The organism is Herbiconiux liukaitaii, assembly GCF_041927495.1.
GTDB lineage: Bacteria > Actinomycetota > Actinomycetes > Actinomycetales > Microbacteriaceae > Herbiconiux > Herbiconiux liukaitaii.
On the sequence record NZ_JBHFHG010000003.1, the window covers coordinates 55774 to 113040 of the forward strand.

General features: G+C 70.6%; 47 protein-coding genes and 1 tRNA gene (2 of these 48 cut by a window edge). 18 read left to right on the top strand and 30 right to left on the bottom strand.

The features are described 5' to 3' along the window. Positions 1-288: the start of a glycosyltransferase family 2 protein gene (locus tag ACEXQC_RS04690; RefSeq protein WP_374818999.1), read on the bottom strand. Its footprint begins 762 nt before the window's first position; 288 of the gene's 1050 nt are visible here — the first part of the coding sequence; the start codon lies at positions 286-288; its stop codon lies off the left edge, out of view. Positions 289-415: 127 nt separating this feature from the next. After that, the gene (locus ACEXQC_RS04695) at positions 416-2275 is read right to left on the bottom strand and encodes a S1C family serine protease (RefSeq protein ID WP_374819001.1); all 1860 of its coding nucleotides are present in this window, start codon (positions 2273-2275) and stop codon (positions 416-418) included. A gap of 134 nt (positions 2276-2409) precedes the next feature. On the opposite strand from ACEXQC_RS04695, the gene ACEXQC_RS04700 reads away from it, so the two are divergent. Beyond that, the gene (locus tag ACEXQC_RS04700; RefSeq protein ID WP_374819004.1) at positions 2410-3606 is read left to right on the top strand and encodes a pyridoxal phosphate-dependent aminotransferase; all 1197 of its coding nucleotides are present in this window, start codon (positions 2410-2412) and stop codon (positions 3604-3606) included. A 57-nt stretch (positions 3607-3663) separates the two neighbouring features. Here ACEXQC_RS04700 and ACEXQC_RS04705 read toward each other — a convergent pair whose 3' ends face one another. From ACEXQC_RS04705 to ACEXQC_RS04725, 5 genes are all read right to left on the bottom strand, one after another. After that, a complete protein-coding gene (locus tag ACEXQC_RS04705; RefSeq protein WP_374820121.1) occupies positions 3664-4491 on the bottom strand; it encodes a carbon-nitrogen hydrolase family protein in 828 nt (275 codons plus the stop codon). 65 nt (positions 4492-4556) lie between these two features. Then, positions 4557-5609: a zinc-binding dehydrogenase gene (locus ACEXQC_RS04710; RefSeq protein ID WP_374819006.1), complete on the bottom strand. Its 1053-nt coding sequence runs from the start codon at positions 5607-5609 to the stop codon at positions 4557-4559. A gap of 9 nt (positions 5610-5618) precedes the next feature. Beyond that, positions 5619-6866: a cytochrome P450 gene (locus ACEXQC_RS04715; RefSeq protein ID WP_374819008.1), complete on the bottom strand. Its 1248-nt coding sequence runs from the start codon at positions 6864-6866 to the stop codon at positions 5619-5621. 50 nt (positions 6867-6916) lie between these two features. Continuing rightward, complete coding sequence (locus ACEXQC_RS04720) at positions 6917-8038, bottom strand: 3-oxoacyl-ACP synthase III family protein (RefSeq protein ID WP_374819010.1); 1122 nt, start codon at positions 8036-8038, stop codon at positions 6917-6919. Between the two features lie 539 nt (positions 8039-8577). Beyond that, entirely contained in the window at positions 8578-9930 is a 1353-nt protein-coding gene (locus tag ACEXQC_RS04725; RefSeq protein WP_374819012.1) for a F390 synthetase-related protein, read from the bottom strand. Positions 9931-10211: 281 nt separating this feature from the next. On the opposite strand from ACEXQC_RS04725, the gene ACEXQC_RS04730 reads away from it, so the two are divergent. Beyond that, positions 10212-10952 (top strand): GAP family protein, encoded by a 741-nt coding sequence (locus ACEXQC_RS04730; protein ID WP_374819014.1) that lies wholly within the window; start codon positions 10212-10214, stop codon positions 10950-10952. Positions 10953-11014: 62 nt separating this feature from the next. Here the strand turns inward: ACEXQC_RS04730 and ACEXQC_RS04735 are convergent, their stop codons facing one another. Beyond that, complete coding sequence (locus ACEXQC_RS04735) at positions 11015-12571, bottom strand: family 14 glycosylhydrolase (protein ID WP_374819016.1); 1557 nt, start codon at positions 12569-12571, stop codon at positions 11015-11017. A 72-nt stretch (positions 12572-12643) separates the two neighbouring features. Continuing rightward, entirely contained in the window at positions 12644-14314 is a 1671-nt protein-coding gene (locus ACEXQC_RS04740; protein ID WP_374819018.1) for a M28 family peptidase, read from the bottom strand. Positions 14315-14429: 115 nt separating this feature from the next. Here ACEXQC_RS04740 and ACEXQC_RS04745 point away from each other — a divergent pair, with 115 nt between their 5' ends. Together ACEXQC_RS04745 and ACEXQC_RS04750 are read left to right on the top strand one after the other, a co-directional pair. Beyond that, positions 14430-14744, top strand: a complete 315-nt coding sequence (locus ACEXQC_RS04745; protein WP_374819020.1) for a hypothetical protein — start codon at positions 14430-14432, stop codon at positions 14742-14744. Positions 14745-14779: 35 nt separating this feature from the next. Further along, positions 14780-15778 carry a DMT family transporter gene (locus tag ACEXQC_RS04750; protein WP_374819022.1) on the top strand — a complete coding sequence of 333 codons (999 nt, stop codon included), beginning with the start codon at positions 14780-14782 and terminating at the stop codon, positions 15776-15778. Here the strand turns inward: ACEXQC_RS04750 and sufU are convergent. Together sufU and ACEXQC_RS04760 are read right to left on the bottom strand one after the other, a co-directional pair. After that, on the bottom strand, positions 15775-16233 hold the full coding sequence (gene sufU, locus ACEXQC_RS04755) for a Fe-S cluster assembly sulfur transfer protein SufU (RefSeq protein ID WP_374819024.1): 459 nt from the start codon (positions 16231-16233) through the stop codon (positions 15775-15777). The two genes, ACEXQC_RS04750 and sufU, sit on opposite strands and share 4 nt — an antisense overlap. Further along, positions 16233-17540 (bottom strand): aminotransferase class V-fold PLP-dependent enzyme, encoded by a 1308-nt coding sequence (locus ACEXQC_RS04760; protein ID WP_374819026.1) that lies wholly within the window; start codon positions 17538-17540, stop codon positions 16233-16235. The genes sufU and ACEXQC_RS04760 overlap by 1 nt, the downstream gene beginning before the upstream one ends. Positions 17541-17755: 215 nt before the next feature. Here ACEXQC_RS04760 and phoA point away from each other — a divergent pair, with 215 nt between their 5' ends. Beyond that, on the top strand, positions 17756-19681 hold the full coding sequence (gene phoA / locus ACEXQC_RS04765; RefSeq protein ID WP_374819028.1) for an alkaline phosphatase: 1926 nt from the start codon (positions 17756-17758) through the stop codon (positions 19679-19681). A gap of 101 nt (positions 19682-19782) precedes the next feature. Here the strand turns inward: phoA and ACEXQC_RS04770 are convergent, their stop codons facing one another. Then, positions 19783-20166 (bottom strand): cupin domain-containing protein, encoded by a 384-nt coding sequence (locus ACEXQC_RS04770; protein WP_374819031.1) that lies wholly within the window; start codon positions 20164-20166, stop codon positions 19783-19785. Between the two features lie 145 nt (positions 20167-20311). Between ACEXQC_RS04770 and ACEXQC_RS04775 the strand changes: the two genes are divergently transcribed. Further along, entirely contained in the window at positions 20312-21004 is a 693-nt protein-coding gene (locus ACEXQC_RS04775; protein WP_374819034.1) for a GAF and ANTAR domain-containing protein, read from the top strand. A 45-nt stretch (positions 21005-21049) separates the two neighbouring features. Beyond that, the gene (locus tag ACEXQC_RS04780) at positions 21050-21781 is read left to right on the top strand and encodes a GAF and ANTAR domain-containing protein (protein WP_374819036.1); all 732 of its coding nucleotides are present in this window, start codon (positions 21050-21052) and stop codon (positions 21779-21781) included. Positions 21782-21791: 10 nt separating this feature from the next. Here ACEXQC_RS04780 and ACEXQC_RS04785 read toward each other — a convergent pair whose 3' ends face one another. Then, positions 21792-22376: an NAD(P)H-dependent oxidoreductase gene (locus ACEXQC_RS04785; RefSeq protein WP_374819038.1), complete on the bottom strand. Its 585-nt coding sequence runs from the start codon at positions 22374-22376 to the stop codon at positions 21792-21794. Between the two features lie 166 nt (positions 22377-22542). Between ACEXQC_RS04785 and ACEXQC_RS04790 the strand changes: the two genes are divergently transcribed. Genes ACEXQC_RS04790 through ACEXQC_RS04800 form a run of 3 tightly spaced genes read left to right on the top strand, consistent with a single transcriptional unit; the run spans position 22543 to position 26034 of the window. Further along, positions 22543-23712, top strand: a complete 1170-nt coding sequence (locus ACEXQC_RS04790; protein WP_374819040.1) for a hypothetical protein — start codon at positions 22543-22545, stop codon at positions 23710-23712. Positions 23713-23765: 53 nt separating this feature from the next. Further along, complete coding sequence (locus ACEXQC_RS04795) at positions 23766-25397, top strand: VWA domain-containing protein (protein ID WP_374819042.1); 1632 nt, start codon at positions 23766-23768, stop codon at positions 25395-25397. Further along, on the top strand, positions 25384-26034 hold the full coding sequence (locus tag ACEXQC_RS04800) for a hypothetical protein (protein WP_374819044.1): 651 nt from the start codon (positions 25384-25386) through the stop codon (positions 26032-26034). Before ACEXQC_RS04795 ends, ACEXQC_RS04800 begins: the two co-directional genes overlap by 14 nt. A gap of 57 nt (positions 26035-26091) precedes the next feature. Here the strand turns inward: ACEXQC_RS04800 and ACEXQC_RS04805 are convergent, their stop codons facing one another. Beyond that, on the bottom strand, positions 26092-26559 hold the full coding sequence (locus tag ACEXQC_RS04805; protein WP_374819046.1) for a hypothetical protein: 468 nt from the start codon (positions 26557-26559) through the stop codon (positions 26092-26094). A 137-nt stretch (positions 26560-26696) separates the two neighbouring features. Between ACEXQC_RS04805 and ACEXQC_RS04810 the strand changes: the two genes are divergently transcribed. Next, complete coding sequence (locus ACEXQC_RS04810) at positions 26697-27827, top strand: FAD binding domain-containing protein (RefSeq protein ID WP_374819048.1); 1131 nt, start codon at positions 26697-26699, stop codon at positions 27825-27827. A 43-nt stretch (positions 27828-27870) separates the two neighbouring features. On the opposite strand, the gene ACEXQC_RS04815 is transcribed toward ACEXQC_RS04810, so the two are convergent. Then, the gene (locus tag ACEXQC_RS04815; RefSeq protein WP_374819050.1) at positions 27871-28158 is read right to left on the bottom strand and encodes a hypothetical protein; all 288 of its coding nucleotides are present in this window, start codon (positions 28156-28158) and stop codon (positions 27871-27873) included. A gap of 125 nt (positions 28159-28283) precedes the next feature. On the opposite strand from ACEXQC_RS04815, the gene ACEXQC_RS04820 reads away from it, so the two are divergent. Next, positions 28284-28496, top strand: a complete 213-nt coding sequence (locus tag ACEXQC_RS04820) for a hypothetical protein (protein ID WP_374819051.1) — start codon at positions 28284-28286, stop codon at positions 28494-28496. On the opposite strand, the gene ACEXQC_RS04825 is transcribed toward ACEXQC_RS04820, so the two are convergent. The 10 genes from ACEXQC_RS04825 to ACEXQC_RS04870 all read right to left on the bottom strand — a co-directional run bounded on the left by ACEXQC_RS04825 (position 28493) and on the right by ACEXQC_RS04870 (position 39854). After that, positions 28493-28867: a fluoride efflux transporter FluC gene (locus ACEXQC_RS04825; protein ID WP_374819053.1), complete on the bottom strand. Its 375-nt coding sequence runs from the start codon at positions 28865-28867 to the stop codon at positions 28493-28495. The genes ACEXQC_RS04820 and ACEXQC_RS04825 overlap by 4 nt on opposite strands. Continuing rightward, the gene (locus ACEXQC_RS04830; protein ID WP_374819055.1) at positions 28864-29376 is read right to left on the bottom strand and encodes a fluoride efflux transporter FluC; all 513 of its coding nucleotides are present in this window, start codon (positions 29374-29376) and stop codon (positions 28864-28866) included. The genes ACEXQC_RS04825 and ACEXQC_RS04830 overlap by 4 nt, the downstream gene beginning before the upstream one ends. After that, a complete protein-coding gene (locus ACEXQC_RS04835) occupies positions 29373-29924 on the bottom strand; it encodes an MmyB family transcriptional regulator (RefSeq protein ID WP_374819057.1) in 552 nt (183 codons plus the stop codon). The genes ACEXQC_RS04830 and ACEXQC_RS04835 overlap by 4 nt, the downstream gene beginning before the upstream one ends. A 135-nt stretch (positions 29925-30059) precedes the next feature. Then, on the bottom strand, positions 30060-31694 hold the full coding sequence (locus ACEXQC_RS04840; protein WP_374819059.1) for an MFS transporter: 1635 nt from the start codon (positions 31692-31694) through the stop codon (positions 30060-30062). After that, on the bottom strand, positions 31691-32695 hold the full coding sequence (gene glsA, locus ACEXQC_RS04845; RefSeq protein ID WP_374820123.1) for a glutaminase A: 1005 nt from the start codon (positions 32693-32695) through the stop codon (positions 31691-31693). Before glsA ends, ACEXQC_RS04840 begins: the two co-directional genes overlap by 4 nt. A 79-nt stretch (positions 32696-32774) precedes the next feature. Next, the gene (gene cls / locus ACEXQC_RS04850; RefSeq protein ID WP_374819061.1) at positions 32775-34229 is read right to left on the bottom strand and encodes a cardiolipin synthase; all 1455 of its coding nucleotides are present in this window, start codon (positions 34227-34229) and stop codon (positions 32775-32777) included. Next, positions 34226-35281 carry an AI-2E family transporter gene (locus ACEXQC_RS04855; protein WP_374819064.1) on the bottom strand — a complete coding sequence of 352 codons (1056 nt, stop codon included), beginning with the start codon at positions 35279-35281 and terminating at the stop codon, positions 34226-34228. The genes cls and ACEXQC_RS04855 overlap by 4 nt, the downstream gene beginning before the upstream one ends. Before the next feature lie 159 nt (positions 35282-35440). Further along, positions 35441-35514: transfer RNA gene (locus tag ACEXQC_RS04860), tRNA-Met, on the bottom strand. A 47-nt stretch (positions 35515-35561) separates the two neighbouring features. Continuing rightward, positions 35562-38516, bottom strand: a complete 2955-nt coding sequence (locus ACEXQC_RS04865) for a UPF0182 family membrane protein (RefSeq protein ID WP_374819066.1) — start codon at positions 38514-38516, stop codon at positions 35562-35564. 111 nt (positions 38517-38627) lie between these two features. After that, positions 38628-39854 (bottom strand): YlbL family protein, encoded by a 1227-nt coding sequence (locus tag ACEXQC_RS04870; RefSeq protein WP_374819069.1) that lies wholly within the window; start codon positions 39852-39854, stop codon positions 38628-38630. A gap of 255 nt (positions 39855-40109) precedes the next feature. Here ACEXQC_RS04870 and ACEXQC_RS04875 point away from each other — a divergent pair, with 255 nt between their 5' ends. Both ACEXQC_RS04875 and ACEXQC_RS04880 read left to right on the top strand, forming a co-directional pair. Next, on the top strand, positions 40110-41525 hold the full coding sequence (locus ACEXQC_RS04875; RefSeq protein ID WP_374819072.1) for a zinc-dependent metalloprotease: 1416 nt from the start codon (positions 40110-40112) through the stop codon (positions 41523-41525). A gap of 152 nt (positions 41526-41677) precedes the next feature. Then, the gene (locus ACEXQC_RS04880; protein WP_374819075.1) at positions 41678-42541 is read left to right on the top strand and encodes a hypothetical protein; all 864 of its coding nucleotides are present in this window, start codon (positions 41678-41680) and stop codon (positions 42539-42541) included. On the opposite strand, the gene ACEXQC_RS04885 is transcribed toward ACEXQC_RS04880, so the two are convergent. Both ACEXQC_RS04885 and nudC read right to left on the bottom strand, forming a co-directional pair. Next, a complete protein-coding gene (locus ACEXQC_RS04885; RefSeq protein ID WP_374819078.1) occupies positions 42504-44273 on the bottom strand; it encodes an ATP-dependent helicase in 1770 nt (589 codons plus the stop codon). The genes ACEXQC_RS04880 and ACEXQC_RS04885 overlap by 38 nt on opposite strands. Beyond that, positions 44270-45415: an NAD(+) diphosphatase gene (gene nudC / locus ACEXQC_RS04890; protein ID WP_374819081.1), complete on the bottom strand. Its 1146-nt coding sequence runs from the start codon at positions 45413-45415 to the stop codon at positions 44270-44272. The genes ACEXQC_RS04885 and nudC overlap by 4 nt, the downstream gene beginning before the upstream one ends. 60 nt (positions 45416-45475) lie before the next feature. On the opposite strand from nudC, the gene ACEXQC_RS04895 reads away from it, so the two are divergent. Next, complete coding sequence (locus ACEXQC_RS04895) at positions 45476-46537, top strand: phosphotransferase (RefSeq protein WP_374819084.1); 1062 nt, start codon at positions 45476-45478, stop codon at positions 46535-46537. A 70-nt stretch (positions 46538-46607) separates the two neighbouring features. Here the strand turns inward: ACEXQC_RS04895 and ACEXQC_RS04900 are convergent, their stop codons facing one another. Beyond that, on the bottom strand, positions 46608-50030 hold the full coding sequence (locus ACEXQC_RS04900; protein ID WP_445451969.1) for an ATP-dependent DNA helicase: 3423 nt from the start codon (positions 50028-50030) through the stop codon (positions 46608-46610). Positions 50031-50197: 167 nt separating this feature from the next. Further along, positions 50198-54823 (bottom strand): PD-(D/E)XK nuclease family protein, encoded by a 4626-nt coding sequence (locus ACEXQC_RS04905; protein ID WP_374819090.1) that lies wholly within the window; start codon positions 54821-54823, stop codon positions 50198-50200. Here ACEXQC_RS04905 and ACEXQC_RS04910 point away from each other — a divergent pair. Further along, the gene (locus ACEXQC_RS04910; protein ID WP_374819092.1) at positions 54804-55028 is read left to right on the top strand and encodes a DUF3107 domain-containing protein; all 225 of its coding nucleotides are present in this window, start codon (positions 54804-54806) and stop codon (positions 55026-55028) included. The genes ACEXQC_RS04905 and ACEXQC_RS04910 overlap by 20 nt on opposite strands. Before the next feature lie 10 nt (positions 55029-55038). Then, complete coding sequence (locus ACEXQC_RS04915; protein WP_374819095.1) at positions 55039-55353, top strand: hypothetical protein; 315 nt, start codon at positions 55039-55041, stop codon at positions 55351-55353. Between the two features lie 87 nt (positions 55354-55440). On the opposite strand, the gene ACEXQC_RS04920 is transcribed toward ACEXQC_RS04915, so the two are convergent. Further along, complete coding sequence (locus ACEXQC_RS04920; protein ID WP_374819098.1) at positions 55441-56157, bottom strand: ferritin-like fold-containing protein; 717 nt, start codon at positions 56155-56157, stop codon at positions 55441-55443. Positions 56158-56365: 208 nt separating this feature from the next. On the opposite strand from ACEXQC_RS04920, the gene ACEXQC_RS04925 reads away from it, so the two are divergent. Continuing rightward, positions 56366-57267, top strand: partial view of a DEAD/DEAH box helicase gene (locus ACEXQC_RS04925; RefSeq protein ID WP_374819101.1) — the 5' portion only. Its footprint extends 787 nt past the window's final position; the window shows 902 of its 1689 coding nt (coding positions 1-902); it begins with the start codon at positions 56366-56368; its stop codon lies off the right edge, out of view.

Here is a 57267-nt window from a genome sequence, read left to right on the forward strand (position 1 = left end):
ACGCACCACGATCGGGTACTTGGAGGCGAGGATGGCCACGTTGAGGCCGGAGGGCGTGGATCCGGTGGGGTTCTCGATCACCCGGATGCGCGGATCGACCGCCGAGAGCCGCTGCACGAGCTCGGTGGTGCCGTCGATCGACGGGCCGAGCGCCACGATCACGTCGAACGGGCCCTCGTAGTCCTGGTCGAGCAGGCTCGCGATGGCGGCCTCGACGTGCACGACCTCGTTGAGCACCGGCATCACGTAGGAGACGCCGGGTGTGGCCTCGGTGTTCCGGTCAGTCATCGCATCCGCTCGTCGTGTCGTGGCCCGCACGCAGAAGGGCTGGTGGGCCGCCGTCGCTGAGCGACGACGAGCCTACCAGCCCCTGGCCCGGCGACTCCTGGTCGCCGGCCTCTGCGTGCTGTCGAGCCTAGGAGGCGAGCTCCCCGAGGGTGACCGAGACGGTGTCGGACGAGTCACCGCGCGTGTACGTGAGCTCGGCCTCGCCACCGGCCGGGAGCGTGCGCACGAGGGCGGTGAGGTCGGTGGAGTTCGAGACCGGGAGGCCGTCGAACTCGGTCACGATGTCGCCCTCCTTGAGGCCCGCGGCCTCGGCGGCTCCGCCGGGGCTCACCGTCTGGATCTGGGCACCCGCCGTGGTGGCGCCGTCGGCGGCGCTCGCGTTGCCGACCGTGGCGCCGAGGAGGCCGTGGCTGGCCGATCCGTTCGCGATGATCTCGTCGGAGACACGCTTCACGAGGTTGGACGGGATGGAGAAGCCCACGCCGATGCTGCCCGCGGTGCCCGAGCTCGAGCCCGCGCTGGCGATCGCCACGTTGATGCCGATGAGCTTGCCCTCGGAGTCGAGCAGGGCGCCACCCGAGTTGCCGGGGTTGATGGCGGCGTCGGTCTGGATGACCGAGAGCGAGATCGTCGACTGCTGGGTGCTGGGCGCCTGCTCCTGCTGCTGCGACTCGCCGTTGCCGTCGGGGAGGTCGAAGTTCCAGAAGTCGTACGGGCCCTGCTGGCCGGGGTCGGTCTCGTCGGGCACGTTCTCGCTCTGCGAGTCGGGCACGGCCGAGGAGGCCACCGTGATGCTGCGGTTGAGCGCGCTCACGATGCCGTCGGTCACCGTGCCGGCGAGGCCGAGGGGTGCTCCGATGGCGATCGTGGTGTCGCCCACGTTGAGCTCGGAGGAGTCGGCGAACTCGATGGGGGTGAGCCCGCTCGCGTCGGTGAGCTTGATCACGGCGAGGTCGGCGACCGGGTCGGTGCCCACGATGGTGCCCACGAAGAGGCGCCCGTCGTCGGTCTGCACCTGGATGGTGGGGGTCGAGGCGGCACCGTCGAGGGTGACGACGTGGGTGTTGGTCACCACGTAGCCGTCCTCGCTGAGGATGACACCGGATCCGGTGCCCGCTCCGGCGTCGCTCGAGACCGAGATGGTGACGACCGAGGGCGAGGCCTTGGCGGCGACCGCGGTGACCTGCGTGGCGTCGTCCGGGTCGTTGACCGTGATGCTCGAGGGGCTCGACGCGGTGCTGGAGGAGCCTCCACCGCTCTGGTTCGTGACCCAGGCGGTGACGCCGGCACCCGAGGCGCCGCCGATGAGGGCACCGATGGCGAGGGCGGCCACGAGGGCCACGCCGCCGCGGCGCTTCTTGGGCTTGGGGGCGCGGGCCTGGTCGGTGTGGGCACCGGAGGCCGCGTACATGGCGGAGTTGAAGGTGGGGTCGGGCACGGCGCCGTAGGCGGTGCCGCCCTGGGTGGGGGTGCCGAAGGAGCCGTTGCCGTAGTTCGCGGTCTGCGCCGCGTAGGGCTGCGTGGGCTGCGCCTGGGCGGGCTGCTGCTGCGTGGGCTGGGCCTGGGTGGGCTGGGCCTGCGCCGGCTGCTGCGTACCGTACGGCTGCGTCGGCTGGTGGCCTGTCGCCTGGCTCGCGGTGGACTGCTGGCCGTAGGGCTGGGCGGGGGCCTGCTGCTGCGGGTAGCTCGGGGTCTGCGAGTACGGCTGCGTGGGCTGGGTGTACTGCGGGGTGGTCGGCGCGGTCGGCTGCTCTGCCTGCACCGGGGGCACCACGGGCGGAACGACGGCGGTGGTGGCGTCGTGTGCCGGAGTGGTCGGGGCCACCGGGGTGGTGGGGGTGCCCGATGCGGTCGGGGCGGCCGGAGTGGTGGGGGCGACCGGAGTGGCGGGGGTCGCGGGGGCGGCCGGGGTGCTGCCCTCGACCGGGGTGCTGCTCTCGGCCGGAATGCCCTCGGAGTTCTCGGGGTTCTCGGTGCGGTCTGACATGTGTGCTCCTTCCAAGCACTCGCAAGCTTCGTCACCCAAGCTGGGCGTTCTCTATGGACCGCCTGTACGCCGACTGCCGTCTGCATAAGACCACGCCATCAACAGGTGTTCGGAGCGGGCGCTAGGTTGGAGGGATGACCATCAGCGGACCCTGGCAGCGCACCGCCCGGGGTGCAGGACTCCTCGCGCCGGACGGCCGCATCGCCTCCACCATCTTCGCCGAGATGAGCGCCCTCGCCCACGCGACGGGCGCCATCAACCTCGGCCAGGGATTCCCCGACGAAGACGGCCCCGCCGAGGTGCTCGAAGCCGCCCGCCGTGCGATCGCCGACGGGGTCAACCAGTACCCGCCCGGCACCGGCATGCCCGTGCTGCGCCAGGCGATCGCCGCCCACCAGCGGCGGTTCTACGGTCTCTCCGTCGATCCCGACCGCGAGGTGCTCGTCACGGCCGGCGCCACCGAGGCCCTCGCGGCCACCATCCTCGCGCTCGTCGACGAGGGCGACGAGGTCGTGACCCTCGAGCCGTTCTACGACGCCTACGGCGGCCTCATCGCCCTCGCCCGCGGTGTCCACCGCACGGTGCCGCTCCGGCTCCCCGGCTTCCTGCCCGACCACGAGGAGCTCCGCCGCGCGGTCACCGACCGCACCAAGGTCATCCTCATCAACAACCCGCACAACCCCACGGGCACCGTGCTCCCCCGCGAGACCCTCGAGCTCATCGTCGAGCTCGCCCACGAGCACGACGCCGTGATCGTGACCGACGAGGTCTACGAGCACCTCGTCTTCGGTGTGCAGCACATCCCCGTCGCCACGCTGCCCGGCGCCCGCGAGCGCACGGTCACGATCTCTTCGGCCGGCAAGACCTTCAGCACAACCGGGTGGAAGATCGGCTGGATCGTCTCCACCCCCGAGCTCGTCACGGCCGTGCTCACCGTCAAGCAGTTCCTCACCTACGTCAACGGGGCACCGTTCCAGCCCGCCGTGGCGGTGGGGCTCGGCCTCCCCGACTCCTACTTCCACGACGCGGCGGCGACGCTGCAGGGCAAGCGCGATGTGCTCGCCCAGGGCCTCGAGAAGGCGGGCTTCGAGGTCACCGTGCCGAACGGCACCTACTTCGTGGTGGCGGATGCGGCCCCGCTCGGCTACCGCGACGCGGCGACGCTCTGCCGGCGACTGCCCGAGCTCGCGGGGGTCGTCGGGGTGCCGATCAGCGCCTTCTGCAGCGATGAGCACGCCGGCGACTACGCGAGCCTCGTGCGCTTCGCGTTCTGCAAGAAGGTCGACGTGCTCGAGCGCGCCGCGGCGCAGCTGGCCCGACTCGGCCGCTAGTCGCGGGGCTGTTCAGCTGCTCATCTGGCGCAGCCGCCGGTCGCCCGGGCTCGGCCGCTAGTCGCGGGGCGTCACCGTGAAGCGCCGCAGGGCGAGCGCGGGGTTCACCCGGCGCACCTCGTCGATGCGCGCAGGCTCCACCCACGCCACCGCCACGTCCTCCCGCTCGCCGAGCGAGGCGATCGTGACGCCCATCGGGTCGACCACGAGACTCGATCCCACGCCGATCGGCGGAGTGTGGTCGGCCGCCGCCACGTAGACGGTGTTCTCAAGGGCCCTCGCGGTGACGAGGCTCCGCCAGTGGTGCTCCTTGAGAGGACCGCGCACCCACTCCGCCGGCACCGCCAGCAGGTCGGCGCCCACGTCGACGAGCCGCCTGGAGACCTCGGGGAAGCGGATGTCGTAGCAGGTCTGCATGCCCACCGTCACGCCCTCGATCGAGAAGGTCTCGGGATCCTCGATCCGCCCGGCCTCGACCCAGTCGCTCTCGCGGGCGCCGAACGCGTCGTAGAGGTGCAGCTTGCTGTAGCGCGCCACCACGCCCTCGCCGGGGGCGACCGCCACGAGCACGTTGGCGAAGCGCTGCGGATCGTCGGCGGTGGCCGTGAGACCCGCGATGAGGTGCACGTCGAGCTCATCCGCGAGAGCCGCGAGCGCCGTCACGAAGGGGCCGTCGATCGGCTCGGCGTGCTGCACGAGCGCGGGGCCGAGCGGATCGGCGAAGTAGGACGAGTACTCGGGGAAGACCACGAGCGAGGCGCCCCTGGCGACCGCCGCGCGGGCCAGCCGGGCGATAACTGCGAGGTTGGCGGCCTTGTCGTCGCCGGGGGCGAACTGGGCGACACCCACGCCGAAGCCGAGGGACGCGGCATCCGTCACCGTCATGGTCTCGTAGCCCGTCTCGGTGCTCGCCTCGTTGCTCGCCTCGGTGCTCGTCTCGGTGCCGCCGGTCATGAGAGCCTCGCCATCGCCTTGATGGCTCGCCGTTCGTCCATCGCCGCGTAGGCCTCCGGGAGGTTCTCGAACTCCACCTCGAGGTCGAACACGCGGCCGGGCTCGATGACCCCGGCGAGCACGTCGCCGAGCAGCTCGGGGATGTACCGGCGCACAGGAGCGATGCCACCGGCGAGGCCGACGTTGTTGCTGAAGGCGATGCCCACCGGGAACTCCACGCCGTGCGGTACACCCACGAACCCCACGCGGGAGCCGGGGCGGGCGATGGCGAAGGCGGTGTTGACCGACTCGCCGGTTCCCACGCACTCGAGCGTCGCATCCGTTCCGATGCCGCCGGTGAGCTCGAGGACCGCGCCCACCGCATCCTCGCCCCGGTGCTCCACGATGTCGGTGGCGCCGAAGGCCGTGGCGACGGCCTGGCGGGCGGGGTTGCGGCTGAGGGCGATGATGCGCTCGGCACCGAGACGGCGCGCGGCGAGCACTCCCGAGAGGCCCACGGCGCCGTCGCCGACGACGGCGACCACCGAGCCGGGAACGACTCCCGCGCTCACGGCGGCGTGGTGGCCGGTGCCCGTGACGTCGGTGAGGGCGAGGAGATGGGGCAGGAGGGCGTCGGAGGGTCGGCCGCCCGGCACCTTCACGAGGGTGCCGGCGGCGTGGGGCACACGCACGAGCTCGCCCTGACCACCGTCGACGCCGCGCGAGGCGAAGACTCCGCCGTGGATGCAGGAGGTGGGCACGCCGGCCACGCAGTGCACGCATGTGCCGTCGCTGTAGGTGAAGGGGGAGATCACGAAGTCGCCGACGGCGAGGCCTGCCGCGTCGGTGCCTGCTGCCTCTGGGCCGAGCTCTTCGACCACGCCCACGAACTCGTGGCCGATGCGGGTGCCGGCCTTCCGTGCGGTGTCGCCGCGGTAGTACCAGAGGTCGGAACCGCAGACGCACGTGGCGACCACGCGCACGATGGCGTCGGTGGGGTTCTCGATCCGCGGGTCGGGGACGTCTTCCATCGTCACGGAGTAGGTGTCGTTGAAGACGAGTGCACGCATGCGGCCAGCCTACCCGCGGGCCGCCAGCACGAGTCGGGAGTAGCCGGGGATGAGGGTGCCGCGCTGGGCCCTCCGCTCCGTGACCTGGAGCGGGGTGCGTGCCTCGGCGTCGAGCACGGCGTTGAGCACGAGGTCGATCTGGGCCATGGCGAGCGGGGCGCCGAGGCAGAAGTGGGCGCCGGCCCCGAACCAGAGCTGCTTGAGGGAGGCCGCGGGGTTACCGACGGGGTCGAAGGGGGGCGGGGTGTCTCCGGGCGGGCGGGGCGTTCTGCGGCCGGCCTTGCCGTGGCTCATCGATCGGGCCGCACGGCGGCTCACCGGTTGGCCCGCCCTGCGGTTGGCCAGGAAGGTGGCGAGCACCAGGCGGTCGCCCTCGTGCACCTGCACCCCGCCCACACGCGCCTCGGCGGCGACGCTCCGCAGCATCACGGGCGAGGGGGTCGTGACGCGCAGGCCCTCCGCGATGGCGGGCTGCAGCAGGGTGCGGTCGGCGGCGAGCCGGGCGAGCCAGCCGGTGTCGGCGAGGATCGCGATCATGCGCGGCAGGTACGAGACGAGGGTCTCGGTGCCCGTGAGCACGAAGGCGCCGACAGCGCCCATCGCCTCGTCCTCGCTGAGGCCGAGGGCGCGCATGCGGCCGGGCACCGTGTCGTCGCCGGCGCGGTACGCGGTGCGGGCGTGGCGGGTAAGGTCGTCGAGCACCTCGCGGGCCTGGTGCACCTGAGCGGGTGTGAAGCGCGGGCGGGAGAGCCGCACGAAGCCCGTCACGGCCGAGACGCGCGCGAAGAGCTCCGCGCCCATCACGTCTCGTTCGAGCCCCACGAGCCGGCTGATCACCTGGCCGGCGGATTCGCGCACCTCCGCCACCACGTCCACCCGCTCCCCCGCCGCGAGGCGCTCGGTGAGCGCCGCCATCGAGGCGCCGATGGTGCGGCGGGTGAGCTCCTCCACGTACGCGGGGGCGAAGAGCGGACCGAGCAGGCGGCGGAGCGCCAGGTGGTCCGCCCCCTCCATGTTGAGCAGCACCGAGGGGCCGAGGATCGGGGTCCAGAGGTCGGCGGAGGCACCGGGGCCCGTCTTGGTGAAGCGCGTGGTGTCGAGCAGCACGTCACGGAGCACCGTCGCATCCGTCACCACCACGCCCACGCGCGGGATGCGCTGCGCCGGTCGCCGCAACCGGGAGAGCAGCGGGTAGACGAGCGGATGCGCCGCCCGCTGCACACGCTCCTCCCACCAGTGCTCGGCACCGCGCGGCACTTGCTCACTGGTTTGCCCACCAGCGTGCCCGTCCGTGGGCGGCTGGGCGGTCACAGGCGCACCACCATGGCGCCGAGCGAGATGCCGCCCGCGAGGCCCACGAGACCCACGAGGCTCCCCGGGCCGATCGTGCCCTCGGCGAGCGCGAGCTCGAGCTGCAGGGGCAAGGTGGTGCTCGCGAGGTTGCCGTGCTCAGCGACCGTCACCACTGTGCGGGCGGGGTCGAGCCCCAGCACGTCGACGATGGTCTCGTGGTAGGCGAGGGCCGCCTGGTGCACGGCCACGAAGTCGAGCTCGGCGATCCGGAACCCGAGCGAACCGAGCGTCTGCTCCACGAGCCCCACGCCGAGGTCGGCGAAGGCGCGCTGTAGGGCGCCGCCGTCCATGTCGAAGTAGCTGCCGCCGATGGCGTGCGGGTTCACCGAGCCGCCCGTCGGCAGCGTGCCCACGGCCCAGTGCTCGGAGCGTGCCACGAACCGACTGCCGAGAATGCCGGGCGCCAGGTCCCCCTCGCCCGCCGGCCCACGCTCGCCCGCGGGGTCGCCCTTATCCGCCCGCGCCGGTCCTCCCTCGCCTGCCCGCGCCGGTCCGCCAATGCCCGCGGGTCCGCCCTCGCCCGAATGTCCGGAGCGCTCCAGGATGACGGCGGCGCCCGCATCGCTCATGGTGTAGCCCGCGAACGAGCGCAGGAACTGCTCCTGGCTGTCGAGCTTCCACCGCACCGCGTGCGAGGGCTGCTCGCCGCTCACGATGAGCACGCGCCGGTACTGCCCGGTGGCGATGAGCGCTTCACCCACCTGCATGGCGTTGATCACGCTGTTGCAGGCGTTCTTCACGTCCATCACGGGGCAGTCGAGGCCCAGCTTGGCCGAGACGATGTGGCTCGTGGCGGGCTCGATGAGATCCTGGCTGGCCGAGGCGAAGATCAGCAGGTCGATCGGGCCAGGTGAGCGCTCCAGCGCCGTGCGGGCCGCGGCGGCTGCGAGGTCGGAGGTCTGCCACCCCTCGGGGCGCACGTGCACGTTCTGCACACCCGTGAGCCGAGCGACGAGGCCCGTCGCGAGGGCGAGGTCGGGGTTCTCGGTGCGCAGCCGTCGCTCGGTCTCGGCGGTCGAACGGGTCTCAGGCGGCAGATACGACGCGACAGCGGCGAGCCGGGCACGGTGCAGCATCCCATCCCCCTCCCCTGATCGTGTTCATCCCTGCGGTCGATCCCATCATGCCCGCCATGCCCCCCGAGGCATGCACCCCTGTTTCGGGCAACACCCGCCTGCCGCCTCACCCGCCTCGGGCATCACTGCGGTGGGCGTCACCCGTCCCACGCTTCACCAGTCTCAGGCATCACCCGCCTCAATGATCACCGGTGTCACGCATCACCCGTGTCGGGAATCACCAGCGTTCTGCGCCACCGACGGCAGGCGTCACCTGTGGCAGGCGTCACCCGGTGGCTGGCGTCACCCGCCAGGCGCGACCGGTGGCAGGCGTCACCCGCCAGGCGCGACCGGTGGCAGGCGTCACCCGCCAGGCGCGACCGGCTGCAGGCGTCACCCGCCAGGCGCGACCGGCTGCAGGCGTCACCCGCCAGGCGCGACCGGCTGCAGGCGTCACCCGCCAGGCGCGACCGGCTGCAGGCGTCACCCGGTGGCTTGCCCACCCGTCGCCGGTCCGACCCGTGGCCGTGTCGCCCCTCAGGCAGCACCCGGCTGACGCGTCACGCGGGGTCTCGGACGATTCGGCGGACTTTGGCGGTGGGGTCGGGCGCGATCCACGGGTCGAAGACGATGGCGGCATGGCATCCCGCACGCTCCATCAGCGCGGTGAGCGCGCCGTGCACCCGGGGCTCCGCCTCGGCGGCGGGATCGCGCAGCGACACGTGCAGGTCGACACCGCGCTGACGGATGCGCCAATCGGCATACGCGTCGGAGCTCACGGCCATGGTCTGGCGCACCACATCGGGGAACAGCTCCACCAGGCTCCGGCCACTCGTGTGCGGCAGCACGAGCACTGCATCCGCCCGCCCGTCGACCGCGGCGAGCACCGCCGCGACGCGCCCGCACGGGCAGGGCGGCGCCGCGGGGTCGATCCGCAGCACGTCGTCGAGACGGTAGCGGGCGATGATCTGCGTGCGCCGGTCGAAGTCGGTCACCACGGGGGTGAAGCGGGTGTGTGCCGCATCGAGCCACTCCCGCTCCACGTGCACCGACTCCTCGTTGAGGTGCAGCGATCCGTGGGCGCACGAGATGGCGAGCAGCCCCTCGGTCGCCTGGTACACCTGGCGCGGCGGGGTGCCCCACGCCGCCCCGATCGCGTCGGCGACAGCGGGTTCGAGCACCTCGGCCACCGAGATCACGAGCCGCGGACGCATGCGCAGGTCGCCTCGCCTGGTGCGCTCGGCGAGCGCCTCCAGCACCGAGGCGGGCGCCACCACGATGTCGGGCCCCACCCCCTTCGCGGCGCGCCGGTCGAGGTCGGCGACGTGCGTCTCGAGCGGCTCGGTGAGGTCGTGGAAGGTGAAGCGGATGCGCGAGCTCGCCACCGACTCGTACAGGTTGCCGCCCGCACGCAGGAAGAACGCGATGCGCACGGGCGGGCTCCAGAACCGCAGCAGCTCCCCCACACTGCGGCGGTCGAGCACGCGGGCGAGGATGGTGCCGGCCCACAGCATGCGTTCGCGCGGACTCACGAGGAAGGCGCCGCGGCGACCGCTCGTGCCGCTCGAGAGGCCCACGGTGAGATCGCCTGCCACGAGCGGTGCGAAGTCGCGGGTGCGCTCGGCCTCGAGCGCCACCCCCAGCGCGTCGGCGAGCCGCACCCCGCGCGTGTTGAGCGCGTCGAACTGCGCGAGCAGCGTCCCCTTGTCGACGACGGGCAGCCCCTCGAGCCGTCCCGTGTCGAGGTCGGCGTAGAAGGGGGCACGGCGGATGCGCTTCAGAAAGCGAGCGAGACGGCGACGCTGCCACGCCTCGAACTGCCCCCGCGACCGGAAGCGGTACCCCCAGCGCGCCCGCACGAACCTCGCGAGCAGCACACCCACGAGCACACGTTCGTTCCAGGAGCGCCCCACCCGGCCATGCTAGAGCCCCGAGCCCTCCGCCCCTCCGCTCCCCCGCCCCGAGTCGCGCCGAAGTGTCCCCATACAACCCCGAAGCCCCCACATGACGACACTTACCCGCGACTCAACGATGAGGTGCCGCAGCGAGGGCGGGAGTGGGGTGAGGCAAGGGTGGGGTGCGGGGGCGTGGGGTGGGGTGGGGTCGAAGCCAAGGCGGTTGGCGTGGGGCGAGGGCTAGGGCGGGCGCGGGATGGGCGAGGGCGAGAGCGGTGGGTGGCTTCTAGAATGGCGGGATGGCGGCGATCATCGGACATGTGCTGCCGCTGGGGCTCGGGGTGGCCCTCAGTTCGGTGCCGATCGTCGTGATGGTGCTCATCCTGCTGTCGCCTCGCGGCCGGTGGTCGGGCCTCGCCTACCTCATCGGCGCGGTGGTCGGCCTCGCGGGCCTCACGGTGCTGTTCACCGCCATCGCCTCCCTGCTGCCCCCTCCTCCCACCGCCGAGCAGAGCCCGCTCTTCGGCGGCATCGAGCTCGGGATCGGCGCCGCCCTGCTGCTCTTGGCCGTCATCCGCCTGGTGCGCGTCCTGCGCACCCGGAGAACGCGCCGCTCGGCTGCGGCGCCGCGGCGATCCCCTCTCGACGATCTCGCCACTCTCGACGACGCTCCCCCGCCCGGTGCTACGCAGCGGTGGATGAATCGGGTGTCGGCTCTCGGGCCGGTGCCGAGTCTCGGGGTCGGGTTCGTGCTCATGCTCCGACCGAAGAACCTGCTGCTGACCGTGGCGGCCGGCGTCTCGATCGCGGCCGGAGCCGTGCCGTTCGCCGAGACGGTCGTGGCCATCGCGATCTTCGTGGTGCTCGGGATCTCGACCATCGCGGCGCCCATCATCTTCGCGCTGGCCGATCCGGCCCGCACCCAGCGCCCGCTCGAGGAGATCCGCGTGTGGATCGACCGCAACAGCGCGACCGTCACCACTCTCGTGCTCCTCGTGCTCGGCACCGTCATCATCGGCAGCGGCCTGACCCGTTTCTGACCGGGCCCGGCCGCCGCCGACAACGACGACGACGAGAACGACGACGACGACGACGACCAGCCTTACGAGAAGTCGCGGATGAAGCGCTCCAGCTCGAGCCGGCCGGTGCTGCCCGGGGCCACGACATCGGACAACCGCAGCACAGTGAGGCCGCTGTAGGCAGGCGCGGCCCTTGAGAAAGCGTTGCGGATGTGCAGCCAGCCGACGGCGCTCGCCGTCCCCACGGCCCCGAGGTTGCCCGCGAGCGCGTTCTCCCCCTTGAGCGTGACTCCGGCGCGCCGGGCCGAGTCTCCCACCCACGCCACGAGCGAGGCCGCATCCGAATACGCGTGCGCCGTACCGTCCCACTCCCGCCCGTCAGGCATCTCGAGAGCGGTGAAGTGCAGCGCGACCTCGTGCGTGGGCGACACGCCGTCGCCGTGGGCTTCGAGATCGTTCACAAGCGCCATCAGCGGATCGTACCCGTGGCCCGTCGACGCCGACGTGTACGCCTGGTCGGTGTGCACGAGACCGGCCGCGATCTCGGGCACCCGCTGCATCGGGCTCGTCGCCATCGTCTGCCAGTGCACTCCCGGGATCTTGAGCCCGAGCGGCACACCGGCGAACTCCTCGTCGAATGCCCCGATGGCCCGCTCCATCACCGAGCGGCCGTGCGAGAGCAGGCTCTCGCTGTACCACCGCGTGAAGTCGCGCCCGTAGGCGATCGAGCGGTAGGAGCCCGAGGTGATGAAGCGGTCGTGATCGGTGGGCGGCGAGATCATGCTGTAGGTGAGCCCGGGGATGCCCCAGGCACTCGACACCCCGGCCACGGAGCCGTAGAGCGCCACCGCCCAGTCGGCGAACGCCCGCACGGCGGCCTGCGAGTAGCTCTGGAACGTGCCGCGGCGCGGGTAGCCCGCCGGGTCGCCCGCGACCATCGAGTCGTGCTTGGCGTACGAGGGATAGCGCAGCTCCCCGGCCGGGCCGGTGCCGACGGTGATCTCCTGGATGCGGTCGGTGTAGTCGGTGGCACCCGAGCTGTAGTGCTGCTCGAACGCGTTCATGAACTCCTGCTGCTGCAGCAGCGTGCGGTCGACGCCCGTGCCCCACGGCGCGGGCGACTCACGATTGACGTTGCCGTACTCGCTCACGTAGTGGTTCTCGACCGCCACGGGCGAACTGCAGCCCGCGACACCGCAGACCGTGAGCGGCTCCCACACGAAGCTCGGCACGGGGATGTCGCAGTCGTCGCCCACGTTGCTCTTGCACTCGTGGAACGACATGAGCGGCACGAGGTCGAGCCCGGCCGAGGTGATGGCCGCGAAGGCCTTGTCGTAATACGACCAGTCGTAGACGCCGCGGGAGGGCTCGGCCACACCCCACCAGACATCGATGGCCACGGCGTCGACGCCCTGCGAGGCGGCCAGGGAGAGTGACGAGGTGAAGGCCCGCCACTCCGGCCCCGAGCTGGCCCAGTCGTCGACCCAGAGCGGCGCCATCACGTTGACGGTGTCGGCGGCGCCCGTGGTGGCCGAGGCCGGAGGCGACGAGACGGGGGCGAGAGTAGCGAGACCGATGAGGCCCGCGACGACGGAGGCGGTGACCGCAGCGACCCTGCTGCGGGAGAGGAGAATTGTCATCCCCACACAGTAGGTTCGCGCGGTCACCGCCTCGCCTGAGTACTTCCCACCTACGTCTCGGTGGGATCCGATCTACTCCCGGTCGGACACCGCCGCAGCGGGCCGGCGGAGGCGCAGCACCGTCAGCGCGATACCGGCGGCCAGCACGAGCCCCGCGAGCGGGAGCACGTTCAGCACACCCTCACCCGAGACACCCGTCGCCGCGAGGGACGGGTCGTCCGCCGACCCCGCCGGGCCGGGTGTGGCGGTCGGCGTCGGAGTGGGCGTCGGAGTCGACGGCACCTCGGGCGCCACGCCGTTGATGGCCGAGGTGTCGTTGGCCAGCGATCCCGTGACCGAGGCGATCGCCCCGATCATGATGCCGAGGGCCTCCTGGTTGACGTTCGTGATGTCGTCGCCCGCCGTGTGGTAGTTCGGATCCTGGATGATGCCCTCGGTGCCTCCGAACAGGGCGACCTGCTCGGCGGTCTTCACGTCGTCGGCGCCGGTGAAGAGACCGGATGCCGGAACGTCGTACGTGATGAACGGGTCGTAGTCGCTGCGGCCGTCGAACGCCGTGTCGATCCACGGCTGCCCCTTGGCGTCGAAGTAGTCGGTGAACGCCGCCTCGGTGGCGACGGAGCCCTCGGGCACCTCCACAGGGGCCTCGTAGGTCGACTGGTCGGCGTCGTAGACGCTGATGACGTAGTTCGGCGACGCGACCATGTCGAAGTTGAGGTACGTCGCGATCTCCTCGAGCTCCTCCGGGGCGTTCGCGGCCAGATCCTCGACGTAGTAGGTCGAACCGACGAGTCCGACCTCCTCGGCACCCCACCAGGCGAAGCGCACCTGGTTGTTGAGCTCACCGGATGCAGCGAGCTGCACCGCGGTCTCGAGGATGGCGGCCGATCCCGAGCCGTTGTCGTTGATGCCGGCGCCCTCGGGGACGGAGTCGAGGTGCGCACCCACCATGACGGTGTTGGTGGCGTCACCCGTGGGCGTCTCGGCGATGATGTTGAAGGTGTCGATGGAGGTGGTCGTCTCCTGCAGCTGCAGGTCGACCGTCTCCGGGCCCTCCGCGAGAGCGGCCACGACGGCCTGCCCCTCGGCCTGCGTGAGGCCGACCGCCGGGATGAACTCCGGCTGCTGCTCGCCGAGGGTTCCGTTGAGCGGGCCCTCCTCGTTGTTGTACACGAGCACCGCCAGGGCGCCGGCCTCGGCCGCCGCCAGATCCTTCTCGGTGAACGAGCAGATGCCTCGACTCACCACGGCGACCTTGCCCGTGGCGTCGACGTCGCCCCACTCCTCGGCGCTGCAGCCGGTGGCGGTGGCGGGTGCCACGAGCTCGGCGTCCACGATGCCGGCGTCGGGCGTGCTGGTCGTGCCCTCCATGGGGATGCGGTCTCCGTCGACCGTGTCGAGATCCTGCGTGGTGCCGAGCAGGGTGAGGGAGAACGCGTCGATCACCTGCGAGGTGGCCTGGAACTCCTGCCGCACGGGCGTGTAGCCCGCGGCCGTGAGCACCTCCTCGATGTAGGCGCCGCTCGCATCGTAGCCCGAGGTGCCGATGGCGCGGTTGCCATCGTTCTCGTCGGCGATCGCCTGGAACGCCTCGAGGTGGGCGTAGACGTTGCCCACCGTCACCCGCCCCTCGAGCTCGGCCGGGTCGACCACGGCGAAGGCCGGTGCGCCGGCGCCGATCGCGGCGACCACCACCCCCGAGCCGATGCCGAAGGCTGCGAGTCTGCGTTGACTTCTCTTCACGTGGTGCTCCCCTTGTTGCGTGAACGTTTGTGGAAGGCTACCCCCCAAGAGGGGGCGAGGCGCAAGCACTTGCGCAACTGGTTACATGACGGAAACAGCGACGTAGACTCCGGACATGGACGACGACCCCACGAAGATGGGCAACCAGCCCTCGCTCACCACATCGAGCGGCACGGTCTGGATCGTGACGGGCGGTCTGACCGCCGCCATCTCGATCGTGCTGCTGTTCGCGCTGCAGCAGGTGGACTCCAGTGGGATCGCGCTGGCCGGCATCGTGGTGCTCGTGCTCGTCTACCTCGCCATGGTGGAGGTGCGGCTGCTCGTGCGCGGGCTGCGGCTGCGGCTCGTGCTGCTGGCGATCGGCTTCGGGCTGCTCACGGCCGCCGCGCTCGTGTTCGTCATGATCATCGCCGCCTCCCAGATCGTGTAAGCGGATTGTGTAGCCGGATTGTGTAACAATTTGGCATGGCCTCCCTGCTCCCCGTGCTCGCCGTGCTGCTCGCCGCCGTGTGCTTCGGCACGACAGGCACGGCGCAGGCCTTCGGCCCGGCGGATGCGTCGGCCGGCTCGATCGGTGCCGCCCGCATCCTGATCGGCGGCGGACTGCTGGCCGCCATCGCCCTCGTGGGCGTGCTGCGGGCCCGCCGGAGCGGACGGTCGCACCCAGCTCTCGTGAACACGGCGGAGGCTCGACGCAGCGGCCCCCTCGGCCGCCTCCCCTCCCCCGTGCTCGTGCTCATCGGCGGCCTCGGGGTGCTCGCCTACCAGCCCGCCTTCTTCCTCGGCACCGCCCAGAACGGCGTCGCCGTCGGCACGGTCGTGGCTCTCGGCTCCGCCCCCGTCATCACGGGCCTGCTCGACGGGATCCTGCACCGCCGCTTCCCCGGCCGCCGCTGGCTCCTCGCCACGGCCATCGCCACCGTCGGCGTCGTGCTCATGAGCGGGCTCCCCGCCGAGTGGCTCGGCGACGGCGCACCGGTGGCGGTCAGCCTCCCCGGCCTCCTCGCCTCCGTGGGCGCCGGCGCCTCCTACGCCGTCTACACCATCGCCGCCAAGGGTCTGCTCGAGCGCGGCTGGGCCCCCACGGCCTCGATGGGCGCCGTCTTCGGCACCGCCGCTCTCTTCAGCATCCCTGTGCTGCTCACGACCGACACGGCCTGGCTCGCCACCGCCGACGGTCTCGCGCTCGCGCTCTGGCTCGGCGTGGTCACCACGGCCGTCGCCTACGTGCTCTTCGGCTGGGGCCTCGCACGCCTCCCCGCGTCGACCGTCTCCACGCTCACCCTCGCCGAACCGCTCACGGCCACCCTGCTCGGCACCCTCGTGCTCGGCGAGACCCTCGGCGCCCTCTCGGCGGCCGGCCTCGTGGTGCTCGCGATCGGTCTCGTCGTGCTCGCTGCACGCCGGCGCGGGTCCGTCGAGCGATCCGTCGAGCGCGGCGGATCGCTCCTGCCGCGACCCTAGGGCTCGCGCACCACCAGAGCGTGCTCGAGCGCCACCCACGGCAGCATCGCGCACTTGATGCGTGTCACGTAGCGCGAGACCCCGCTGAGAGCGACCGCGTCGCCCAGCAGCTCCTCGTCGCCCTCGAGGGCTCCCTTGGACTGCATGAGCTCGCGGAACGCGTCGATCCGGCGCGTGAGCTCGGGCTCGGGCAGCTCGTGCACGAGGTCGGCGAGCACCGAGGCGGAGGCCTGCGAGATCGAGCAGCCCTGACCCTCCCAGCTGATCGACTCCACCATCATCGGGTCCGTGCCCTCCGCGGATCGGTGGACCCGCAGCGTCACCTCGTCGCCGCAGGTGGGGTTGACCTGGTGCGACTCGCCCGCGGCGCCGTCGCGCAGGCCGAAGCCGTGCTTCTCCTTGGCGTGGTCGAGGATGACCTGCTGGTAGAGCGTCTCGAGCTCGCGCGAGGCCATCAGGCCACCCTGAAGAACGCGCGGGTCTCGGCCACCGCGGCGACCGCGGCGTCGATGTCGGCCGTCGTGTTGTAGAGGTAGGCGCTCGCGCGAGTGGTGGCCGTCACGCCGTAGCGGCGGTGCACGGGCTGGGCGCAGTGGTGGCCGACGCGCACGGCGATGCCGCGGTCGTCGAGCAGCTGGCCCACGTCGTGCGCGTGCACACCGTCGACCACGAAGCTCGCGAGACCGACGCGCTCCGCGACGGAGGGCCCAGGGCCGAGGATGCGCACGCCATCGAGAGCCGAGAGGCCCTCGTGCAGGCGCAGGCCGAGCTCGGCCTCCCACGCCTCGATGCGCTCCATGCCCACCTCGTCGAGGTAGTCGAGGGCGGCGGCCAGCGCGATGGCCTGCGAGATGCGCTGGGTTCCCGCCTCGAAGCGCAGCGGCGCCGGGAGGTACTCGGACTCGGTGAGCCCCACCGTCGTGATCATCGATCCGCCGGTGAGGAAGGGCGGCAGCGCGTTGAGCAGCTCCGAGCGGCCGTAGAGCACGCCGATGCCGGTGGGGGCGAGCATCTTGTGGCCCGAGAACACCGCGAAGTCCACGTCGAGCGCGCGCAGGTCGAGCGGCAGGTGGGGGGCAGACTGGCAGGCGTCGAGCACCACGAGAGCGTGCTGCGCGTGGGCGAGCTCCACGAGGCGGGCGACGGGATTCACAGCCCCGAGCACGTTGCTCACGTGCGAGAAGGCCACGAGGCGCGTGCGCTCACCGATCACCGCGGCCGCGTCGTCGAGGTCGATCCGCCCGTCGTCGGTGAGGCCGATCACGCGGAGGGTGGCTCCCGTGCGGAGTGCGAGCTCCTGCCACGGCACGAGGTTGGCGTGGTGCTCGAGCTCGGTCGTCACGATCTCGTCGCCCGGGCCGATCCTGAACCGCTCGGCGGCCTCGCCGCCGCGGCCGAGCGAGGCGTTGGAGATGCCGTAGGCGATGAGGTTGATGCCCTCGGTGGCGTTCGAGGTCCACACGATCTCGTCGTCACCGACCCCCACGAACCGCGCCACCCGCTCGCGCGCCGCCTCGAACACCTCGGTGGCCTCCCCGGCCAGTGTGTGGGCGCCGCGGTGCACGGCGGCGTTCGTGGTCTCGTAGTACGCGCGCTCCACGTCGATCACGCTGCGGGGCTTCTGCGAGGTGGCCCCGGAGTCGAGGTAGATGAGCGGTTCACCGTTGACCGTGCGCCCGAGGAGGGGGAAGTCCGACCGCAGGCGGAGCGCCTCGGCGTCGTCGAACGGGCGATCGGCGTGCGCCGTGGGAGTGGAGGTCATCGGGATCGTCACAAGGCTTACAACCCTACCGGCCCGCCCACCATTCCTCCCGGCCCGACGGGGGCTCACGGCACCCGTTCGGGGGGTGTCTCGTCTCCATGCGCGGTTCACGCGGTCGCCGCGCGTCGTTCACGCCCCGTTGGTGAAGCGGGAATGGGCTGGAACCACTACGCCCCGCTCGGGTCGGAGCCGCACACATCTCATCGGGGATCATCATGACCACACCTCCACGCTCCGGCCTGAGGAGGCGCGCTCCTCTCGCGCTCTCGGCCGCTCTGCTCGTCGCGGCGAGCATCAGCGTTCCCGCCACCGCCTTCGCCGCAGGCGACGACCTCGCCTCGAACGGTGGGGCGCAGCGCAACAACGGCGACAAGATCGAGTTCCTCCGCGACTCCATCGTCGACGGCCCCGCCAAGAACGTCATCCTGCTGATCGGTGACGGCATGGGCGACTCCGAGATCACGATCGCCCGCAACTACGCCTACGGCGCGGCCGGCGAACTGCCCGGCATCGACGCCCTGCCGCTGACCGGCCAGTACACCACCTACTCCCTCTACCGCGACGGCGCGAACAAGGGCAAGCCCGACGCCGTTCCGGACTCGGCAGCCACCGGCTCGGCCTGGGCCACCGGCACCAAGACCTTCGACAACGCCATCTCGGTCGACATCGACAGCGCCCCCCAGGACACGCTCATCGAGATCGCGCGGGCCAACGGCCTGAAGACCGGCAACGTGTCGACCTCCGAGATCCAGGATGCGACCCCGGCCGTGCAGGTCGCCCACGTCGATGCGCGCAGCTGCTACGGCCCCGACAGCGCCTCCTGCGGCGAAGACGCCCTCGCAGCGGGCGGCCTCGGCTCGATCAGCGAGCAGCTGCTCGACACCAGGGCCGACGTCACCCTCGGTGGCGGCGCCACGAGCTTCGGCCAGACGGCCAAGGCCGGCCAGTGGAACGGACAGACCCTCTTCGCCCAGGCGGAGGATCGCGGCTACCAGCTCGTCGACGACGGCGCCTCGCTCGCCGCCGTGACGACCGCCGACCAGGCCCAGCCCGTGCTCGGCCTCTTCACCCCCGGCAACTTCCCCACGCGCTACGCTCCCTCCGTCGCGACCGTCGGCGGCGCCGACCTCCCCGCGGTCACGTGCGAGCCGAACCCGGATCGCCTCAGCACCGACCTGTCGCTGTCGTCGCTCACCACCAAGGCGATCGATCTGCTGAACACCGGCGAGGAGGGCTTCTTCCTCCAGGTCGAGGGCGCCTCGATCGACAAGCAGGACCACGCGGCGAACGCGTGCGGCCAGATCGGCGAGACCATCGACCTCGATGAGGCCGTGCAGGCCGCCCTCGCGTTCGCGGAGCAGGACGGCAACACGCTCGTGATCGTGACCGCCGACCACGCGCACACCAGCCAGATCGTCGACTCCACGCCGCCCACCAGCCTGAGCACCGCGCTCACCACGGCCGACGGCACCACCATGAAGGTCTCCTACGGAACCGCAGCTCTCGGCGGCTCGCAGCAGCACACCGGATCGCAGCTCCGCATCGCCGGCTACGGCCCCGGTGCCGCGCAGGTCGTTGGCCTCACGGACCAGACGGACAACTTCTTCACGATGGCGGACGCGCTCGAGCTCGAGCGCGACACCGACGTCTTCAGTGCAGACGCCACCGCGACGATCAGCCCCACCACCGTGCAGCCCGGCGGAGACCTCGCGCTCGACGCCTCCGGCTTCGGTGGAGACCGTCAGATCGAGGCCGTCGTGCAGGGCTCCGCTGAGAGCCTCGGCAGCAACGACCTGATCAACGGCGCCACCCGCTACGAGTTCACCGCTCCCACCGAGGTGGGCGCGTACACGGTCACCCTCACGGGTCGCCAGAGCGGCAAGGCCGTCGAGGTCGGCTTCACGGTCGCCGAGGATGCCCCGCCCACCACGCCCACGCCATCGCCCACCGCGACGACCCCGCCGGTGCCCGCGCCCGGTGCTGACGGAACCGACTCCGGTTCGACCGGCGGATCCGGCTCCTCTGTGCTGGGTTCGACCGGTGCCGTCGTGGCCCCGATCCTCACCCTCGGCGCGCTGCTGCTCGCGGCAGGAGCTCTCCTGTTCCTCCGCCAGCGTCGTCGCCACCAGCACACCGCGTAACCCCCGGTAGCGGCCACCCAGGCCGCCACCACGCAGAAGGCCCGGTCACGACGACCGGGCCTTCTCGCGTGCGCGCACCGATCGGGTGCGCTCCGGCATTGTCAGCGGAAGTCGGCGAGCTGCTGTTCCACGGGGATGGTGCCCTCTATGACGACGTCACCCGTATGGGCTGTGGTCACCGTCTCGATGAGCACGATCTCGACCTCCTCCTCGGCGATGGGGTTGTGCTGCACGCCCCGCGGCACCACGTAGAACTGGCCGGGCGTGAGCACGACCTCTTCGTCGTCGGGGAGCTGGATGCGGAGCCGGCCCGAGACCACGAAGAACATCTCGTCCTCGGCGTCGTGGGCGTGCCAGACCAGCTCGCCGAGCAGCTTCGCGACCTTCACGTACTGGTCGTTCACCTGCGCCACGACTCGCGGAGTCCAGTGCGCGTGCACCTCTCGGAGTTCTGCGGCGATGTCGATTCCCTGAAGAGCAGTCATGGTGCAATTCTCGACCATCAGCCGGCGGATGCGGTCCGTTCTGCGCCCGAGCGGCCGACCCGGTAGGGTCGGTCACACGACGCCCGGCCCCCGCGTCCCCGCGAGATGCGTGTGCGCATCCGCTGGTTCGGACGGCGAGAGGCTCATGGTGGCGACTGAGGCGGGCAGAGGTGCCGACGGGCCGACGTCGTCGCGCTCGGACGAACTGCACGCCGGCTTCCTGACGTTCCTCCCGGTCGATGGGGCGTCGGTGTCGGTCGTGACCGCGGCAGGCAATGGTTCCACGGTGTCGTCGAGTGATGCACTGGCCACCCGGATCGAGCAGCTGCACTACGACCTCGGGGAGGGCCCGCACCACCGCGCCCTGGAGTCGGGGAAGCCGGTGCTGGTGCCCGACGTGCGATCGGCCGATCAGAGCCAGTGGCCGATGTTCGGGCACGCGGTGATGGACACCGCCGCGAAGGCCCTGTTCTCGTTCCCCTTGCGTATCGGCGCGGCGACCGTGGGAGTCGTCGATCTCTACCGCCTCTCCCCCGGCGGGCTGTCCGATCTCGATGTGGCCCATGCGGCTCTTCTCGCCGGAGCGGTCGCAGGGAAGGCCGCCGTGCACGCGGCGGTCGATGCGCAGGGTGACGGGCGGCAGGATTCGCCGCTCGTGGCGGGTACGCGGCGGCACGTTCACCAGGCGACCGGCATGGTGTCCGTGCAGCTCGACACGTCGATGACGAACGCGCTCGCCCGGCTTCGCGCTGAGGCCTACGTGAGCGGGCGCAGCCTGGACGACCTGGCGCGCGACGTGGTGGCGAGGGTCATCGATTTCACCGAACCGAACGGATGACGGGACAGGGACGATGCGGAAGAGACTGGACGAAAGAGGACGATGATGGCTGAACTCTCGCAGGATGCCCGTCTGCGCGCTGCGTTCGTGAAGGTGGCGGACACGCTGGTGAACGACTACGACGTGGTCGACCTGCTCGACACGCTCGTGCAGGAGTGCACGGTCCTGGTCGCGTCCGACGCGGGCGGGCTGCTGATCGCCGACCCGGACGGCTGGTTGCAGCTGATCGCCTCCACCGACGAGGAGGCGGAGTTCGTGGAGATCATCCAGGTGAACGCGGCCGAAGGGCCGTGCGTGGAGTCGTACACCACGGGCGTGGGGATGACGATCCCGGACATCGCCGAGGAGGAGCGCTGGCCCGCCTTCACCGCCGCAGCGCTCGGGCAGGGGTTCCGCTCGATGCACGCGTTCCCCCTCCGCGTGCGCGGTCAGACGATCGGGGCCATGGGGATCTTCAGCAACGCCACGGGCGAGCTCAGCGAGTCGGACATGGCGCTGGCTCAGGCGCTGGCCGACGTGGCGACCCTCGGCATCATCCAGGACCGTTCGCTTCCCGCGTCGATCGCCGACCACGTGCAGCGCGCCCTCGACAGCCGGGTCGTCATCGAGCAGGCCAAGGGTGTCATCGCCGCGCAGACCGGCGCCAGCATGCACACCGCCTTCACCGTGCTCCGCGACTACGCCCGCACCCACGGCCGCAAGCTCAGCACGGTCGCCGAGGAGGTCGCCGAACGCACCCTCACGCTGCCCCTCGACGCCACCGTGCCCGCTCGGTAGCGCCCCGCCCCTACCGGTCTATGGCGCCGGCGATCCTCCGCACCGCGTCCTCGACCAGTGCTCGGCGGGCCTCGGCGTCGTCCTGCTCCGACTCGTGCACGAAGGCCGCTGCGCCACGCTGCGCCCCGCAGTAGTCCACGATCCCGTGCTCGATCTGCGTCCGGAGGGCCACCTCGTAGCCGTGGCGCTCGTAGGTGCCGGCGGCGTCGCCCGCCACGAGGAGCAGGTGGATGGTGAGTCCGCCGAGGTTGCGGCGCGTTCCGCCGGCCGGATCGATGTCGAAGGCCCAGCCGTTGATGAACACGCGGTCGACCCAGCCCTTCAGGAGCGCCGGCATCGACCACCAGTAGACGGGGAAGACCAGCACGAGGTGGTCGGCCTCGTCGAGCCGCCGCTGCTCGCGCAGGACGTCGGCGGGCACGTCCGCCCCGCCGCGGTACCTCTCGAGGTCGGCGAGGCCGAACCGCGGGTCGAACCCCTCCGCCGCGAGGTCGGCCACCACCGCGCCCGGTTGCAAGGCCCCTTGAAGCTGCTGGGCAGCGCTCGAGGTGAGGGAGTTCGGATCAGGATGCGCCGTGACGATGAGGATGCTCACTCCCCCAGTCAACCCGATCCCGCCGACGCCGCCGCATTCGGGCTTCGTGCGAAGTTTCGGGGGTGCTCGGGTGAACAGTGTGCGCGGTCGCGGCATCACCCACGGAGCCGGGCAGCGAGGACCATAGCCTGGAGGCGATGGCAATCTCGAACCCGCGACGGTGGCGATGAACGCAGCAGTGAAACGCGCGATCGGGCTGAGTCTCGCCGTCGTGCTCATCGTGGGCATCGTGCTCGCGGTGTTCTGGGGCCGGTTGCTGCAGCCAGGTGACTCGGCCGAGTCGACGCAGCCGAGTCAGGACCTCACCGTCGTGAACGGCGTCATCGGCAGCGAGAAGAAGCCGTTCTTCGACGACCCGGCCGTGGCGGCGGTGTTCGCGGAGAACGGGCTCGAGGTGCGCGTCGTCACCGCGGGCTCGCGTCAGATCGCGACCGGGGTCGACCTCGCCCAGTACGACTTCGCCTTCCCCTCCTCGGCTCCGGCGGCCGAGAAGATCAGGCGGGAGACCGGAGCCTCGACCGTCTACGCCCCGTTCTACTCCCCCATGGCCATCGCCACGTTCCAACCCATCGTGGAGTTGCTTCAGGCGGGCGGCCTGGCCTCCCAGGACGCCGCGGGAACCAGGCATCTCGATCTCGCCGCCTACCTGGCGGCCGTCGAGGCGGGCACCCGCTGGAGCGATCTGCCGGGTGCGGGCGAGCTCTACCCGAGCTCGCGCTCCGTGCTCATCTCGAGCACAGACATCCGGCAGTCGAACTCCGCGGCCATGTACCTCTCGATGGCGTCCTACGTGGCCAACGACCGGGCCGTCGTGAGCTCGCCCGACGCTCAGGATGCGGTCATCGACGAGCTGGCTGCGCTCTACCTCGAGCAGGGGTTCTCGGCCTCGTCCTCCGAGGCGCCGTTCGAGGACTACCTCTCGCAGGGGATCGGGTCGAAACCGATGGTGATGATCTACGAGGCCCAGTTCCTCGGCCGCCAGATGAGTGACACCGGCTCCTCCGCGATCACCGACCAGATGCTGCTGATGTATCCCGAACCCACCGTGCTCTCGAAGCACACCGTCGTGCCGCTCACCGGCCCGGGCGACGAAGTCGGACGACTGCTCGCGGAGGACCCGCGACTCGCCGAACTCGCCGCACGCTACGGATTCCGGCCCGCCGACGCCACGGTGTTCCGCAACACCCTCACCGAGCGCGGCGTCGCGATCCCCGAGGACCCGGTGGACGTGGTCGAACCGCCGAGCTACGAGACCCTCGAGTCGATGATCTCGGAGATCTCCGACCGCTACACCACCCCACCGCCCCCGGTCGAATCCGGAGAGGGAGAACAATGACCGAGTCACCGCTCGACCCGAGATCCGCCCAGTCCGAGAGTCGGGACTGAGTCATGGGCCGCCGGATCCCCCTCGCCGCGGTGCTGGCCGCGGCCGCTCTGCTGCTGACCGGATGCATCCCGTTCGGCGGGGGCTCCGACGCCCCCGATGACGGCAACGGCGGTTCTGTCGCCCTCCCGGACGACGACCAGACCCTGCGGGTGCTCGCCGGCAGCGAGGTCAAGGACATGGTGCCGCTGCTCGAGCAGGCGGCCGACGACATCGGGGTGAAGGTGGCCTTCGAGTACATGGGCACGCTGGAGGGCACCGAGCTCGTGGCCTCCGGCGGAGCCGTGGGCCGCTACGACGCCACCTGGTTCCCCAACAACCGCTACCTCTCGCTGCTGCCCGGCGCGAGCTCGGCGATCGAGTCGAGCGTGAAGATCATGAGCTCCCCCGTGGTGCTCGGGTTGCGGCCCGAGGTGGTGGAGCGCCTGGGCTGGAACGAGACGATCCCGACCTGGGCCGATCTCTCCACCGCCGTCGCTGCGGGCGAGTTCACCTACGGCATGACCAACCCCGCCGCCAGCAACTCGGGCTTCAGCGCTCTCGTGGCAGTCGCCACCGCACTGTCGGGCACGGGCTCGGCCCTCACCGAGTCCGACATCGACGCGGTCACCCCCGGTCTCACCAGCTTCTTCTCCGGTCAGGAACTGACGGCCGGCTCGTCGGGGTTCCTGGCCGACACCTTCGTCGACGACCCCGGCCTGGTCGACGGCATGATCAACTACGAGTCGGTTCTGATGGGACTGCAGACCGGAGGTGAGAGCCTCTCGATCGTGACCCCGAGCGACGGCGTCGTCACGAGCGACTACCCCCTCACCCTGCTGAGCTCGGCGGAGGAGGCCAAGAGGCCCCTGTTCGATTCGCTCACAGAGTGGCTCACCACGCCCGATGTGCAGAAGCAGATCGTGGCCGACACCCACCGCCGACCCGGAGTGCCCGGAATCGACACGGGTTCGGCTTTTCCGAGCGGCATCCTCTTCGAGACCCCGTTCCCGAACACCCTCGATGTCGCGAACACGCTGATCTCCACCTACCTCGAATCGGCTCGTGCCCCCGCCCAGACCATCTTCGTGCTCGACACCTCGGGATCGATGAGCGACGAGGGGCGGCTCGGGCAACTGCAGCAGGCGCTCGAGGACCTCGCCGGCGCCGACGAATCGACGGCGGGCGGATTCGCCGCGTTCCGCAGTAGGGAACGGGTGTCGCTCATCCCGTTCAGCGACGCCCCGAAGACCCCGGTGGTGATCGATGTGCCGAGCGACGACAAGAGCCCGGCGCTCGAGCGGATCCGCGTCGAAGCCGACGCCCTGGTGGCCGACGGAGGTACGGCGATCTACGATTCGCTCGAGGAGGCCTACCGCTTGGCCGTCGGTCAGAAGGCGGAGAGGCCGGACACCTTCGTGTCGATCGTGCTGATGACCGACGGGGCGAACACCGACGGCGCCACGATCGACGACTTCGAGCTCTTCCACGACGATCTCGGCGATGACGGCGACGGCATCCGCACCTACGTGGTGCTGTTCGGCAACGGCAACGTCGACGAACTGACCCGAGTCGCCGACCTCACCGGTGGCGAGGTGTTCGACGCGCTGAGCGGTGACCTCTCCGGCGCGTTCCAGGAGATCCGTGGCTACCAGTAGACCGGGTGGCTTCTGGGGCACGAGGGCCGGGCGCTGGATCGGCTCCACCAAGAACATCGCCGGCGCCGCGCTCGCGGCAGCGGCCGTGGGCGCCGAGCTCGTCTTCGGTCTCGGCCCTCTCTGGCCCCTGGTCGTCGTGGCCAGCTACGGGGTCGGAGCGCTGGTCGCACCTCGCGATCTCATCGACCTCCGCCTCGACGTCGGGGCGGCAGTGTCGGCCGAAGAACTCGGCGCCCAGTTGACGGTGCTGCGCCGCTCGATGAAGGGAGAGGCTCGGAGACTCACCGACGAGGCGAACTCGATCCTCGGTCGCATCCTCGACGCTCTCGACGAGATCGTGGCCAGGTGGGACGACCTCGCGTCGGCGCCCGAGCAGCGCCACGTCGTGGAGCGGATGATCGTCGACTACCTGCCCACCTCGGTCCAGACCTTCGTCAACCTCCCCCGCACCTACGCGCTCTCCTCGCGCGTCGAGGGCAGGAAGAGCGCGCACGAGGAGCTGCTCGAGCAGCTCGCCCTCCTCGAGAGCGAGAGCGACCGCATCCGCACCGCCGTCTACGCCCGCGACGCCGCCGCCCTGAGCGATCAGAGCCGTTTCCTCCGTCAGAAGTTCGGCCGCTCCGAGCTCGACCTCTGAGTGCGCCGTTTCGCGAACGCCCGGTCCGCGGTGCACCTGGATCAGGCGGGTGGTGGGTCAGTACTGGAAGGAGCCGGGGCCGGCGGGGCCGGGGCCGGCGGGGCCGGGGCCGGCGGGGGTCGCGTCGACGATGAGCCAGGCGCCGCGATCGTTCCTCTCGCGGCGGAGGCGCAGCCAGTGCCCCGAGGACGAGACGACGGCCTGCTTGCCGAAGAGGCGCCTCACATCGACCTGTCCGTAGCCGGAGTTGGCGAGGGCGCCTTCGACCTCACGCCGCTCGGCTCCGTAGAGCGAGATGCGCACCGAGGTGCCCACGATGGCCAGCACGAAGATGAGGAAGCCCACCGACAGCGTGATCACCGCTCGCACCAATGCGTCGAACCCGTCGAAGAACGCCACCAGCAGCATCAGTGTTCCGACGATCAGCACGATCCCGCCCACCACCAGAGCCACGATCGCGACGATCGTCCATCCTCGGATCGCCCCCGCGCGTGTGGCCGGCATCATGATCCCGTTCTGCTGCATCCGTTCCCCTTCCCGCAAAGACTCCTACAACTGTAGCCCACTGGACAGGTGTAGACCTGGGTTCCTACGACTGTCGGGGCAGGGGCGGAGAGAGCGGCGGTAGCGTCTGGGGAGGGACCGAGGTGGGGAGCTCCGAGATGGTCGACACGCTTGACATCGCCGTGGTGGGCGGATCGATCGGTGGGCTGTTCGCGGCCACTCTGCTGGCCCGTGACGGCCACCGGGTCACCGTGCTCGAGCGATCCGTTCACGGTCTGGCTCGGCGCGGTGCCGGACTGGTCGCTCAGCAGGAGCTGTTCGCCCTGCTCCACGAGGTGGGGCGCGACGATGCCGCCCGAGTGGGCGTGGTCGCTCGGGAGAGGATCACCCTGGCGCGTGATGGCCGGGTCGCGTACAGCGATCCCTCCCCGCAGACGCAGCTCTCCTGGGACCACCTCTACGAGGTCCTGCGGTCGCTCCTCCCCGCCGATGCCTACCGGCTCTCGAGCCCGGTGCAGAGCGTCGAGTCGACGGATCAGCACGCCATCGTGCAGTTCGCGGGCGGCCGCCGTGAGCGGTTCGATCTGGTCATCGGCGCTGATGGGCTCAACTCCGTGACTCGTGACGCAGTGGCCCCCGAGCATCGGGAGAACACCTACGTCGGCTACGTCACCTGGCGAGGACTCGTGGCTGAGACCTCGCTGCCTGCCGATGCCGCCGAGACGCTCCTGGACCGCTTCGCCTTCTTCAACGGACCGAACGCGCACATGCTCGGCTATCTCGTGCCGGGCCCCGCCGGCGAAGTGCACCGCGGCAGCCGACGGTACAACTGGGTCTGGTACAGGCCGATGACCGCCGATCAGCTGAGCGACCTCATGGCGCGATGCGGGCGTTCACGGCAGAGCGTCTCGCTCGCGCCGAGTCAGCTGCCCGCGGAGCTGCGGGATTCGCTGGTGGCAGATGGCCTGCGCGAGCTGCCCCGCCCTTTCGCTGCCGCGGTGGTGGCCGAGAGCGAGCCCTTCCTCCAAGCCATCTTCGACTACGTGCCCCCGCGGATGGCGCGAGGCCGCGTGGCCCTGCTCGGAGATGCGGCCGTGATGGTCAGACCCCACACCGCGATGGGCGCAGCCAAGGCCGCCGGCGACGCGATGACCCTCGCGACCCTCCTGGCCGACCTGCCCCTGCACCAGGCCCTCTCCCGCTACGACCGCGAACGCCTGCCTGTGGGCCGGGCGATCTCCGACTACGGGCGACGCCTCGCGGCATCGCTCCCGTTCGCCCACCGATGACCCCTCGCCGCAGGGTGCGGCACGAGGACAGCGACGACGCGCGTCAGGCCGGCCCGTCCTTCTGCAGGTAGCCGGCGTCTGTGAAGAGGCGACGCAGGTCGATCACCATCTGCTCGTCGACGTCCTTGTGGCGGGGCTTCGTCAGCACGATGCGGTCGTCGCCCAGCTTCACGACGAACTTGCCGTCGTGCTCCTCGCGCACCTCGGCGACCTCCTGCAGCAGGGCGATGACGTCGTGCCACTCGAGGTTGTGCGTGGTGGGGTGCCGAGCGATGTGCTCGAGGGTCGTGCGGTGATGCTGACCCAAGTGGCCGTGGATCGAATCGGGCATGGGGCTGGTCCTTCCGTCGCGGGGGCCGGCTGAGCACCAGGCCCCATCGGGGCGACGATATCCGCGCTCACGGGCCGCACACAACGGACTGAAGTAGCAACCGTGTTCCTCTCCCGTCGGAACGGATGCCCCGCCGGGCACGGCCGTCACAACGACGCGACCTGCCAGAGTTCGTGGAGATCCCGTGGCAGGTGCTCGACGTGCCGGGTGGGTTCTTCATGGCCTTCCGGCCGGTCGAGGAGGGCACCCGCGCGCACGAGCTGTTCCAGCAGGTGCTGCAGACCAGGATGACCGGTCGCGCACTCCGCGGTCCCCTGAAGGGGTGGCCGGCCACCTAGAAGAGGGAGTATCCGAGCGCCGCTGCGGAGATCGACAGGATGCCGACCACGCCGGCGTTCGCCACCGCGCGCCCCCACAGCCGACCCCGCACGAGATCGGCGGTGTCGACGCTGGCGGTGCTGAAGGTGGTGAATCCGCCGAGCAGGCCCGTGCCGATGATCGCCACCCACGCCGGCGCGAACGACGCCGTCGCCGCACTCATCACGAGGCCGAGCGCGAAGGATCCGCCCACGTTGATGGCGGCGGTGCCGATGGGGAACTTCCACCCCGACCACTGCTGGAGCGTGCCGCCGACGACGAGTCGGGCGACCGCACCCAGACCACCCGCCAGAGCGATCCCGATGATGACGAGCGGATCGAACGAGGTCACGGGGTCGCCACCGGTTCGGGTTCGGCCGCCGTCCTCGTCCGCCGACTGCCCAGTTCGACCGCCCACCGGCCCAGAAGGGCGGCTGCGACTCCGAGGACGATGCTGCCGAGACCGTAGATCACCGCATCACCGACCGAGCCCTGCCCTGCGGCCGCCGCGGTCGCCACCGCGAACGATCCGTAGGTCGTGAAGCCGCCCATGAAGCCCGTTCCGACCACGAGTCGCACCCGGCGCCCGAACGTCGCTGCCGGGCGGCGGGCGAGGAGCAGCGTGTACACAGCAGCCAGCGCGAACGACCCCACGATGTTGATCGCGAGCGTGGTGAACATGAGCTGGTCGCTCGGAGTGACGAGATCCAGGGATTCCCGCGACACCGTGCCCACCGCACCGCCGAGGAATACCATCAGGGCGGCCGACCAGGAACGGTGGTCGGGGGTCTCGGTGCGCGGTGTGGCGGCCATCGTCCCCACGGGTGCGCTGGGTGGGGCTGCGGTGGCTCCCCTGCTCACAGGCGTTCGCCTCTGGCGGTTTCGGCGCCGCCCAGCAGTCGCGACAGGGAGTCGGAGGAGGCCTGGTCTGCAGCGCCCCACACCAGAAGCGAATCGTCCTCTGTGCCGGCGACCCGCAGCACCTGATAGCCCAGCCGGATGAGGCCCACCGGCGTCGCGGTGAAGTCGATCACGCCGGCGGCCTTGGCCGAGAGGGAGTCGTCGGCCCACGCCACGGCGAAGTCGCTGCTCATCACGGAGAGGTCACCCACGATCCCCCGGAACTGGGCATCACCGTGATGCTGGTCCAGGGATTCGCGGAGCATCGCGGCGACCTGGTTCGCCGCAGTGTCGTACATGGCGTCATCCCGATCGATGTCCGCGTCGACGAAGGTGAAACGAGCGAGGTTCACTCCCTCGGTGAACGCGGGAGACAGGGCACGGGCGGCGTCGTTGGCGCCGACGACGGTGAAGTGCCGGTCGCACAGAACCGCGGGTATCCCCTGCCAGGTCGAGATCAGCGCCCGGATGGCGGCTCGCGATTCGGTGTGCGCATCGTCGGCGTTCATACGCTCACGCTAACTCGGCGGCTTCGGCGTGCGGAAGGGCGCAGCCCGTGGTCTCGATGAATGTAGCAACCCCAGCGGCGGGGATGGGCCGGTCGTGATCGACCTGCTCCAGGTCCTGGATGGTGGTGCGGATGCTCAGACCGGCTCAGATCGCCCGGTGGCGACGGACTCCGGAACCTCGCCTGCTCGGTACTGGGGCAGGCGACTGGCGGGGATGATGGCCAGTGCGCTGACGCCCGCCAGAGCGATCAGGCCGAGCTTCAGTGCACGGAGCCGAGCCTCTTCGTTCAGTGCGATGGCCGTATCCACCTCCGCGGGTGAGGCATCCGTTGCGCTCAGGGTCTCGCGGAGTCGGTCGTTGCTCACGAAGTTGACACTGTCGAGGTCGACCTGCGACACGATCGACGGCGGCAGGTCCACGTCAGTGGCGAGAGCGGAAGCGATGTTCGCGCTCAGGATGCCGACCAGCAGCGCACCGGCGACGGCTGTACCGACCGCAGAGGCGAGGTTCTGGGTGGTGCCGCGCACGGAACCCACGTCACCCGCGAGTTCTTTGGGCGACGCGGTGACGAGCACGTTGAACACGAGGGTGACGAGCGCGCCCTGGCCGACGCCGAAGATGACCAGGCCGAGGATGGTCGGCAGGGTCTCCCAGTTGTTCGTGACGACGAACGAGAGCCAGACGAGGGCGATCGTCGTGAGCACGAAGGAGAACATCCCGATGGCCCGCGGCGAGAAGCGGCCGTAGAACCGCACGACGAGGGTGGCGGTCACGAAGACGGTGAGGTTGAACGGCAGCATCGCCAGGGAGGTGTCGAACGGCGTCCGGCCCTGCACGATCTGGATGTAGAGCGGCACGGTGAAGTTGAGCGCCGCTTCCATCAGCACCACGATGAACATCGCGTAGATGGCGGCCCGTTCCTTCGACGACCCGAACACCGACAGGCTGACGAGCGGAACCTTCCCTGCTTTCGTGCGCCGCCTGGTCCAGGTGAAGAAGAGCTGCACGGAGATCACGCCGAGCACGATCAGGAGCGGTGCGGGCGAGAGCCCGGCCACGTCGAAGGGGGCGCCTGGGCCGGCTTGGAGCAGACCCCACCCGTTGAGGTTGTTCACCCCGAGCGTCAGCATCACGATGCCGACGCCGATGATCAGGGCCGCGACGACGTCGATCTTGACCGCGGGGTTCCCCTTCTCGGAGTGCAGGCGGAAGCTCAGGATGAAGACCGTGACGGCGAGCACGAGAACGATGATGAAGACCTGCCGCCAGCCCACCAGGGTGGCGAGGGTACCGCCGATGAGGAAGGCGCTCACTCCCGCGAGGGCCCGCGCCGACCCGAGCGAACCGATGGCGGTCGCCTGCTGCGCCCCACGGTAGTTCTCGGCGATCAGGGCCACCAGCGAGGGCACGATGATCGCGGCGGATGCCCCGGCGAGCGCTTGGGCGAAGATGACCCACCCGACCGACGGCGCGAAGATCATCGTCAGAGCCGACACGGCGAAGAGCACCACCACGACCCGGAACACCGTGACCCAGCCGACTCTCTGGCCGATCTTGGCGCCGACCATGACAAGAGCGGCGACGACGAGGCCGTACGTCACGATCGCGGTGCTGACATCGGTCGGCGGAACACCGAAGTCGTCCACCATCCCCCCGAGCGATACAGGGAGGGCGGAGACGTTGAACGACATCAGGATCTGGGCGAGGAACAGCCCCACCATGGGCACCCAGGAGGTTCGTGCGGGCGTGGTCGTTTCGGTCGTGCTCATGAGAGCTCCTTGTACGGTGCGGAGGCGAAGATGTTCAGTCCCAGCGCCCGGGACAGGTAAGCCGTGGCGATCTGACCGCGCACGCTGTTGCCGGCGTCGTCGAGGCGCGGCGCATACGTGCCCACGCCGACCTTCCCCGGCGCGATCGTGACCAGGCCGCCGGCCACGCCCGACTTGCCGGGCAGCCCGATCTCGAAGAGCCACTCCCCGGATGCCTCGTACAGTCCGTTCGCCGCGAGCACGGCCAGGGTGTCGCGGCAGACCACCGCGGAGACCACGCGCTCCCCCGTGACCGGGTTCACCCCGCCGTCGGCGAGCGTCGCGGCCATCACCGCCAGGTCGCCGGCATCGACCGAGAGGGCGCACTGCCGGGTGTAGACATCCACCACGCTCTCCGGGTCGCGCTCGATGCGCCCGTAGCTCTGCAGCAACCGGGCGATCGCCCGGTTGCGCTGGTTCGTCTCGGACTCGGAGCGGTAGACCTCATTGTCGAGCTCGAGCGGACGGCCGGCGAAGCGTGACAGCCCGTCGCGCACGGCCGCCCACTGCGCGTCGGCATCCTCTCCGGGCATCAGAGCGGTCGTGGCGAGGGCCCCGGCGTTCACCATCGGATTCATCGGATGCCCGTCGTTCAGTTCGATGGCGATCACGGAGTTGAAGGCGAGCCCGGTGTTGTTCACGCCGACGACCTCGAGCACCCGCTCGTGGCCGAGTTCTTCGACGACGAGCGCGTAGACGAAGGCCTTGGAGATCGACTGGATCGAGAACCGCACGAGGGTGTCGCCGATGTCGTGGCGCTCGCCGTCGATTCCGATCACGCACACCCCGAACGCCTCCGGATCGGCGGCGGCCAGCACGGGGATGTAGTCGGCGACGTTCCCCTCGCGGTGACCCTTCGCGCGGGTATACGCAGCGTCGAGCACGTGCACGATCCGAGATCCGTCCGGTACTCGGCCCGTGCTCACGGACTGCCTCACATCAGCAGCATCTACGTCCACGATCCCCCCGATCCACAACGCCCACGATCCCCGACGGCCGCCCGCCCACGAGGCCAACCATCCTCCTCGTCCGATCCGATGTCTACTGCAGCGACGAGGTCAGGCGGGCGAGGTTGTCCCAGGTCTTCTCCCCCACCGGGCGACGCAACCAGTCCCCGAGCTGCAGCTGCTCACTCCGGGCCCGGTAGCGGTTCTCAACGCCGCGCATCCTCTCCACGAACTCGCGCGAGTGCACCAGCATCGACACCTCCGCGTTGAGGCTGAACGAGCGGATGTCCATGTTGCTGGAGCCGACGACCGCGATGTCGTCGTCGATGGTGAAGTGCTTCGAGTGCAGCACGGCGGGCGCCTTGTAGAGGTGGATGGCGACGCCCGCTCGCAGGAGAGCCTCGTAGTAGGAGCGCTGGGCATGGAACACGAGCTTCTGATCGCCGATCTCGGAGACGAACAGCTCGATCTCCAATCCCCGTGCCGCGGCCGTCACGAGAGCGAGCTGGATCGACTCGTCGGGCACGAAGTAGGGGCTGGTGATGCTGATTCGTCGCTCGGCCTTGTGGATGAGGGCGGCGAACAGCTTGAGGTTGTTGTCGTTGTCGAAGCTCGGGCCACTCGGCACGGTCTGAAGCGCGATCGTGCCGGAGGTCGGATCGCCGGGGGCGACGAAGGGCAGGACTTCGCCCGACTCCGCGGCCCAGTCGGTGATGAACACGGCGTCGAGTTCCCGTGCGGCCGGGCCGACGATCTCGATCATCAGTTCGACCCAGTGGAGGCCACGGGCGATGTTGGCGGGCTTGAGGTAGGTCTCGTCGATGAGGTTCTGCGACCCGGTGAAGGCCACGGCTCCGTCGACGACGACGAGCTTGCGGTGGTTCCGCATATCGGGTCGCTGCCACTGGCCGCGGAAGGGCCGCAGCGGGAGCATCGCGAACCACTGCACACCGGCATCCGCGAGGAACCGCTGGGTGGTGGTGCGGTGCGGGTAGAGGAAACCGGAGAGGTGATCGGCGAGAACCCTCACGTCGACACCGCGGGCCGCCGCTCGGGTGAGCGCCTCGAAGAGCGGCCGGGTGGAGTCGTCGAGCACCGCGATGTAGAACTCCACGTGCACCCGCAGCCGCGCGGCGTCGATCGCGGTGATCATCGCGTCGAACGATTCGGTGTAGCCCTCGATGATGCGCACCGCGTTGCCGCCGACCAGGGGCAGTGCGCCCAGCTCCGAGTTCATGCGGGTGATCGAGGAGAGCCAGCCGGGTTCCAGAACAGCGTCGGGCGGGAGCGCCGCGGGAGCCGTGTTCTCGAGCAGCAGGGCGTTCATGGCACGCTGCTGCTGTCGGCGCCGGGCGGGGAGCCGGCCGCGACCGACGAGCAAGAAGACGATCGCGCCGAGAAAGGGGATGAAGACGATCGTCAGCACCCAGGCGATCGCCGCCGAGGGTCGACGGTTCGCCGACACCAGCACGGCCGCGATGAAGCCGAGCACGACGTGCGCGGCCAGCAGCGCGAGCGCGAGTGTCTCGCCCGCCTCGAGAGGGGTCACGCCGCGTTCTGTCTCGGCACGACGACCTTCTTGAGGATGAGCAGCACCGAGGCGGTCACCGGGCAGGCGATGAGGGCGCCGAGCAGACCGAGGAGGGTGCCCCCGATCATGGCGCCGATGAGCACCAGCGAACCGGGGATGCTGATCGCCTTGCCCACGATCCGCGGCGTCAGGAAATACGCCTCGAACTGCACGTAGACGAGCATCGTGATGCCCACGACCAGCGCGGTCTCGGGGCCCGAGAACAGCGCCACCATGGTGACGATGACGAGGTTGATCACGCTGCCCACCAGCGGGATCAGCGTGATCGGGAACGCGAGCGCGGCGAGCACCGGGGCGAACGGCACGCCCGCGATGGTGAGCAGGATGAGGGTGAACACCGCGTTGATCGCGGCGAGCACGACCATTCCGCCGAGGTACTTGCCCACCGACTCCATGATGGTCTCGCCGAGTTCCATCACACCGGGCCGGCGGGATGCCGGAACGAGGGAGTAGAGGCTCGTCTTGATGGTCTCCAGGCCGGCCACGAAGTAGATCGTCAGGGCGATCACGAAGATCACCCCGAAGACCCCGTTCAGAAAGCCCGCACCGACTTTGAGGGCGCCGCCGCCGACGGTCAGCCAGGTCGTCGGATCGCTGACGGTGGTCTCCAGCCAGGCGAGCGCCGGAGTCAGTGCGCCCCCGAATGCGTCGTTCACGTCGACGAACCACTGCTGGTCCTCGATGCGGTTGTACCCGGAGGGGAGGTAGCTGAAGAGCTGACCGAGCTGATCGACCACGATCGGGATGACCAGCCACAGCAGCAGAGCGACCACGACGAGGAACCCGGCGATGACCGTCAGCACGGCCCCCGTTCGGGAGAACTTCCTCGCCTCGAGCCTCCGGACCGTGGGGTAGAGGCCGAGACACACGAAGAACGCGACGAAGATCAGGGTGAGCGCGGTGCTGAGCGAGGTGATGGCGGCACCGAGCAGCAGGGCGAGGAGCACCCCGAGGGTGGCGACGAAACCGAAACGGAACGGGCCGCTCTGCGTCAAACGGTTCACTACCATCGTGCCCCCCTGTGTCTCCGCGCTCGACGATCACAAGATATGCCCGTTCCGGCCTTCAGTTCGAGCGATCGGCGCGAAAAGGAGTCGGAGATGTAGCAACGCAAGGGCCCGTGCGCATGCAAAAGGCCCCGGATCACTGGGATCCGGGGCCTTCTCTTGTTGCGGGGACAGGATTTGAACCTGCGACCTCTGGGTTATGAGCCCAGCGAGCTACCGAACTGCTCCACCCCGCGGCACAAGAAGAAACTCTAGCACACGCTGCGAGGCGGTTGCACCACGGCTACTCCGAGGCGGTGATGGCCGCCTGGATGGCCGCCTGCAGTCGCTCGTCGGCCTCGCCGTAAGCGGTCCAGTCGCCGGCCTTCAGGGCCGCCTCGCGCTCGGCCAGGGCCGTCTGCGCGGCGGTGAGGGCCGCCACGAGCTCCGGGGAGCCCGTGATCGGGGTCGTGGGCGTTGTCGGCGTGGCGGTGCCGTCGCCGCCGTCGTCGGTGCCGTCCGTCGTGCCCGTGCCGTCGTCCGGATCCGAGACCACCGGGTCCGATCCGTCGGTCGGCGTCACGTCGACGTCACCCGCCTGAGCACCCGAGTCGCCGTCGAAGAGCGCATCGAGCGCACCGTCGAGTGTGCTCTCGAACGCGATCTTGTTGCCGAACGACACGAGCACACGCTGCAGCAGCGGGAAGCTCGTCTCACCGCGCGACTGCACGTAGACCGGCTGCACGTAGAGCAGACCACCGCCCACCGGCAGCGTCAGCAGGTTTCCGCTGATCACCTGGCTCTCACCCTGTCGCAGCAGGTTGAGCGCCGACGAGACCGCCGGATCGGAGGAGAAGCTGTTCTGCACCTGACCGGGGCCGGGGATCGTGTCGTCCTTCGGCAGCGTGAGCAATCGGAGCTTGCCGTAGTCCTCCGACTTCGTGCCGTCGGTCTCCCCCGCGTTCGCATCCACGGCGAGGTAGCCCGTGAGCACGCTCCGGGAGGTGTCGGCCCCCTGCTGCGTGAGCGGGATGAACGTCGAGTAGAGCGAGTACGACGGATCGTCCTGCGTGGGCATCTGCAGCGTGAGGTAGTACGGCGGCTGCAGCGTGGGGCTCGTCGACGAGGAGGTGGGGTCGTTCGGCGTGGTCCACGCGTCCTCCTGCGAGTAGAACGATCCCGCATCCGTCACGTGGTACTGGCCGAGGATGGAGCGCTGCACCTTGAAGAGATCGGCGGGGTACCGCACGTGGCTCATCAGGTCGCCGCTCATCTCGTCGATCGACTTGAGCGTGGAGGGGTAGATCTTCTGCCAGGTCTCGAGCAGCGGATCCGTCTCGTCCCAGGCGTAGAGCGTGACGGTGCCGTCGTAGGCATCCACCGTGGCCTTCACCGAGTTGCGGATGTAGTTGATGTCGTCGACCGGGTACGCGGGCGTGGGCGTGTAGGTGTCGGCGATGGACTCGCTGAGCGACTGCACGCGCGAGTACGGGTAGTTCGCCGACGTGGTGTAGCCGTCCACGATCCAGACGACCTTGCCGTCGACCACCGAGGGGTACGGATCCGAGTCGATCGTGAGGTACGGCGCGACCTTCGAGACGCGCTCGGCGGGGTCGCGGTCGTAGAGGATCTGCGAGTCGTCGTTCACCGCATCCGACAGCACGATCTGCTCCGACTGGAACTTGAGCGCGTAGACGAGGCGCTTGAAGATGTTGTCGAGCTTGGGCCCGCCGTCACCGTCGAAGGTCGTGTAGGTCTGCGAGGCGCCGTCTTCGCCAGACGGGTAGTCGAGCTCGATGTTGTCGGAGCCCTCGGGGCCGCCCACGATCGAGTACGACGGCGAGTCCTCACCGAAGTAGACGCGCGGTTCGAAGTCGCCGAGCTCACCCACGGTCGGGATGCCCGACTCGAGGAACACGGGCTGGCCGTCGGCCGAGCGCTGGTTGCCGTAGGCCGCCACCACGCCGTAGCCGTGCGTGTAGACGACGGTCTGGTTGTACCAGGTGGCGGAGGAGCCGAGCGCGTCGATGTCGATGTCGCGCACCGTGACCACCGCATCCTGCACCTGGCCGTCGATGGTGTAGCGGTCGACGTCGAGCTGCTGCGGGAACTGGTAGTACTGCCGGAACTGCTGCAGCTGCTGGAACGAGCGCGTCACGAGGGCGGGGTCGAGGATGCGGATGTTGGCCGTGGTGGCCGCATCATCGCGCAGGGCGCCCGCCTCGGCATCCGTGGTGGCGTCGTAGGGCGTCTCCTCCACATCGGAGATGCCGTACGCGTCGCGCGTCATGTCGATGTTGCGCTGGATGTACTCCTGCTCGAGCGTGCGCTCGCTCGGGTCGACCTGGAAGCGCTGCACCACCCAGGGGGCCAGCGACCCCAGGATGAGGGCGATCACGATGAGGAGCGCCGTGGCGATGATGGGCAGGCGCCAGCGGCCGATGACGGCCGCGACGATGAAGAGCACGGCCACGATGGCGGCGACTCCGGCGAGGATCTGCAGGCCGGGGATGGTGGCGTTGACGTCGGCGTAGGAGGCACCCGTGATGAGGCCGGAGCTGTTGGCCAGGGTGGCGTACTGGTCGAGCCAGATGCTGATGGCCTGGAGCACGAGGTAGAGCGCGGCCGTGATGGCCATCTGGATGCGCGCGACCTTCGAGATGCGCACCTCGCGCTGGTTGAAGCGGATGGCCCCGTAGAGGTAGCTCGTGGCGATGGCCGCGAGGCCCGCCACGATCACGACGGCGGAGGCGAAGCCCACGACGCCGCGGAGGAACGGCAGGTCGTAGATGTAGAACGAGATGTCGAGGCCGAACTGCGGATCGGTCTGACCGAACGAGGTGCGGTTGAGGTACTGCAGCGTGAGCTGCCAGCGCGAGGCGGTGGCCACACCGGCGAAGAGTCCGAGCACGGCGGGCACACCGAAGGTGGCGAGGCGGCGGAGCGGCTCGATGACCTGCTGGTAGCGGTCGAGCTGCGAGTTGAGCTTGGCGTAGACAGGGCGACGACGGAACGCGATCTCGATCGAGATCCACACCGGCAGCGCCATGGCGAGGAAGCCGATGACGAACATCACGCCGCCCGCGAGCCACTGCGTGGTGAGCACGCTCAGGTAGCCGAGCTGGTCGTACCAGAGGATCTCGGTGTAGAGCGTGGAGAAGACGAAGAAGAGAATCGCCAGGACGACCACGATCGCGATTGCTATCGCGAGGGTGACTCTCGATCGTCGTGCGGGCTTCTCGGCTGTTTGGGAAGTCACGTGTGCCTCTGGGTCGCTGTGCTGTGTCCATCAATCCTAGACACCTGCATCTTAGGGAGGGGTCGCTGGGAGAGAACTGGCGGGAGACCGTGCCGGAGCCGTGACAGGGGGCTACTGCTGGGCCATCACCGCGTCGCACGTGGTGAGGGAGCCGGTGTCTCCGCCGTCGCCGATGGTCTCGACCGCGGTGAGCGCCTCGTCGAGGGTGGCGACCGCTACCACCTGGATTCCGTCTGGCACGTGGCCCACGACCTCGTCGCAGTTGCTGGCGGGGGCGAGGAACCAGTCGGCGCCGGCGTCGCGGGCCCCGAAGAGCTTCTGCCTGATGCCGCCGATGGCGCCCACCGTGCCTGCGTCATCGATGGTGCCGGTGCCCGCCACGCTCTCGCCGCCGTTGAGCTCGCCGGGGGTGAGCTTGTCGATGATGCCCAGGGCGAACATCATGCCGGCGCTCGGACCTCCCACGTCGTTGAGCTGGATCTGCACGTCGAAGGGGAACTCGTAGCCGTAGGTCACCGAGATGCCGAGCACGGGGTCGGCGGAGTCGGGCGAGGTGCGGGGGGTGAGCTCGACGGTGCGCTCGGGGGCTGGCTGGGTGTCTGCGGAGTCGTCGCCCTCCGTCGTGTCGTCGGTGTCGTCGCCCTGCGTCGAGTCGTCGGCGGTGCCGTCGTCTGCGGGGTCGCCCGAGCGCACCACGAGGGTGGCGGGGGTCTCGGTGCCGTTCTCGGCGAGCGCGGCCCGCAGCTCGTCGATGTCGTCGACCGCCGTGCCGTTGACCGAGAGGATGGCGTCGCCGGCCTCGAGCACTCCGGCCGCCGCCCCGTCGTCGGTGACGGCCGCGACCGTCACCTCGCGGGTGAAGGCGATGTCCTGCTCGCTGAGGGCCGCGGCGATCGCCTCGGTCTGGCTGTCGACCATGAGCGCCGCGTTCTGCTGGTTGCGCTGCTCGGTGGTGACCGTCGGCGGGTAGATGAGGTCGATGGGAACGACGGCCTTGCTGCTGTCGAACCACGCCGAGACGATCTCGGCCCACGAGGGGCGCTGCTCGCGCGTGCCGCGCACCGAGACGGTGAGCATGTCGAGGGTGCCGGCGGTGGGATAGGTCTCGACGCCGTCGATGGAGATGAGGGGAACCTGCTCGCCGTCCTGCTCCTGCGATCCGAGGGTGTCGTAGACGGGCCCCGGCTGCTCGATCACGTAGGGAGCGGGCAGGAAGCTCATCACGAGACCGAGCACGAGGGCGACGACGAGCATGGTCCAGCCGGTGCGGGCACGTCGCGACGTCTGCGGGCGCGGCTGAGTGGCATCCGGGTCGTCCGGGGATGGGAACAGGGTCACGGGATCCTCTCGCTCGGAACGGGCGCCCCGGTGGGGACCGGGAGGCGACCGGCTGAGCCGGGTGGGCCGGCTTCCGGATGTTCGCCACGGGCGCACGGCCGAGCGGTCAAGCTTATGCGAAAACCCAGCCTGGGCGGCGGGCCAGCAGTTAGCGTAGGAGCACTGTCTGACAGCGCGCATGGAAGTTCCCGAATGCGGTACCGGGAGCCGATCCCGGGCTCCGCCTGCGCGCTGCCGCTACTGAGGAGGAACACCGTGAGCGACCAGCCCCGCGACGATTCGGAGGACGAGTTCCGCGACATGCTGCGCGACTTCCTCGCCGGCAACTCGGAGATCGACCCGTCGAAACTCGCCAGCGCCGCAGGCCTCCCGTCTGACCCGGCCGCCGTGCAGCAGCTCATGGCGCAGCTGCAGAACGCCATGCAGTCCTCGAGCGACGGGGTCAACTGGGGTGCCGCCAAGACGCAGGCCGAGCAGATCGCCGGGGCCGCGAGCCTCGCGGTCACCGACCAGACCCGGGCGCAGCTCGAGCAGGCGCTGCACATCTCGTCGCTCTGGCTCGATGAGGTCACCGCGCTCTCCGACTCGGCCGTCGCGCCGCGACTGCTCACCCGCACCGAGTGGGCATCCGCCACCATCCCCGTCTGGACCGAGCTCTCCGAGCCCGTGGCCGTGAGCATCTCGGATGCGCTCACCTCGGTGCTGCGCGACCAGGCGCCCGAGGAGATGGCCGGCATGATCGCGGGGGCCAGCCAGATGATGCGCAACCTCGGCGGCACCCTCTTCGCCATGCAGCTTGGCCAGATCGTGGGTCAGCTCTCGAAGGAGGTCGTCTCGGGCGGCGACGTCGGCATCCCGCTGCTGGAGGAGGGCCAGGCGGCTCTCGTGCCGCAGAACGTGGCCGAGTTCGGCGAGGGCCTCGACATCCCGATCGAGGAGGTGCAGCTGTACCTCGCCATCCGCGAGCTCGCTCACGCCCGGCTGTTCCGGCACGCGCGGTGGCTGCGGCTTCACGTCATCTCGTCCATCACCGAGTTCGCCAAGGGCATCGCCATCGACACGGATCGGCTCGAGGAGCTCGCGGCCGGTTTCGACCCGTCGAACCCCGAGGAGCTGCGGAGCGCCATGGCCTCCGGTGCGCTCATCCCGCCGAAGACCGAGCAGCAGCTGCACGCACTCGCGCGACTGGAGAACACGCTCGCGCTCATCGAGGGCTGGGTCGACGTCGTGACGGCGCAGGCCTCGAGCAGGTTGCCGCGCTGGAACGCGATCGCCGAGACGGTGCGGCGTCGCCGGGCCACGGGTGGGCCCGCCGAGTCTGCGTTCGGTGCGCTCATCGGGCTCGAGCTGCGGCCGCGGCGCCTGCGCGATGCCGCCGCCCTGTGGCAGCAGGTCACCGAGGCCGTGGGGCAGGAGAAGCGGGATGCGCTGTGGTCGCATCCCGACCTCGTGCCGACGTCGGAGGATCTCGACGACCCCGCCGCTCTCGTGGCGCGGCTGCTGGGGCCGGCGCCCGAGCCCGACGAGATGGACCAGGCACTCGAAGACCTGCTGCGCTCGGAGGAGTCGAAAGACGACGAGACGAAGGCCGGCGAGGCCAAGGCCGACGAGGCCGAGGCCGAGGTCGACAAGCAGACCAAGGACGACGAGGAGCAGCCGCCCGCGGCCTAGAGTTCGCGTTCGGTCGGCTTGGGGGGCGGTGCACTGAGCACCGCCCCCTTCTTTCTGCCGTCTTCCAGGCATCCGGGCTATGGAGTCGCCGGAAGCGGGTCTCGGCTGTGGATAACCTCCGGCGGGGAGGTCGGGTGATGCAGGATGCCGGGATGGTGCTCCGACTCAACCCCGATCATCCGCTGGTCTGGCGCACGCCCTCCTCCTTGCAGTTCGGGGTGGAGGAGCCCGTGCTCGAGGTCGACCCCGTCTCGCCCGAGCTCGAGGTGGTGCTGGGGCTGGCCACCGCGGGGGTGTCGCGACCGGTGCTCGACGCTCTCGCCTCGGCTCGGCGGATCGGGCCTGAGCGCGTGGGCGAGGTGGTCGACGAGCTGCGGGAGGTGCTGGGCGACCCGCACCCCGCGCACCCGCTGCTCGGCCGTCGCATCCTCCTCGACGGCGGAGGTGCGCCCGCGGTGGCGGTAGCCAACCTCCTCGAGCAGCTCGGCGCCCACGTAGAGCCCGCACCCCCGGCCGGCACAGAACTCCGCCCGGCAGCCCCCACCCCCACAGCCGCGGCGGGGGGTGGGGTGGATCTGGTGGTGGTGCTGGCGCATTACGCGACGGCTCCGCGGCGGGCGGCGGTGTGGTTGCGGGCCGATGTGCCGCATCTGCTGGTGGAGTTCGGGGATCGCTCCATCCGGGTGGGCCCTGTGGTGGTGCCCGGTCATGGGCCGTGCGCGATGTGCCTCGAGCTAGCGCGCGTCGATCGCGATGCGGCCTGGACGGCCATCGCCACGCAGGCAGCTGGCCGCATCGCCCCGTCGGCGGATGCGCTGGGGGCTGCCACCGCTGCGGTGCTCGTGGCGCGGATCACCCTTCAGCAACTCGAGGTGCCCGCGCACCGCAGCCCGTGGCGGCGCCGCGCCATCCGCGTGCGCCGCCCCGGATTCGAAGCGCTCGGGTGCGTGGTGGGCGGAGGCGTGGTGGTGGAGACGCTCAGGGGGCATCCGCGGTGCGGATGCCGGTCTCCGTGAGGAAGCGGGAGGGGGCGCGCTCGCCTGTGCGGCGCGATCCGATGGACGCCCAGGAGAGCGCGAGGCGTTCCCGGGCGCGCGTGATGCCCACGTAGAGCAGCCGGCGCTCCTCATCCACGCCCTCGAAGCCGCTCGCATGACCGATGGGGAGGAGACCCTCCGAGACGCCGATGATGAACACCACCGGCCACTCGAGCCCCTTCGCCGAGTGCAGCGTGGCGAGGGTCACCGCGCGCATCGTGGGCTCGTGCTGCGACGACTGGCGGTGCATGAGCTCGTCGGTGAACTGGCGGAACGTCGTGCCGGCAGGCATCCCCTCGGCCAGGCCCATGAGTGCGTTGAGCGATTCCCAGCGATCGCGCACGGCACCGGTGCCCTCCGGCGGATCCTGCGACCAGCCGCGCGTGCGCAGCACGTCGCTCACCGACTTGAAGAGCGGTTCGTCGCCGATCGAGACCGAGGCCGCACGCAGCTCCATCACGGCGTGCTTCACGTCGGGCTGGTCGAAGAAGCGCGTGGCCCCCTTCACCTGCACGCTCACGCCGACCGCGCCGATGGCCTGCTCGAGCGCCGCCGACTGCGCGTTCACGCGGTACAGCACGGCGATGTCCTGCGGAGCGGTGCCCGATCCGATGAGCCGGGAGATCTCGGCGGCCACCCCCTGCGCCTCGTCGATGTCGTGCCGATACGCAGTGATGACGGGCGCCGGGGTGTGAACGCCGGCGGCGGCAGAGGGACTCATGAGTGCGTCCGTGTCCGCGTCTGCGCCCGCATCGGCGTCCGCGTCGGCCGCGGCGGCATGCAGCGTGAGCGCCCCGGGGCGGCCCCGCATGAGTCGGTTGGCCGACGCCACGATCTCGGGCGTCGACCGGTAGTTCTGCTCGAGCATCACCACCGTGGCGCTCGGGTACTGCCGCTCGAACCCGAGCAGGAAGTCGGCGCTCGCCCCCGCGAACGAGTAGATGGTCTGGCTCGCATCACCCACCACGCAGAGATCCTGCCGGTCACCGAGCCACAGCCTCAGCAGATGCTGCTGCAGCGGCGAGACGTCCTGGTACTCGTCGACCACGAAGAAGCGGTACTGCTCCCGCACCTGGATGGCCACCGAGGGCTCCGTCTCGATCATGCCCGCCGTCACGAGCAGCACGTCCTCGAAGTCGAGCTGGCGGCGCTCGTCCTTCAGCTGCTCGTACCGCTCGTGCAGCGCGAGCATCTGCTCCACCGAGAGCGACGACGGCAGGGGGCGCGAGCTGCGCGCCTTGAGCTCGTATTCGGCCACCCCGAGGTTGGCGACCTTCCTCCACTCGATCTCGCCCGCCACATCCCGCAGCGTCGCGGTGTCGAGCCGCAGCCGCAGGGTCTCGGCGGCCTGCGCGATGACGCGCGCCTTGTTCTCCACGATCTTCGGAGCCTCGCCGCCGATCACCTGCGGCCAGAAGTAGTTGAGCTGGGCGAGCGCCGCCGAGTGGAACGTGCGCGCGGCCACACCGCCCGCGCCGAGCGGGCGCAGTCGCGACCGCAGCTCGGCCGCCGCGCGCGAGGTGAAGGTGAGCGCCATCACGCGGTTGGGCGAGTAGACGCCGGTGGCGACTCCGTACGCGATCCGGTGCGTGATGGCCCTCGTCTTGCCCGTTCCCGCCCCCGCGAGGATGCAGACCGGGCCGAGCAAGGATCGCGCGGCCACACGCTGCTCGGCGTCGAGGGCTTCGAGCAGGTCGTCGGCCTCGCTCACACGCGCCCCGGCTTCGGTGCGGGCGCGGCCGGAGTCGCAGGCGCAGTCGCGGTCGCAGGAGAAACGGGAGTCGCAGTCGCAGCCGCAGTCGACTCGAGCTCGGGCAGCGGCCCGCCGAACCAGCGCTCGATGATGGCGCGCGCGATCGACGAGGCACCGGGCAGCAGCACACCGCTCTCGGGATCGGCGATCTCGTCGCGGGTGAACCAGCGCAGCTCGAGGATCTCGTCCCCATCCGGACGCAGCACGGCGGGGTGGTCGGCCGACACGGTCGCGAGGAACCCGACCATGAGCGACGCCGGGAACGGCCACGGCTGCGACCCGAGGTACTGGGGGTCGTCGATCACGACCCCCGACTCCTCCTCGATCTCGCGGATGGCCGCCGCCTCGAGCGACTCCCCCGGCTCCACGAAGCCCGCGAGCAGCGAGAAGCGGTTGTTCGCCCACAGGGCGTTCGAGCCGAGCAGCAGCCGGTCCTGGTCGTCCACGATCCCCACGATCACGGCGGCGTCGGTGCGCGGGAACAGCTCGATCTGCTGCACCGTGCAGCGGCGCACCCATCCCCCGCTCTCCACGGTGGTGGCGGCCCCGCAGCGCGGGCAGTGGGTGTGGGTGGCGTGCCAGTTGACCATGGCGAGCGCCTCGGTGAAGACGCCGGCCCCCGAGTCGTCGAGGTCGGCGGCCACGAGCCGCAGGTTGAGCCACACGGGATCCGGATCGCCGGCGTCGCGGGCAGCGGCGGCGAGGGCCTCGGCCTGATCGTCGTCGAGCGAGATGGCGAAGACGGGAGCGCCCGGCGCGAGGCAGTCGCTCGAGGCAGGATCGAGTTCTCCAAGCGCGAGACCGAGGTAGAGGCGGATGCCGTCGGCGAGCACCGCCTCGGTCACCGATGCCGGCAGGGAGGCGGTCGGCACGAGCGCCACCGCGGGTCGCACACGGCTCGTGGGCTTGTGGCCGAAGCCGTCCCAGCCGTCCGGATCCGCGCCCGTCGCCGCGAGCGCAGCGCCGTGGTGCAGCACGAGCACACGTGATTCGGGGCTCGACCACCTGGCGTCCAGCAGCGCCTCGTCGCGACGCGCAGCGTTATCCCGATCGATCCGATGCCGGGAGAGCGGGAGGGAGGACTGGAAAGCTCGAGACATGGTTGACCAATCGTGCGTGGCGGAAGCCGCAGCCGGGCGGCACCGCCCTAACCTAGGGGAATGGCGCGATCCCACCTCACTCTAGCCGCGCTCGCGACCTCGGCCGTCGCGGGGGCAGACATCGTCACCACCCGAGCCCTGACGTCGTGGGCGGGTGGCCGTTTCGACTCCGCCGTGGTGGCCCTGCGCTCCGGCGAGGAGTACGTGGTGCGTGTTCCCGTGGGCCCCGAGGCCGAAGCCGAGCAGTCGCGCGACCTCGTGGCGCTCAACGCTCTCACGCCCGGCGTGCGCTCCCGGCTGCCCTTCGACATCCCCGCCTACCTCGGTCAGGCGCCCACGGGCGACACCAGGGCCGTGGTCTACGAGTACATCCAGGGCCGACCGGCCTCGCTCGACGACATCGGCGGTGAGCAGAGCGCCTCCGACTCCATCGGTCGCGCCATCGCCGCCGTGCACTCGCTGCCCACCTCGGTGGTGTCGGATGCCGGGCTGCCCTCGAACACCGCAGCCCAGATCGCCGCCACGAGCAAGAAGCTCGCCGACCGCGCGGGTGCCTCGGGCAAGGTGCCCCAGGCGCTGCTCACGCGCTGGGCCATCGCGCTCGACGACAGTGCGCTGTGGCAGTTCCAGCCCACGGTCGTGAACGGTGCTCTCGCACCGGAGTCGTTCCTCGTGGTGGGAGATCAGGTCACGGGCGTGATCGGCTGGCAGAACCTGCGTGTGGGCGACCCCGCGCTCGATCTGTTCTGGCTCAACTCCGCCTCGAGCTCCTCGAGCGCCGAGCGTGTGCTCGCCGCCTACGAGGGTGCGCTCTCGAAGCCCGCCGACCACCAGCTGCAGAAGCGCGCCCGGCTCTACGCCGAGCTCGAGATCGCCCGCTGGCTGCTGCACGGCGTGGATTCTCGCGACGAGTCGATCGTGGCGGATGGCGAGAGCATGCTCGCTGGCCTCGCAGCCACGGTGCAGAACGACCTGCTCAACCCGCTCTCGACCGACACCGGGCAGGTGCTCGCGGTCGAAGACGTGGAGGCGATGCTCGATCGCACTCCTGTGCCGAACCGCAGCTACAGCCCGTCGACGTCGGCCGGAGCGCCGCACGCGAACCGGATCGCCGAGGACTAGGCAGCATCCGCGGTGCCGTGTGCGGCCCGCGCGCCGGGCTCTGCTTCAGGGCTCGGCTCTGGCGCTTGGCTCAGAGGGCCGAGTCGCGGAGCAGCTGTTCGAGCTCGACCGCGCTGAAGAGCCGTTCGGGGCGCACGACCGCATCGTCGGCCACGAAGTAGAACGAGGCGTCGACCCGGTTCTCGTCGATGCCCTTCCAGCGGGCGTAGGCGAGGCGGTAGAGGGCAAGCTGCAGCTGCTTGAGCTCGAGGTCGGCGGCGTCGCTCGGCGCCTTGCCCGTCTTCCAGTCGACCACCTCGAAGCGGTCGCCCTCCTGGAAGATGGCGTCGATCTTGCAGACCACCACGCGCTCGGCGAGCACGAGGTGCACCTCGACCTCCACTTCCACGGGCTGCCGGGCGGCGTAGGGCGAGCGCTCGAAGATCGCGATGAGCTCCTGCAGCCGGCGCTCCTCGGTCGCCTCGAGCGACTCGGGTGGGGTTGAGGATCCGGCATCCGCGAGCGCACCGGCATCCGCGATCGGCTCCTCATCTGCGATCGGCTCGGCATCCGCGTTCGCTGCTCCATCCGGATCCGCGACTGTCGCGGCATCCGTCGAACCCAGCTCGACGTCCATCGGCTCCAGCTCGTCGTCGAGCGGCTCGAGCTCGTCGAGGTAGGCGTCGAGCTCGTCGAGCCCCAGGAGCGCCGACTCCCCACCGCGGTACCGGTTCTCCACCCACGAGTGGAACCGCGTGCCGAGTCGCGTCTGCCGGAACGGCCGCTCCGGCATGGGCCGCTGCAGGCTCCGCGCGACCTTCTGCGGGTCGGAGACGTAGTCCTTGAACCGCGACGCCGGGATGCGCACGGGGATGTCGAGCACCGGCTCGGCCCCCCGCGCCGCCCGCTCGGCGAGCAGCACCTCGATCTCGTGGTCGTAGGGCGTGCGCGCGTCAGGATCGGCCGCCACGACCGCCGCGGCCGCCATCGCCACCCGGGAGCGTCGCCCGCCGAGCGGATCCCGAGGCCACACCACCCAGCTCTCCGCCTCGGCGAGCGGGTTCTCCTCGTGCTCGGGAGCCTCCGGCAGCACGCCCTCGGGGATGACGCCGCCGGCTTCGAGCTCGCGCAGGTAGAGGCCGGGGCCGCGCGGCTTCTTGACGCTCGTCGTCCAGAACGATCCCGAGAGCAGCAGCTCCGACTTCGCCCGCGTGACTGCCACGTAGATGAGGCGGCGCTGCTCGGCGGCGTAGTGCTCGCTGTTGGCGGTGCGGAACTCCTCGAGCGCCGCCTTCACCTCGCCCTGCGTCTCGGCGGCCCGCCAGCCGAAGAACGGCAGCTCGGCCGAGTCGCCGCGGAAGTCGTAGGGCAGCTCGCCGAAGCTCAGCCAGCCGAGCCGCGACATCGGCTCACCGGGCAGCTCGCCCGCCACCATGCGAGGGATCGCCACCACATCCCACTCGAGACCCTTCGCGCCGTGGATCGTGAGGATCTGCACGGTGCCCGGCTCCGGCTCCTCCGAGCGCGGCTCGAGCCTGTCGCGCTTCTCGGCCTCCTCGAGCCACGAGAGGAACTCCCCCAGGCCGGCGGCGGGGTCGAGGGCGAGGAAGGAGGTGAGCTGCTCGGCGAACGCGTCGAGCGCCGCCCGGCCGGCGGTCGCGTGGGGGCTCGCGAGCACCTCGATGTCGAGCAGCAGCTCCTGCTGCACGAGGTCGACGTAGTCGATGAGGCCGAGGCCCGCGCGCGTGCGGAGCGCTGCGAACTCGGCGGCGGCCCTGCGCAGTCGCTCCAACCCGATCTCGCTGAAGCCCACGAGGGCGCCGTGCTCGGGCGAGGCCGTGGCGAGGAAGTCGAGGGCGTCGATGACCGAGCGGTCCTCATCGGCCACCACGGATCCGCGGATGCGATCCGCCACTTCGGCGTCGAGCTTCTGGAAGCGGTGGTCGCGCTGGGCGATCCACGAGGCGAGCGCTCTGAGGGCCATGAGGTCCTTGGTGCCGATCCGCCAGCGGGCGCCGCCGAGCACCCGCAGCAGGTCGGGCCCGGCCGTGGGGTAGTAGAGCACGCGCAGCATCGAGACGAGGTCGGCGACCGCCGGCTGGCCGAGCAGACCGCCGATGCCGAGCACGTGGTACGGGATGCCGCGGGCGTCGAGAGCGGCCGTGAACGGCTCGATCTTCTTGACCGAGCGGCAGAGCAGGGCGGCCGAGCGGGTCGCGCCGTCGGCATCCTTCACCGCGAGCTGGGCGGCGAACCAGGCGGCGACCTCCTGCGCCTCCTCGGCCACGGTCTCGCGGAAGGCGACCGCGAGCGTGCCCTCCCGCACACCGGGCCGCGGGCCGAGCTGCTCCACGGGCACGCCCGAGGTGGCGGAGAGCGGATGCACGAGCGCGTTGGCGGCGTCGAGCACGATGCGCGGGTTGCGCCAGCTCGTGGAGAGGGCGTACGGATGCGCGCCGGCCCGCGCGGGATCGGTTGCGAAGTCGTGGTTGAAGCGGGCGAGGTTCGCCGCGCTGGCTCCGCGCCATCCGTAGATCGACTGGTGCGGATCGCCCACGGCCATGACGGCCTGCTCGCGGAAGAGGGTCGAGAGCAGGCGGGTCTGCACCACGCTCGTGTCCTGGTACTCGTCGAGGAGCACCACCCGGAACCGGTCGCGGTACTCCCCCACCACGCGCGGCGTGCCCTCCACGATGGCGAGCGCGAGGGCGATCTGGTCGGAGTACTCCACGTAGCCGCGGCGCACCTTCTCGGCCGCGTAGCCCTCCGCGAGATCCACGAGCAGGGGCAGCATCGAGACCTGGCCCACGGCGCGCACGATGTCGGCGAGCACACCCTTGGTGCGCGCGGTGCCGGCCGGCAGGCCCACGAGGTCGCCGAACCGCTCGGCGTAGGCGATCACCTCGGCGGGTCGCACCACGTTCTCGGCGAGCGCGCGGCTGAGCGCGAGCACGGCGGAGGTGACGACGTCGACGGACTTGTCCATCTCGCGCAGACGTTCATCCTGACTCGCCACCACGACCGTGCGGGCGAGCTGCCAGGCCGAGGCCTCGCTCAGCACGGCGGCCTCGCCCTCGCGGCCGATCACGACGGCGTTCTCGCGGAAGATGCTGTTGGCGAAGGCGTTGTACGTGGCGATCGTGGGAGCGTCGAAGGGGTCGAATTCGAGGTCGGTGATGCGGGCGTCGGCGAGCTGCTGCAAGCGCTTGCGGATGCGTTCGGCGAGCTCGCCGGCGGCCTTCCGCGTGAAGGTGAGGCCGAGCACCTCGGGCACCCGCACGAGACCGTTGGCGATGAGCCAGACCACGCGGTTCGCCATGGTCTCGGTCTTGCCGCTGCCGGCGCCTGCCACCACGATGCGGGGGTCGAGCGGGGCTTCGATCACGGCCCGCTGCTGCGCCGTGGGCGGCGGCAGCTCGAGCAGCTCCGCGATCCGCGCCGCCGACAGCAGAGGCCGCTCCCCGCCGGCAGCACCGCGACCGGCACCCTCCCGAATCGCGTCTTCCCCACCCATCGCGTCACGCTCACCCCGCGAGCCATCCGCATCCGGCGCGTCATCCCCACCCGGCGGTCGCTCAGCAGCGGGCGGGCGCTCCTCAGCCACCGGCGGCGGGGTGGCGGGCGTGGGTGGGCGGAAGGCCTCGGGGCGGTCGAGGTCGTCGAGGTCGAAGAGGGCGTCGCTCATTCGGAGACCGCCTTGATCAGCTGGATGCGGTACTCGTAGCGGTTCTGGAAGTCGCGCTCCTCGGGCTCGGCCACCCCGCGGAACGTGGCAGCCGCCATCCCCTCGGCGACGGCCTCGATGCGCGAAGCGATCTCCCCGAGCTCCTCCTCACCCAGCGCCTCCTGCCGACGCACCGTGTACCGAGAGTCCCTATCGCCCTTCGCCACGTACAGCAGCTCCGCCCCACCCACGACACCCCCCACGAACGCATCGGCCTCAGCCCCACCCGCCACACCCTCCTTGATCGCGTCGGTCTCCGCCACTCTCGCGGCACCACCCTTGAACACGTCGGTCTCCGCCACGCTCGCGGCACCATTGTCGAGCACATCGGCCTCTGCCACGCTCGCGGCACCCTCCACGGAAGCGTCAGCGTCGGGCCCGCCTCCGGCACCGTCGTGGGGCGCCGCGGAGTCGTTCATGGGTGGGGTAGCAGCGAGCGGATCGGGGTCAGACGCGGGCCGCGGGGGCTCCGGCGGGCGCAGGGCTCGGCGGTGCACCGCGAGCTGGTAGCTCGCGAGCTGGGCGTGGCGGGGCATGTCGGCGCGCGAGGCCGGGTACTTGCCGGTCTTGAGGTCGATCACCACGACCGTGCCGTCGGCGCGCTCCTCGATGCGGTCGATCGATCCGTTCACCTCGGCCCGCCCCTGCCGATAGCGGAAGCCCGCCTCGGCGCCCAGCAGCTCACCGCCCGAGACCGAGAAGCCGCGCAGGTAGTCGGAGAGTCCTTCGAGCTTCGTGGTTAGCGCGCGCCGTTCGCGCTCCTCGATCCATGGTGCCTCGAATCGCAGCTCCTTCCACCGCTCCTCCGAGCGCCGCAGCAGCTCCTCAGGGCTCGGATCGGTATCGGGGTCGGCCGCCAGCTGCTCCATGACGGAGTGCACGATCGTGCCGATCCCCGCCGCGAGGCCCTTCGCCCCGCCCGCGACCTGATCCACGAACCACATGAGCGGCGACTCCTCGAACGCCTCGATGCGCGACGGCGACACCCGCACTACGGCCTCCTCATCGAGCGGGTCGACGACGGGCTCCTCGGTCGACGCCTCGAGCAGTCCGTACCAGCTCTGCGGATGCGCGCCGGGCACGCCCTCCGCAGCGAGCCGCGCGAGCGCCGAAGCGGCCCGCTGATCGCCGTCCTCGGCCAGTCGTCTCCGCAAGTGGCCGGTGAGTCCGCGCAGCGAAAGCGGATGCCGCACCGGCTTCACGGTCTCGGCCTCCGGCGCGAGCGCCAGGAACGCCGAGGGCTGCTCGTCGTCGTTGGCCACCCCGCTCAGCACCGTCACCCGCCGCGACCGCGACACGGCGAGCGCGAACATCCGCAGCTCGTCCGACAGCACCTCCGCCCGAGAGTCCTCGACCCGAGTCCCGGCCCCACCGCCGCTCCCCCTGCGACCGCCATCGCCGTCCCCACCGAGCCGCGCGCCCGCTTCGCCGCCCCGCACGTCCTCCACGCTGCCGCCCAGAGGCACGTCCACCCCCTCGACGCCGCCCGCACGTGTGCCGCCACCTAGATCGGCGGCGCCGCTCGGCACCGTGGAGCCACCGAGCTGGGCGGCACCAGTCATTCGATTGTTCGCGCCATCCCCGAGGCACGAGTCCGCACCGCTGCCGCGCACGTCTGCGCCGCCGGCCAGGCGCGCGTCGAGGGCGGCCTCACCGAGGCGTTGGGCGTGGAGGAGCGAACCGCGGAGGCGGAGGTTCGGCCACACCGACTCCTGCAGCCCCGCCACCACCACCACGTCGACATCCACTCCCACCGCCCCGCTCGGCGTGGTGACGAGCACCGAGTCGGCACGCGACCGCGGCGAGAGCGTGTCCTCGGGCACCTCGGCCGTGAGGAACTCGTCGATGAAGAGCTCGGCCGGCCGATCCGGCTCACGCTCCACGGCGCGGCGGGCGGCGGTGAAGAGGGCGACGGCTCCGTCGAGGTTGCGATTGGCCTCATCGGCGAGGATGCCGGTGCCCGCGGCGAGCGCACCCCACCGGCTGGCGAGCCCGGTGCGCTGCCAGAGCTCCCACAGCAGCTCCTCCACGGTGGCGCCCGCCTCGAAGCTCGCCCGGAGCATCGCGAGCGTGGTGCCGAGGGCGGCGACCCGTCGAGCGGGGGCGGAGTCGATCGTGGTGAGCACGCCCGGCATGAGCACGGCCTCGCACAGCAGTTCGTCGGAGTGCCGGGATCCGCCGTGCGCAAGCTCGTCGTGTCGCAGCGCGAGCCGCAGTCGGCGCAGCCCCACGGCGTCGACACCGCAGAGCGGGCCCAGGATGACCGAGCTCGCCGTCTCGGCCGTCAGCTCGAGCCGCCCGATGCCGAGCGCGAGCCCTTCGGCGAGGTGGCGGGCCGCGTAGTCGTCGCGCAGAGCCTGCACGGCCGAGAGCGTGCGCGTGGGCACTTCGGCGAGCGCGAGCCCGCGAGCGATGGCGGGCACGAGCGATCCCGACCGCACGATCACCGCCATCTGCGACCACTCCGTGCCCTCGAGCAGAAACCGCTCCCGCAGCAGCCGCGCGATGGTGGCGATCTCCGACGTCCGATTCTCCGCCTGAATCCGCAGCACCCGCCCCTCCCGCCCCCGCCCCGCACCCGCACCGTGAGCCGAGATTCCGCTCGCCTGAACCGTGGCGGCGGCTGCGCCTGCGACCCCACTCGCCCGAGGAAATGTCCGACCCGCGTCGGCCGCTCCAGCTGGCGGATCGGCGGGGCCATCCGCCACCGGCGCTGGCACGGCCACTGGGCGCGGCTCGGTGGAGGTCTCTCCTCCCGCCGAAGGGGCTGCCGCGGCGCGCGGTTCGGCGCGGCCAGCTACTACTGCCGCAGGAGCTGCCACGGGGTGGGGCTCGGCGGGGCCCACTTCGACCGACGCGGGGGCTGGGGCGGGGTGCGGCTCGTGGGTGCGGCGCTGGAGGCCCGCGGCGGCGGTGCCGATGCGCTCGGTGACGCGCTGGGTGAGCTCGCGCAGGGCGCCGTGCTGGCGGTAGGTGGTCTGCAGCACGATCGTAGGAGCGGTCGGCACTCCGAGCGTCTGCCCGAGCCGCCCGAGCGCCCGAACATCGGATCCGCGGAACCCCGCCGTCGCCGTATCCGGATCACCGAACGCCACCACCGCGGCCCCACCGCGGGCGTACTCCCGCACGAGGTTGACGGCCCCGACCGAGTACTCGGGAAAGTCGTCAGCCACCACAAGTCGGATCCGCGCGGCACCAGCAGCCACCCCGCCGCCAGGCATCGCCCCTGCAGCGGTCACAGCGGCCTTCGCGCCGGCTGCACCATCTGCCACGTCCGCTTCGTCCGGTCCGCTCGAGCCGTTCGGGGCACCTGGGCCGGCCGCACGGCCGGGGTCGTGGGTATCACCCGAGCGGGGCGGATTCTCGGTGAAGCGGGTGGCGGCGCGGTGCTCGTCGCGCAGCAGGCGGCGGGCCTCGGCCAGCAGCTCGGCGGAGTCGAGGTGAGCGGTGTCATACGACTCGAGGATCGCCTGGTACTCGGCGAAGAACGCCCCAGCGGCCTCCCACTCCGGAATACCGCCCCGCCGCCCGAGTTCGACGAGCGCCGGCGGCGACACTCCGTTCTCGGTGGTTCGCATGAGGAGCTCCCGCAGCTCGGTGCGGAACTCCCGCAGACTCCGCACCTGCGCCGGCAGGCTCTCGGGCCACACCACGCGGGCGGTACCGGTCTGCTCGTCGTCGATGCCACCTTGCAGCAGCTCCGCCACGATCCTGTCCTGCTCAGCCCCAGTCAGCAGTGCCACGGGCCGGGCAGACCCGCCCGCACCCCCGAGCACGCCCGATCCAGGCGCCCCACCCACGCCGGAGCCGCCCCCACGAGCCCCCCGCCGCACGATCTCGAAAGCGGCCGAGTTCGCAGTCCGCGCCAACGGCCCATTGCTCGGAACCCCGAGCCGCAACGCCACCCGATCCCGCAACCGAGTAGCCGCCTGCCGCGAGGGCGCCAGCACCAGCACCTCCTCAGGCGCGAACCCGAGCCTCTGCACCCGATCAGCAACAAGCTCCAACAACACGGTCGTCTTCCCCGACCCAGGCGCCCCCACAACAGCGAAGGACTCCCCCGCCCCGGCAGCCAGAACCTCCCCCTGCCGCCCATCAAGCCCAAGTCCCAACACGCCCCCAAAACTACCTCCCCCCACCGACACCCCGTCCCGAACCCACACGCGCACACCCCCACCCGCACCCGCCCCCGCACCCGCACCCGCAATGGTGCAAAGCACCGAGCCACGCATCACGGCAGGGGTGTCGTGGGGTGGGTCGTCTGTTCGAGTCATTGGCTCGGGACTGGCGGGCGTCCGCACAGCGGACGCGGGAGATGACTCGAACAGACGACCCACCCCACGACACCCCACCCCGAGCGCACCACCCCCGCGCCCGACCCCCACAGCCCCATCCCCAAGCCCCGGCCCCGGCAACGGCAACGGCAACATCCACTCCTGCACAACGACTGTTCGCTCACGGCAACATCCCCACCCCCACCCCGAAGCCAAACCCCGCCCACCGGTGCCGTAACCTGATGACGTGGCCGTGACATCGACCACGAAGACGTTGAAAGGCATTCCTGTGGACATCCGAATCGGCATCGCCAACTCGCCCCGTGAGCTCAACTTCGAGTCGAGCCAGTCCCCCGCCGAGATCGAGAAGATCGTCGCCGACGCGCTCGGTTCGGCCGGCACGCACGTGACCCTCACCGACAGCAAGGGCAAGGTCTACGTCGTGCCCACGACCGCGCTCACCTACGTCGAGATCGGCAGCGAAGAGTCGCGCCGCGTCGGCTTCGTGGGCTAACCTCCGAGCCATGGAACTGCTGTTCATCACCATCGGTGGCGTCATCCTCGGTCTCGCGGCGCGCTACGGCCTGCCCGATCGCGATCGCCACGGCGTCGTGCTCATCCCGGCCATCGGCGGCGCGGTCGCTGCGGTGGTCTGGGTGGCGCTCACCTGGGCGGGCCTCGAGTGGGACGGCGGGTGGATCTGGGTGATCAGCCTCGTGCTCACCGGCGTGGCCGTGGTGGTCGCCGACATCCTCATCGGTCGTTTCCGCAAGGCGCACGACGAGCAGCGCCTTCAGGATCTGCTCTCCGGCAAGGCCCCGCTCACTCCCGTTCGCTGACGGGCCGGGCCGCCGCCAGCGGGCCCGAGCGAGCCGGGCAGCGGGCCCGAGCGACCACGCGTCGGCGAGCCATCAGGCGGCGACCCGTCAGGCGGTGAGCCCGAGCGAGTCCATGCGCCGCGTGTGAGACGCGATCATCTCGGTGAACACCGGCTCGATCCGCTGCTCGTCCGACTCCGGGTTGCCGGTGAGGTGGATGGCGGACCGGCACACCAGCAGGGTGTCGCCGACCACGCGCCGCCCCCACATGGCGAGCCGGGATCCGAGCACGGGGTCCACCGAGATCGCGTCGGCGAGGATCTCGCTGATGGCACGGCGCCCGGTGTCGGCGTCGAGGATCGCGACGCACTTCGGCCCGATGTCACCGGGCAGCCCCGCGGCGAGGAGCTTGAAGAAGTCGTCGAGGATGCCGGCGGTCAGCAGCACGCTCGCTAGCTGCTCGAACCAGTCGCCGCCCTTGACGACGAGCCGGTAGCGGTCGATCCCCGTGGTGAAAGGCTCGATGACCTCCGAGGGGGTGTCGACCCGGCGGCGGATCTCGGCCACGAGCCGCTCGTGCTTGTCGAGCGCCTGACTCGCGGCGGAGGCGAGCGACTGCTTGGCCGCCACCGTGGGTGCCGACGCGATCGCATCCGACACCTCTTCGAAGATGGCGAGCTGCACGTACGCGGCCTGACCGAGGTAGGGCAGCACCTCCGGAGTGAGCTCCGCGAGGTTGACCTTGGGGTAGCTCGCCACGTCGTCCCGGGGCTTGAGCCGCGGGATGTCGATGCGCACCTTCGGGCGGCGGAGGAACTCGAGCACGACGTTCATCCTACTGTCCGGCCAACGGCCGCAAGGCCTGATCAGCGGCGCGCTGCGGCCCTCACAGGCCCTCGTCGACTAAACTCGACCCGGGCCCTGACGAAACTCGGGGCAATCGCCGCCCTCCGACGCCATCGTCGGTCATCACGCTTCGCTGCATCGCAGCACCGTTCTCCGCGGCGGCCCCGCACAGACGACAGGTATCCACGTGACTTTCAGTGAACTCAACATCGACCAGGACATGGTCGACGCCCTCGCAGCCAAGGGCATCCTCGAACCGTTCCCCATCCAGGAGCAGACGATCCCCCTCGCCCTCGCGGGCCAGGACATCATCGGCCAGGCCAAGACCGGTACCGGCAAGACCTTCGGTTTCGGCCTCCCCCTCATCCAGCGCCTGGGTCTCGACCCCGAGCCCGGCGTCAAGGCGCTCGTGGTGGTGCCCACCCGCGAGCTCTGCGTGCAGGTGACCGAGGACCTCGAATTCGCCGCTCAGAACCGCAACACGAAGATCGTGTCGATCTACGGCGGCAAGGCCTACGAGGGCCAGATCGAGCAGATCAAGGCCGGCGCGCAGATCGTGGTCGGCACCCCCGGGCGACTCCTGGACCTCGCCGGCCAGCGCCTGCTGAACCTCGGCAAGGTGCAGGAGATGGTGCTCGACGAGGCCGACAAGATGCTCGACCTCGGCTTCCTCGCCGACATCGAGAAGCTCTTCGCGCAGACGCCGCCCGAGCGCCACACCATGCTCTTCTCGGCCACCATGCCCGGCCCGATCGTGGCGCTCGCGCGCCGATTCATGAACCGGCCCATCCACATCCGCGCCACCGACCCGGATGAGGGCCTCACCCAGGCCAACATCAAGCACCTCGTCTACCGCGCCCACAACATGGACAAGGACGAGGTCATCGCCCGCATCCTGCAGTCCGAGGGCCGGGGCAAGACCGTGGTGTTCACGCGCACCAAGCGCGCCGCCGCCAAGCTCGTCGAGGAGCTCAACGACCGCGGCTTCAACGCCGCCGCCGTGCACGGCGACCTCAACCAGGAGCAGCGCGAGCGCGCCATGGCCGCGTTCAAGGCCGGCAAGAAGGACATCCTGATCGCCACAGACGT

What these genes read in the sequence shown, in the direction of transcription:
- ACEXQC_RS04695 (WP_374819001.1), bottom strand. Translation starts at nt 2,275, where the DNA reads ATGTCAGACCGCACCGAGAACCCCGAGAACTCCGAGGGCATTCCGGCC.
- ACEXQC_RS04700 (WP_374819004.1), top strand. Translation starts at nt 2,410, where the DNA reads ATGACCATCAGCGGACCCTGGCAGCGCACCGCCCGGGGTGCAGGACTC.
- ACEXQC_RS04705 (WP_374820121.1), bottom strand. Translation starts at nt 4,491, where the DNA reads ATGACGGTGACGGATGCCGCGTCCCTCGGCTTCGGCGTGGGTGTCGCC.
- ACEXQC_RS04710 (WP_374819006.1), bottom strand. Translation starts at nt 5,609, where the DNA reads ATGCGTGCACTCGTCTTCAACGACACCTACTCCGTGACGATGGAAGAC.
- ACEXQC_RS04720 (WP_374819010.1), bottom strand. Translation starts at nt 8,038, where the DNA reads ATGCTGCACCGTGCCCGGCTCGCCGCTGTCGCGTCGTATCTGCCGCCT.
- ACEXQC_RS04730 (WP_374819014.1), top strand. Translation starts at nt 10,212, where the DNA reads ATGGCGGCGATCATCGGACATGTGCTGCCGCTGGGGCTCGGGGTGGCC.
- ACEXQC_RS04735 (WP_374819016.1), bottom strand. Translation starts at nt 12,571, where the DNA reads ATGACAATTCTCCTCTCCCGCAGCAGGGTCGCTGCGGTCACCGCCTCC.
- ACEXQC_RS04745 (WP_374819020.1), top strand. Translation starts at nt 14,430, where the DNA reads ATGGACGACGACCCCACGAAGATGGGCAACCAGCCCTCGCTCACCACA.
- ACEXQC_RS04750 (WP_374819022.1), top strand. Translation starts at nt 14,780, where the DNA reads ATGGCCTCCCTGCTCCCCGTGCTCGCCGTGCTGCTCGCCGCCGTGTGC.
- sufU (WP_374819024.1), bottom strand. Translation starts at nt 16,233, where the DNA reads ATGGCCTCGCGCGAGCTCGAGACGCTCTACCAGCAGGTCATCCTCGAC.
- ACEXQC_RS04760 (WP_374819026.1), bottom strand. Translation starts at nt 17,540, where the DNA reads ATGACCTCCACTCCCACGGCGCACGCCGATCGCCCGTTCGACGACGCC.
- phoA (WP_374819028.1), top strand. Translation starts at nt 17,756, where the DNA reads ATGACCACACCTCCACGCTCCGGCCTGAGGAGGCGCGCTCCTCTCGCG.
- ACEXQC_RS04770 (WP_374819031.1), bottom strand. Translation starts at nt 20,166, where the DNA reads ATGACTGCTCTTCAGGGAATCGACATCGCCGCAGAACTCCGAGAGGTG.
- ACEXQC_RS04775 (WP_374819034.1), top strand. Translation starts at nt 20,312, where the DNA reads ATGGTGGCGACTGAGGCGGGCAGAGGTGCCGACGGGCCGACGTCGTCG.
- ACEXQC_RS04780 (WP_374819036.1), top strand. Translation starts at nt 21,050, where the DNA reads ATGGCTGAACTCTCGCAGGATGCCCGTCTGCGCGCTGCGTTCGTGAAG.
- ACEXQC_RS04790 (WP_374819040.1), top strand. Translation starts at nt 22,543, where the DNA reads ATGAACGCAGCAGTGAAACGCGCGATCGGGCTGAGTCTCGCCGTCGTG.
- ACEXQC_RS04795 (WP_374819042.1), top strand. Translation starts at nt 23,766, where the DNA reads ATGGGCCGCCGGATCCCCCTCGCCGCGGTGCTGGCCGCGGCCGCTCTG.
- ACEXQC_RS04805 (WP_374819046.1), bottom strand. Translation starts at nt 26,559, where the DNA reads ATGCAGCAGAACGGGATCATGATGCCGGCCACACGCGCGGGGGCGATC.
- ACEXQC_RS04810 (WP_374819048.1), top strand. Translation starts at nt 26,697, where the DNA reads ATGGTCGACACGCTTGACATCGCCGTGGTGGGCGGATCGATCGGTGGG.
- ACEXQC_RS04815 (WP_374819050.1), bottom strand. Translation starts at nt 28,158, where the DNA reads ATGCCCGATTCGATCCACGGCCACTTGGGTCAGCATCACCGCACGACC.
- ACEXQC_RS04820 (WP_374819051.1), top strand. Translation starts at nt 28,284, where the DNA reads ATGCCCCGCCGGGCACGGCCGTCACAACGACGCGACCTGCCAGAGTTC.
- ACEXQC_RS04835 (WP_374819057.1), bottom strand. Translation starts at nt 29,924, where the DNA reads ATGAACGCCGACGATGCGCACACCGAATCGCGAGCCGCCATCCGGGCG.
- ACEXQC_RS04840 (WP_374819059.1), bottom strand. Translation starts at nt 31,694, where the DNA reads ATGAGCACGACCGAAACGACCACGCCCGCACGAACCTCCTGGGTGCCC.
- ACEXQC_RS04855 (WP_374819064.1), bottom strand. Translation starts at nt 35,281, where the DNA reads ATGGTAGTGAACCGTTTGACGCAGAGCGGCCCGTTCCGTTTCGGTTTC.
- ACEXQC_RS04880 (WP_374819075.1), top strand. Translation starts at nt 41,678, where the DNA reads ATGGTGCTCCGACTCAACCCCGATCATCCGCTGGTCTGGCGCACGCCC.
- nudC (WP_374819081.1), bottom strand. Translation starts at nt 45,415, where the DNA reads ATGTCTCGAGCTTTCCAGTCCTCCCTCCCGCTCTCCCGGCATCGGATC.
- ACEXQC_RS04895 (WP_374819084.1), top strand. Translation starts at nt 45,476, where the DNA reads ATGGCGCGATCCCACCTCACTCTAGCCGCGCTCGCGACCTCGGCCGTC.
- ACEXQC_RS04900 (WP_445451969.1), bottom strand. Translation starts at nt 50,030, where the DNA reads ATGGGTGGGGAAGACGCGATTCGGGAGGGTGCCGGTCGCGGTGCTGCC.
- ACEXQC_RS04905 (WP_374819090.1), bottom strand. Translation starts at nt 54,823, where the DNA reads ATGCCGATTCGGATGTCCACAGGAATGCCTTTCAACGTCTTCGTGGTC.
- ACEXQC_RS04915 (WP_374819095.1), top strand. Translation starts at nt 55,039, where the DNA reads ATGGAACTGCTGTTCATCACCATCGGTGGCGTCATCCTCGGTCTCGCG.